Here is a 57,671-nt window from a genome sequence, read left to right as displayed (position 1 = left end):
TAATCAAGCGGCGAGGCTTGCAGGTACCAATGCGATAGCGGCCAGCGGCAATAAAGAGCTGATTACTGTGTCGTTACCTATCATGGCCGACTTACCGCCCTTAAAAAAGGGCATGTTGATTGGGGTTACATATGAGGGCAAGGTATTCAAGGCAACATGCGATAGCGTGAGTATTAGCGCTAACATGGATCAAAGTAGTGGCTTAGATATTACTCAAAGCGTGAACTTAATTAGGCATTTAGAGTAGGGGATTTATGTTTAAGCAATTACAACAAGCGCTGTCATTACCGCGCATGATCATGACCGTGCACAGTGATAACGGCAATGGAACGGTAAAGCTAATCAGTGATTCAGGCTTATCGATAACCGCGCTTGGCAGCGGAGCACCAGGTGCGAAAGTTTACGTGCAAGACGGGCGCGTTTTGGGAAGCGCAGCAGATTTGCCACATACAGAAATAGAAGTGTAAACTAGGCTAAAGTCATGGAGGATTTTATGAAGTATTCAATTTTGTTTTTAGCGTGTTTTACGACATTGCCAGCGCTGGCAGAGGTCTATCGCTGTGCAGGTGATGTTTATCAGTCGGATCCCTGTGATGACTCGAGTCAGCCTGTAGATCTAAGCAATGTAGGTAGCGTAGTGGCAAATGACAACGCTTTGTACACATCTAACGCAACCCCGCGGTCTGCTAGTACAGATAAAAAAGCTGAAATCAGCACCTACATACGTAATCGGCAAATTGACCGTGAAATCACAAAACTTAAAAGTCGACGAAAAAAGGTTCTAGTAAATCGTGATCAACGCATGGTCAATTTAAGAAATAGAGGTCGCTACGCTAACAACAATCTAGCCGGCGCAACCTGGCAACAAAGTTTAGCTCAAGAAATGAATGCGATCACGCAGCAAGCAGATACCGAAGTATCAACCATTGACCGCCAAATCACACGGCTTAGATCAGAAGTAAAGTGAGTTTTATCGCAATTGGATAACAATAAATTTTGTCGTTGTAATGCGTTCTTGGACAGCAGGTTGTTAGGGAGAATGTTCAGAGTTCTCTAGTTAACATCATGATAAGCATGGCGAAGCTAAAACCCCCCGGTTCCTGCAAACACTCAATAATGATTATCTTAAGACCGCTAGTTTATGTTCACTAAGAGATGGGTCGCAGTTCACTACCATAACCAGTATGTTTAGTAAGGAGCTCTAAATGTACCGTCCTGTGCAGAGCTCCATGCTGGGGGCGGAGGCTAAATACCTCTAGCCAAAAATTATACAACTATTTAAAGTCACTATTAAGAAGTATATGGTCAACTTTTGACAAATTAATCTTTTCATTATCTGCTATAGCTTCAAGCCTCGCTTTTAACTCAAAGACTGTTAGATTTCCACTTTGTAGCTCATTTAACAATTTAGTTGCATCACTATTTAGACTATTGGAAAGCGATTTAAAACTAGTTCTCCCATCAGCCATTTGAAGCATTAGAGATAAAACTTTTCCATTTAGTCGTTTTTCATCTTGCTTGCCAGGCGACGTTTGAGATGCATACTTGTTTACTTCAGAAAGCAATTCTCTTATCTGTTCGTAAGTTTTTGAAAAGTAGTTACGAATACTTTTTCTTTCTGCTGCTAAATTTGATAGTTCCTGTCGAATTTTGTTATTCGTAATTTCACACTCTTTTTTTATACGCTCAACTTGAGCCTTTGATCTTTCCTCTTCTCTCTCAATGACTGTTTGTGCAAAATAGTCCGGAAATTGCGTAGCGACAAAATATGAAAGCACGAGTCCGAGTACAGCGCCCACACATCCACCACCGAGCTTGTCTTTAAAATTACTAAACATAATATCCTCCTAGTAAAGGGTCAATTATAGTCATGACTATGAGTTTTTTTGGGTGAAATGTATAAATCATATGGCAACCATAATTTAAATTAGCAATTTTAAAAGTAAACTAAATATTTACCAATATGTTACTAGCAAGCAAAGGTGGTTATCTGTTCTAATTCATTCATTCGCTGACTTAATATCATGACTTTGCACGTCATAACTGTAGAGCTATAAATATTCTGGCCATTCTATTGGATGTGGCATCACATGTTTTGAAGGGAAATGCAACCAGCTTTACCTCAAGAGATATCAATCTTAAACTCGTTTTGGAGCAGATGTTTGCCAGTATCACAGACAAATCAAGGTATCTGCGAGGAATTACATTTAAAGTTTAAAATACAAGTGTGCATCGCAGCGTGCATTGCATGATTAAATTTTGAGTTTAATTGTTTGTTATTCAATATCTTAGGCTTTCTGTATCATAATCGTGCCAGAAGAGGGTGTTTTGTTTTTTTGAAGGCATAAAATCGTGGCTATTAACTTCCATTAAGTGGATTCATCATAGCACCACGGTAGTCTAATTGTCTTAACTTCAATAATGGACGGACTTATTTGCTTGAATTTACGTCAGTTTGATGGCTGGAACCTGCTCTCTATTGCAAGTATAATACGGCTAGGTCAATGAGGAGCTGTATGTTTGAACCGCTATTAATCCAACCGCAAATTATCGAAATTAACCACCAATCAACATTGAAGCTTGTTTTGTCTGAACAGTTTGGCAACTTTAGTGTATTGCAGCTGCAATCAGGCCCTATAGCTGAAGTCGTTGTGGTTAACGTTTCTGAGACCAACATGTCGTTGATGGTACGGCTACATCCTTATTTGTCGCTTGAAATTATTGAAACGCACGAATATGTGCCATCGGATGCTCCCCTTAATCGTAGTGTCGGTCAAGGATGGCGGCTTTTTTCAACCTTGGGGATTTCGCCTAAACTTTGTGCTGAGCAGCTAAGACAAGGGCTGTCAATCGCGGTTGATATTGATAATGTCGGTCAGTTTCATATCGTTGAACCCATAAAATGGGAATTAGTCCCCTTGGAAGCAGATTTTCGATTAGGACTTATTGCCAGAGAGATCCAACTAGCAAAGCATATTATCGCTCGTTCGATGGATATTGAACCCAACGCGGAAAGTCTTTTGGTAGAAATTAGCGAGCTAGAAAGTATTCGTAACGACTTAAAACGTTTTGCTAACGAAGGTTTGCTAAATCAGAATTATAGCGATAATGATATAAGCCAACTTGATGCTCAATTGGTCAAAAAAAGGCAATTACTGACTCGGCGCTATTCGCAGCTAGTCGAACGGCCAAACTTGAGCCGAGCAGCTAATGCTGATGTTGACCAAGGTCTGTTGAGAAGAAAACTAGAAAGCTATCAACTGTTGGCGCCACCACAGCTAAATGAACTTGTAGAACAACTTATGGCAGATGGAACAGAGAGTTCATTTGCATTGGAGAATGATTGATGATTTACCGTTGCCCGATATGCGAACAACCTTTAATGCTGCAGAGCAAAACTTGGTTTTGTGATTCTAATCATAGGTTTGATTGCGCTAAAGAGGGCTATGTAAACTTACTTCCAGTTCAAAAGAAAAAATCCAGTGATCCTGGTGACAACAAAGAGATGATGTTTGCTAGAAGAGAATTCCTTAATAAAGGTTACTACCAACAGCTTAGTGACAGTGTTAATCAGCTGGCAAAGACTCATCTTAATGATGCCAAATACGGTCTCGATATTGGTTGTGGCGAAGGGTACTACTCCAATCGTTTGGCGCATGGATTAGGTGAAAATTTTACCTTGTTTGGATTAGACATTAGTAAGTCAGCACTTAAGTATGCCGCCAAACGATACCCAGATATTGCTTTTAGCGTCGCGAGTGCTTTTGATATGCCGTTCGCTGATGATAGTTTTGACTTTATGCTTAGGATCTATGCGCCATCATTGGATACGGAACTTAAACGAGTGATAAAGTCAGGCGGCATTCTGATAACAGTATGCGCAGGACCTAGGCACCACTTTGCATTGAAAGAACTCATATATGAAACGCCTAAAGAGCATACTCAAGAGTCATCACAGATTGAAGGTTTTACATTAATCGATCAAAAGCGACTTGAGAGCACGCTCAGTTTGAAAGATGAGGATGATATTGGTCACTTTTTACAAATGACACCCTATAACTGGAAATTGACAGACGAACAAAAGCTCGCATTAGCGGCCTCGGGTTTTGAGTGCGAATTGGATTTTAAGATAGAAGTTTTTAGCGCGAACTAGTAGGTTTGTCTAAGTTAGTTTTCGATGATTAAGCCTTTGTTGTTATAGGTTATTTGGCCTGTATATATTATGTAATATCTGGATTTTTCTGGCTGTAGATATATGAGTCGAAATACTCTTAATTTAGTCTTGAATGTGTGTTGACTTATCATGGGAATGGTTTATAGTGACTGCAGCTTGAAAGTTAGGGCTTATTTTTATGTGTTCAATACGACAATGTTCGTCCTGTTAACATTAAGTAAACCGGCATTTTCCAGCTTTACCGCCGTTAAGGCTTTAATTTATATTTACAGGATTCAATATTATGTCTCAAGTTACTGGCGTTGTTAAGTGGTTCAACTCTGATAAAGGTTTCGGATTTATCGAGCAAGAGTCTGGTCCAGATGTATTCGTACACTTCCGCGCTATCAACTCTGACGGTTTCAAGACTCTTGACGAAGGTCAAAAAGTTCAGTTTACTGTTACTCAAGGTCAAAAAGGCCCACAAGCTGAGAACGTAACTGTAGTTTAAGTTACCAGCTTGATTAGCATCTAGCTAATCGCATCAAATTCTGAAGAGCCGTGGTTTACCACGGCTCTTTTTTCTTTGTCATTTTAAAACATTATCAGCCTTACTGTTATTGCAATAAAGTCTAATCACTAACGCACTGTCATTTTTTATTTATCCCCTTACGCGCCACCAATACCCATCATCACAACACCAAATCGCTTTGCACACTTATCAATTTGTTTATTAAAACTGTTTAGGATCAGTTACCACGAGTACCCGTATTTATCAAAATACAGCCGCTACTCGCTGTATCTATATGTGTTAAATTTTGCTCGTCATAAAGGAGCAAGAAGCTAATCTGCTGAGCATAGCGCTTCAGAGTTGAGCGAATTGAACTCGTTGACGGCATTGAAGGCAAGGGCAGCAAAGCACAACACAGGACAACACAACAATGGTCACTGTGGATTGGTACAGCGTATTTAGCGCTCAAATAGAGCACGGAGATAGTCATGAGGATGGCTACTGAACTACATTATCTGCATGACTTGAAAGAGTCAGAAGTGGTATGAGTGGATGTAATCGATAGCGTTGGACTGGAATCTGGAATGCCATTGGCACCTAAGTACCAATGGCGGTCGAGTATTATTGAGAAATACTCTTTATTGATGAGGCACTTATTATGAGAAGAGCTTATCCTCTAAGGTACGTCCTCTGAGTATGGCTTTATATTGCCAGTTGTTATGTTTAAACAAGGAGAATAGGGCACTTTCAATAGCATAAGCTTCTTCGCTATTATGCTTTATCAAAAACTCGTTATGTTGTTTCTTCTCAATTGAACTGATGTCTGGCAAAGCCATCACAGCAGCGAGGATTTTATCGGGATCACACTGCTGCATAGTTAATGTTAAATACTGATCCTGCTGGTTATCGTCCATCGATACCGATTGGGTTAGCTGTCCTAGCTCCAGATACAGTACTTGTCCACAGAGCTTTTCCAGTTCGTCTAGATTATGTGAGCTAATAATGAATGTCGTCTTGCCGGCAAGCTCTGTGACTAACTCGCGAATTTTTTTCGCATTAGCGGGATCAAGACCTGCAGTGGGTTCGTCGAGTAGCACCAACTCAGGTGACCCAATTAATGCCTGAGCGATTGCGACTCGCTTTGCCATACCGTGACTTAATGATTTAGGCTTTTGTGAGGCACAATCTGCTAAGTCGACAAGGGATAAAACCCTTAAGGCTTCCGCTTTAGCGTCAGCTTTAGAGAAGCCTTGCAGTGTGGCAAATAGCACTAGTTGAGTTAGGACATCAAAATTGGGATCAAGGCTTGCATCTTGCGGAAGAGACGCAACACGCCCAAGCAGTGCATTATCTCCAGGCTTATGGCCAAGGATCCTCACTTCGCCAGCAGTTGGCGTTATATAACCGCATAAAAGGCTAAAGAGAGTGGTTTTACCAGCACCATTTGGTCCGACTAAAGCTATAGGCTCTCCGGCTTCCAAGCTAAGATCAACCTGCTTCAATGCTTGTTTACTGCCGTAGGATTTTGATAAACCTTTACATTCAATCAGTCTCATAGTGCGCTCCGTTTGATATACATGCGTCCGAGTAACAGAAGCACTGCTGTTTGCAATAAAGCAACGGGTGCATATGCAAAGCTAGCTAAGCCTTGGGTGTTAATCATTAACGAAATTTGTGAACCCGGCAGGATCCATTTCAGTTCACTAATAATAGGCAGAAAGTTATTGATGATACCTATGGTTATCGACATGGCAGCCCAAATGAGAATGGCATAGATGGTGGCTTGACGTGCTGAGTTTGCATAAAGCGACAGTATCGCCATTAACGCGGTATAGGGTAAAAGCACAATAATGAGGTTGACGGTGACCATCAGTCCACTTGTCAAAGCGGGTATTAGCAGTGTCGTTTCTCTGCTAACCGCGAGCACTATGGTTGCTAATACAGTTAACGAGACCAACATAGTTTGGATTATCATATAGCCTATAAAACGGCCAAAGAAAATACTGTCTCTGCTGGTTCTAAGCGTTAAGAAGCGAAACGTACCGCGCGCTTTATCAGAGGAAAATTGATCGGCGGCGATAAAGATACTGAATAGCGGAAACAGGTATAGCGACGCAATCCAATAAATGGCTAATTCAGCAACAGACCATTTAAATAGCTCACCGACAACCTGTGGCCCAAAAATGCCTTCAATAAGATCTTTGTAACTTGGAGTGAGTAAAAATTCTGATGCCCCTCGGACCGGATAGAGCAAAATAAGCAACCAAACCAGAGCAAAAGCGGCAAGCGCGATCATCCCTCGAGGGTTGAATAACATCTTCTTGACTTCAAATTGGGCAAGTAAGAGCGTGTTGCGCAAATTATTGTTGTGTGGACTGTTTTCCAAACTATTCCCTTAATCTATGGAATTAAAACAGCTAACAGGTTACCACCGCAACGAAAGGGCGTTAACTATTTGTTAGCGTTAATGGATTAATTTTTATTTAACCCTAATATTAGTTATTTAGCGAGTAACTGCTGCACCAGTAATTTTAACTCACTTAGATCAGTTTCAAGCGTAGCGACTCTATCGCTCAGTTCGAGTTGTGAACTGTCAGGCTTAACGACTTCTATCGGTAATAATGAGGCAGACTCTATGCTTGTTGTCGTGGGGGTAAAAAGCTGACAATAGCGTGCTTCTCGTTTACCGGGCTCTTTTGCTAATAGAGCGACCAAGGGCGTTTCTCTGCGAGCGAGTTCAACCAGCGCATGCTCAACTTCACTGACATCGTTAAATTCATGTAATCGATTGCTACGGGTTCTTAACTCGCCAGGTGTTTGTGGACCACGGAGTAATAGCAGACAGACAATGGCCAATTGCGCCGCGTTTAACTGCAAATCACTAAACTCGGTATTACAAAAGCGATGCTTATATTTGATAACACGACTACCAAAGCCTGATTGTTCTGAAGTTAAGCGTTTTTTGGCAAGGCTATCGAGTGTATTTTGAACGTCCGACTCGCTTAAGTTAAGCACCGGCTCTCTGCTGGATTTTTGATTACAACCGGATGTCAAACTGTTGAGAGATAAAGGGTACTGTTCAGGTGTGGTGAGCTCTTTCTCGAGTAGCACACCAATAATCCGCGCTTCATGTTGAGTGAGTTCCATTTTGGTCCCTTAATAAAAAAGCATGGCTTTGTTATAACAGAGCCATGCTTTAATGCAAAGGTGGTTTCGCTTACATTAGCGATAATCGCTGTATTTGTAGCCGTTCACACTGACTACAGAGATTATATACGTAGAAATCAATCGACTAAGCGGATCCCATCAGGTGAGATCGTGATCTGTTCTTTCTTATACAAGCCGCCAATACTCTTTTTGAATGCTTTTTTACTCATAGAGAGTTGAGAGTATATGACTTCAGCAGCTGTCTTATCATTGAGAGGTAAAAAACCACCCGCTTGTTTTAATTTAAACAAGATGGTGGTTGAATGCTTATCTAACTCTTCTTTGACGCCTTTTTGCAAAGCTAGATCTATTTTGCCGTCGCTTCTAACACGCTTAACGAAGCCTTTGATCTTTTGACCAAAGCTAAGGCGGGTAAATACTTCATTGCTATAAAGTACGCCCCAATGTGAGTGATTGATAATGGCCTTGAAGCCAAGATCGGTCGTTCCGCCAATAATGAGGCTGACTTCTTCACCATCTTCATAAGTGGGTTCGGTAGTGTCGAGGAATCTATCAATTTTAGAAGAGGCAACTATACGGTCATCAACGTGACTGGTGTAGATACGAACAAGGTATGATTTACCCTCTTCAATCTCTCTATGTTGCTCGCCAAAAGGTAGCAGTATATCTTTGTCCAATCCCCAATCAAGAAAAGCGCCGTAGGGACCATTTACTTTTGCTTCCAAGAAGGCAAACTGGCCAACTTGTCCTAATGCACGTTTAGTGGTTGCGATGACCATGTCTTCAGAGTCTAAATAGAGAAACACGTTGACCATATCGCCGACATGACACTCTTTTGGGACGACTTTGCTCGGAAGTAGTACCTGACCTAATTCCTTGGCATCCAAATAAACGCCAAATTCAACCAGTTTTACAACTTCTAGCTTGCAGGGTTTGCCTATCTCAATCATGTTTCTCTCTACTTTTTACTATGATGACTAACTTCTGCTGCGATTATAGTGGAATTCATAGCAATATGCTTTAGCCGCAAGGTGCTAATACCTGGAAGATTTGATTTAGCGGCAATAAAAGTGGTTTTTTGTTAGATGTTCTGTTGATGTGCGCACTGTTTGCTCTTTCAAGTCGGGTCTGCAGATATTGTTGCTTAAATTGTTAAGGATAAGCTTGATTTATTCACCTGCTCAAGGTTTAATTGCGCCCCCAAAAAACACCGCATAATAATAGTCGCTATAAGTGTGATTTTCGCGGTGTTTAACGAGGTTACAATCGACAAAAACGTAGGGAAGAATTTAATCCCCACGTTTTACATGCTATGTTTATCAGCTAACAACGTAAGCTTTAAGTGTACGAAAGGCGATAAGAACAGCAGTCCTGAATAGACATTTTGTCATTGGTTTTTAGCCAATGACGCTAAGTGATAAGATGGTTAAATGGAGCTATAGGCTTTATTTAGCGTTACATAGGTTAAATAGGCAGGTTAGGAAAATATGAGCAATTGGTCTATTGATGATGCACGTGCAAGTTACAACGTAAACTACTGGAGCCAAGGGCTCTATGGTATTAGTGATGACGGAGAAGTAACAGTCTCTCCAGATCCTAGCAGACCTGATTGTAAAATTGGCTTAAATGAACTTGCCAAAGATATGGTTAAAGCAGGCGTTGCTCTACCTGTTTTAGTCCGATTCCCACAGATCCTTCATCACAGAGTTAATAGTCTGTGCCAGGCCTTTAATCAAGCTATTCAAAAATATCAATACGAAGCTGATTACCTATTAGTCTACCCGATTAAAGTTAACCAACAGCAAACGGTTGTTGAAGAGATCCTAGCCAGTCAAGTTGAAAAAGAAGTACCGCAACTAGGACTAGAAGCGGGTAGTAAGCCTGAGTTGATGGCGGTGCTGGCAATGGCTCAAAAAGCCAGTTCGGTGATTATCTGCAATGGCTATAAAGATAAAGAATATATTCGCTTGGCGTTAATTGGCGAAAAGCTTGGGCACAAGGTTTACATCGTGCTTGAGAAAATGTCTGAGCTTAAAATGGTGTTAGAACAAGCTAAAGAGCTCGGGGTGACGCCGAGATTGGGCTTAAGAGTTCGTTTAGCATTCCAGGGCAAAGGTAAGTGGCAGGCGAGTGGAGGCGAGAAGTCAAAATTTGGTCTGTCAGCAGCGCAAGTACTCAAAGTCATCGATGAATTGAAAGATGAGAGCATGTTGGACTCATTAGAGTTATTGCATTTTCATCTCGGGTCTCAGATTGCCAATATTCGAGATATTCGCCAAGGCGTCAGTGAAGCGGGGCGTTTCTACTGTGAATTAATGAAGCTTGGCGCGAATGTAAAGTGCTTTGATGTCGGTGGTGGGCTCGCGGTTGACTACGATGGTACGCGTAGCCAGAGTGCTAACTCGATGAACTACGGTCTCACTGAGTATGCTAACAATATCGTTAGTGTGCTTAATGATATGTGTAAAGAGTATGAGCAACCGATGCCGAGGATTATCTCAGAGTCTGGTCGCTACTTAACAGCACATCATGCGGTGCTTATAACGGATGTTATTGGCACTGAGTCCTATCAGCCGGAGGCTATCTTACCCCCTACTGCTGATGCACCATTATTGCTGCAAAACATGTGGCAATCTTGGACTGAAGTCAGTGGTAAAGCGGATCAGAGAGCGTTAATTGAAATTTTCCATGACTGTCAAAGTGATCTAAGTGAAGCGCACTCTCTATTCGCATTAGGCCAGCTGAGCCTCGCAGACCGAGCCTGGGCTGAGCAAATTAATTTGCGTGTATGCCATGAATTGCAAGGCAGCATGAGCTCAAAATATCGTTTCCATCGGCCGGTGATTGACGAGTTAAACGAAAAGTTAGCCGATAAGTTTTTCGTTAATTTTTCATTGTTCCAGTCATTGCCTGATGCGTGGGGAATTGATCAAGTATTTCCGGTGTTACCACTATCAGGGTTAGATAAAGAGCCAGAGCGCCGTGCGGTCATGCTTGATATTACTTGTGATTCAGACGGTATTGTCGATCAATATGTTGATGGACAAGGCATTGAAACTACGCTGCCAGTACCCGCTTGGACCCAAGAAAGCCCGTACCTTATTGGTTTCTTTTTAGTCGGTGCATATCAAGAAATATTAGGTGATATGCATAATCTATTTGGCGATACTAATTCTGCAGTGGTTCGAGTTGATGAAAATGGCCGTACTAATATTGATTCAGTATTAGCCGGTGACACCGTCGCTGATGTGCTTAGATATGTAAACTTGGACGCGGTTTCCTTTATGAGAACTTATGAAGAGTTAGTTAATAAGCATATTGATGAAGAAGAGCGTTGTAATATTCTTGAAGAGCTGCAGTTAGGCTTAAAAGGGTATACTTACCTAGAAGATTTTTCATAGTTTAAGTGTTTGGTTGAGTATTGTTAGGCCAGTGGTGAGTGTACTCAGCACTGGTCTTATTTTTTACCCATAGAAGAGTCACTAGATGTTTTTTGAAGGTTCAGAAAAGAAAATTGAGCTCAGAGTTAAACGTGGATCTCGTTCACTACGAAGCTATGGGCGTGCATTTTGGGATCGCGGTCTTGCATTCGCGGGGGCAGACATTCTTTCTGTCATGTCAAACGACGACTGTGATGCCTATATCTTAAGTGAATCGAGCCTTTTTGTTTGGGAAAACAAGTTATTACTCATTACATGCGGTAACACCAACCTGGTTGAAGCTGGCCTTTTTTTGATTGATGAAATGGGTGTCGATGACATCTCATCCTTTAACTATCAGAGGAAGAGCGAGTTTTTGTCTCATCTTCAATCAACACACTTTGAAGATGACGCCAAGCAATTACAATCTAGGCTAAACGGCAGTGCATACCGTGTCGGTCATTTAGATGGCCATCACCATTATCTTTTTTGTAGCGAAACGTCTGAAAAACTTTGCAGTAGCACTAGCTTATTGATGTACCACATAAAAGGTGATGTAGCTGATTACTTGCGTCAAGCAAATCAAACAAAGTCAATGATATTGAGCAAGCTTAATTTGCACAGGTTATTACCTGACTTTATTTTTGATGATCATCTTTTCGACCCTTGTGGCTACTCGGTAAACGGGCTAAATGGTGAGCAGTTCTTAACCATACATATTACACCGCAAGCACAGAGTGCTTACGTGAGCATTGAAACGAACTTGAACTTTCAACAATATTCGTTCAAAATATTCACCGCTATGTTGAATATTTTTAACCCCATTAGCTGGGATGTGATTGGCGTTAACCAAGACATTACGGCGAGAGACTTTTCTGCTGATATTGAAGTTGCGAGCTGTGATCTCCAGCTCAACACGACGAATAACATTAATTATAAGCATTATATTCAAGCTGTTAGCGAAAAGCTAACCGCTCAGATATTGTGAATCTAGACCTTTACGGAGCCTTTATGACCACGATTGCAGACAAACCTGATTATTCGCTTTACTCAAATGCGTTTGGCTACTTAAGATTACCGTTAGACTTTAAGCCATTGGAGAGCGATGCAGATGTTGTGGTGTTAGGTTTGCCGTTTGATATGGCAACCACAGGACGTTCAGGCGGCCGCATGGGACCGGGTGCAATCCGTCAAGCCTCCGTTAACTTAGCGTGGGAAGAGTCGCGCTGGCCATGGCAGTTTAAACTAAGCGATCACATCAAAGTGGTTGATGCCGGTGATCTCGTCTACGACTGCGGTGACTCTGCTGACTTTACTACGCGAGTCGAAGATTTTGCCACGGCAATTGTTGAGTCTGGTAAAGCGCTATTAAGTTTCGGTGGTGATCATTTCGTTACCTTACCGCTATTACGTGCTCACTATAAAAAACATGGCAAAATGGCATTAGTCCATTTCGATGCGCATACGGACACCTACAGTCAAGGCAGTAAGTATGACCACGGTACGATGTTTTATCACGCACCGAAAGAGGGCCTTATTGCTGCAGAACACTCTATTCAAGTGGGTATTAGAACGGAGTATGATCAGTCAAACCATCTCTTCGAAGTGATTGATGCGGGAGCCGCTAACGATCAAAGTGCAGAACAAATTGTCGCACAGATCCGCGAAAGAGTCGGCGATATGCCGATGTACGTTACATTCGATATCGATTGTTTAGATCCTGCATTTGCGCCTGGCACTGGCACACCGGTATGCGGTGGGCTAACGAGCGATAAAGCGATGAAGATCATTCGTGGCTTGAATGGGATGAATATCGTCGGCATGGATGTTGTTGAAGTGGCGCCAGCGTATGATAGCGCTGAAATCACCGCATTAGCCGCTGCAACGCTGGGTCTGGAATTATTGCATGTTTGGGCTGATTCTAACGGCAAAGTTAAGTAAGCTATTGAGACAGGTATTTACATGAATATCAGCAGTACCTCTTTTAGCACGCAATATGAAAGGATTGATAGATGTCAGAGCTAAGTGATATCCGCCGTGAATATTCTCTTGGAGATATGCACAGCGAGAATGTTCCTGATGATCCGATGGAACTTTTTACGTCTTGGCTAGAAGTGGTCAAGGATTCAGAGATAAAAGATCCAACGGCGATGTCAGTCGCCACTGTCGATGAAAGCGGCCAGCCATTTCAGCGGATTGTATTGCTTAAAAGGTTTGGTAATGATGGTTTTGTGTTTTTTACCAATCTTGAGAGCCGTAAAGCGCAGCACATTGCTCATAACTCGCAGGTCAGTTTGCTATTTCCTTGGCACACGTTAGAAAAACAGGTGGCGATAACGGGGATAGCCGAGCCATTATCAAAGACGGAAGTCTTGAAATACTTCATGTCACGGCCAAAAGACAGCCAAATAGCGGCCTGGGTTTCCAAGCAATCTAGCCCTATTTCTGCAAGGAAGGTACTGGAATCAAAGTTCGCAGAGATGAAGGCCAAGTTTGCCAAGGGCGACGTACCTCTGCCAAAGTTTTGGGGCGGCTACATCGTTAAGCCAACCAGCATTGAATTTTGGCAGGGCGGTGAGAACAGGCTGCATGATCGATTTATCTATGTAAAGTCATCAAACGACCAATGGCAGCGAGATAGGCTCGCTCCGTAGCTGTATGTGAATAGAAATGCCACTTTATTAAGTGGCATTTTTGCTATTTAAGTAGGTAAAAACTCCCTGTGTACTAAAATAATCACATACTTTGAAAATAGAATGTACTGCGTGATGTAAGTGGCTGTGCTAAATTAGCAGTTGCTACGATTCAGCGTATTGATATCTATGACTATCTTATCTAAAGGGAGCTACTATGAAGAACGTCATTATTGGATTACTACTCATTCCGTTATCGTTTGTCACGTCAGCAGCAAGCTGGAAAGTGACCAATGATGGATCAAACGTCAATTTCATTTCGGTTAAAAAGGGTGATATTGCCGAAATTCACCACTTTAAAACCATAGTCGGGACGCTTAATGACAAGGGCGAATTTGAGTTGAGCGTTGCTCTTGCGAGTGTTGATACCAGTATCGAGATCAGAGATGAACGCATGGGGTCGCTGTTGTTTGAAGTTGATAAGTACCCCAAGCTGACATTAACGGCCAAAGTGGATCCTAAGTTGCTCAGCAGTATCAATGTAGGTGAAGTGAAAGTCGCCACCATTGAAGGGGTTGTGGATTTACACGGCATTAAAGTGAGTCTGCCCTTTACGGTGAGTATCGCGAAGCTGTCAGATACCAATCTATTAGTGGCGAGTGTTATGCCTGTGATTGTAAACTCAGACAGTTTTGAATTAACCGAAGGTATTGAAAAGTTACGCGAGATCGCAGGTTTGTCGGCAATTAGTAAAGCGGTACCAGTATCCTTTATTTTGAACCTTAAGAAATAGCGTTAGTCGATATCATTTCACTTTAAACTCAGATAAGATTCTTATCCAAAAGATTTTCGCGGCTCCTTTTGAGCCGCTTTATCATTGATGCATTTTGTATATTTCGGATGGGATATGGTTACCGATAAAGACGGGTATATGCACCTTGTTCAATATTTGACTGAACATTTGGGCATATTTGAAAACTCGCAACAACAATCTGCCGCAGAAGATACTGTCATGGAGTTGTTTGAAGAACAACTTGCTGCACAAATTATCATGGTTTGCGGCCAAAACCCCTCTTTGACATTTGCTCAGCGAAACATAGTGATTAGAGAAGTTGACTCGATTGTGTATGATCTAGAAGAGATCCTTGCAAGAGTCGCGACTCACAAGGCCACTGCTGAACAAACACTCTTTATTACTGAGTTTTCATGCTTGATCAAGAATTTGTTTGACCAAGAGATTGCTAAACTCATGGCTGCTTAGTGGCCATTGATTTTATATTTAGTTACAGAATTCTCTTTATTTATCCTTGTTGCTGGTTTCAATAAGGCCTAATGTTCAGTTATGGATATAGGGAATTCAATACTAGAAAATTTAAAGCGCTCTATTAATGGACAACATTTAATAGTTTATTTTTGCTTGCTTATTTTTTGGTTTTTTCTGCGGCTGTTTAGCCAGAACGCACTTGACTTAGGCTGGGGCTTTTTCCCGCTGGTTATCTCTCTCCCTTTTGTGCCGTTTATCCTGGTCTGGCTAGGGGTGCAACTTTATCGAAACGTTAAGCTCTATAAAGAGAGTTATCATAAGCGATGGTATATATGCCATTGCACCTGTTCAGCGACTTTATTCGCTTTATTTGTTCTCCATTTTTTATAACCGCTTGTTTTATATCCCTTGTTCAACTTAACGTCCAATGGCAATGTTTGTTGCTATGATAACGTCATACAAGCAATAAATTGACTTAATTATATTTAGGAATTGCAATGCTAAAAAAAATAGGATGGTGCCTGTTGACCTTGATGACGTCATTATCTGTACAGGCCAATGATAAAGCGGTTATTGGCTCTACAGCAAAGATGTTTGTAGCACATGCTGATTTACCCTATATCGCGCGTATAGACACTGGGGCTGTAAATACCTCTCTACATGCAGTTGATCTTAAAGTCGAAGGTGGAAGTGCTAAAGAGATGAAAGACAACATCGGTAAAATGTTGGCTTTCACTACAGAAAACGCCGCAGGCGAGTCTAAACGCATAAAAGCTAAGATTGTTAAAACATCGACGGTGAGTAACTCCCAAGGTTCTGAAACGCGTTATATGGTTGATCTGGATGTTGGCTTTAAAGGCAAAGAACGAACAGTAAGAGTCAATTTACGCGACCGTAGTCATATGGATTATAAATTGCTCATTGGTCGAAACTGGCTCAAAGGACGTTATGTGGTGGATGTTTCAGACAAAAAGTATATCGGCCCGACGGCCCCCATCAGTATCGTTGAAACCACTATGATATTTAAAACGCGTATTGATACAGGCGCAGTGGAGAACTCCCTACATGCCATCGATTTTAAGATTGAAAATGAACAGACTGACATGAATAAAAATGTTGGCAAGGTGATTCATTTTACCACCGAGAACGAAAAAGGTGAGTCTAAGGTTGTAAAATCTCGTATCGTAGAAACCTCACTTATTCGTAATGCTCAAGGTAGCGAAATTCGCTACATGGTTGAACTGAACATTGGTGAGTTAGGTGAAGAGTATAAAGTAAAAGTCAATCTGCGAGACAGAAGTAAAATGAGCTACAAGCTACTCATTGGCCGAAATTGGCTGCAAGGCCACTATATTGTGGATGTTTCAATGTAGTTCGATTGACGTTCTTTTAACGATAAAAAAGCACTCAGATGAGTGCTTTTTTATATCAGTGATAAAGAGCAACTAATTTGTGTTTTATATTGAGCTTCTGCCTGCAAGCTTCTTATTTGTACTTTACCGCTAAACTCACTTTGCAACCACACCGATAAGGTCGTGATAGTACCGTGAATTTCGTTTTCAGCCATTTGCTGCAGTAATGGATCCAACTGGTTCGGGGTAAACCCTTTACCATTATCATAGAGGGTGATGACAAGCTCATTTTTTTGCTTCACCAAAATTAGTTTAATGCTTTTGTCAGTTTGATAAGGTTCAAACGCATCGGTCAAGGTATTATTAATGAGTCTATAAAAAAGTATTAGAAAGTGCCAGTGGATCCCATCGACGATAAGCCGGTCATCACTGTGGATCTCTATGTCGATGTTAGAGTCGACAAACTTAGGCTTTAGCAGCGCAACGGTATGCTCTAATAGTTGCACTAAATCAATGGGTTTAGCACCATAGTCTTGTGCCGATAGTAAATATTCTAAGTGTCTTAAACGTTCTGTTTGCTCTGTGAGTTCTACCCCAAAGTCTGCAGCATTAAGCGTACCATTCGATAAGCGATATGCGTTGGCCGCAAGCTCATCTTGTTGTCTGAATATTGGCCTAACAAGATTGGCGACTAGGGTCGGGTAGAGTGCTTGATTATCTAACTTAACCTTTTCGTAGTTAACCTCTTTATTTGACTGTATGCGCACTTGTGCCGTTTCATGTTGTAGTCGTTTATTGGTCTGTTCTAATTTTTCAATGAAACGGATATTGTTGGACTTTTCTTGCCTGAGGATCTCAAACTTGGCTTTATTCTTAAGCTCCAAATTCTTGGTCTCACTAATATCAAATGCGATGGTTCCTACTGAGGTAACCTCATGCTGATGATTCAGAATTGGGAACTTTGTGACCAAGTAAGTGTGCAGAGTACCTTCACTGGGGAAGGTCTGCTCATAACTGAGTTCTTGTTTTTGCGTTATCACCACCTTGTCGTTATCGCTATTTATCTTGGCGACATCTCTCGGCAAAATTAAATGGTCTCTTACACCAATAATATCATCTCGCTTTAGCGCAACGGTACGGCAGAATTGATCGTTTACCAGCGTTAGTTCACCCGCTATATTCTTAATAAATATTAAGTTGTGTGCAGAATTCAATATCAAATTGAGATGCTCTTTGCTCTCTTTTAGCTCGGCCTGTGCAAGTTGTTGCACTTCTAGCTGCTTTTCTAAAGCAAGGTTGGTGGCATCTAAGCTGGCCAGTGCTATCTCTAACTGATGTGTTCGGGAACTGAAAGCTTTAGCGAGCATGCCAATCTCGTCTTTCCGATTGTTGCTTTCAAGCTCAATTAATGCCGGATTACTGTTGTTTAGGGCATTGACCATTCGAGTAATAGGGTTAATAAAGAGCCTATTTTGCAAAATAAATAACAACATGAGCGCAACAATTTGGATACCAACCAAGTAAAGACCTACGGAGCTGGCCATTGACTTTGCGCTGCTTTCTATGGCTGTTAAAGGTGTTACTAGGACAATTTTCCAATAGGTACCAGGCATTAGAAAAACGGTGGCAATAACGGGCTCTTGCAGTTGTGGATCATTGTCGAGCTCTATGCTGGCTATTAATTGAACACTTCGTAGTTTGTTTTTTGCATTTTGGTTGATCAAGGCGGTTAGTTTGGCACGTTCGTGAACCGGGATATTAGCAGTAACATTTTTAAGCTGCTCTGTGGTGTAGGCCTTATCTGTATTTGCCTGAATAATAAATTTAGCATCAATTTCATCTAATTGGTTTTGCAGTGGTTTGAATGACTGATGTTGCTTGGTGAAACTTGCAAAGGGTTGAAATAAACGTTTTAGCTCACTCTCTGCAGTAACATCTGCATCTATGGTGGGGAATGAGAGCAACCTATTTTGCTGATCTAGCGCAAATACATAACCACGTTGCCCAGATAGCGCCGTTCTGAAAAAATCATCAAGGCTCGACAGGGCAATATCAACGGTAGCAACACCAATAAATTCGTGATGGGACCATATAGGCACTGAGGCCGTAATCATGGGGTCTTGTGTAAAAGGGTCTATATAGGATTTGGACCAATAAGTGGTATCTGCAGGGTAATATTTTGCTGGAATATACCAGTTTTCTTTATAGTAATCAGGGTTGTCGTCTTGGTTGTAATCATCAATCTTAAGCAATTCCCCGCCTTTGTTACGAGCCCAAAAGTGGCTGTCTTTACGCTTTTCTTTGTTAAATGCTTTGGGTTCAGGCCAAACTCCACCGCCGAGAATAACCTCTTCTTGGCCTAACTGATCGAGTAATGCAGGGATACTTTCGTCTAAAAGCGTAGGGGTGTGCTGATAAAGCTCACCAAGTGCACTGATTGAGACAGCCAAATTTTCAATTCGATTTGTTTTTTGCTGTAACGTCGCGGTAATCGCCTTACCGACATTAATATTCAATGTTTGCTGGTTATCAATAAGTCGATTAATTTCAATAGACTTAAGAAACCAAACACTGGCTAAGATGATTATTGCAGCCATACCAAGCTGGATGAGCATGAACTTCATCGGTAAACTTTTACGCCAGTCCGTCAATTTAGGGGGGCGGTTCTTACGATTATGCATGCTAAAGTTACGCTCAAATAGTGAGTTACTTCCTTAACAAGCATCCATACTGTTTAAGGATAAAATTGGAACTGTAAGTCAAGTATACAATCCTTGTTAAGTTAATGTAAGCAATGACAGTTTGGATTGTAACAATTGGGATGGTGACATAAAAAAGGGTAGCACTAAAGCACTACCCTTTTTTAATGTTAACAGAAGAAACTATATTTTTAATCCTATCAACAATGTATCAAGTTGTTCCGCTGTTGCGTGCAGTTCATCGCAACCCGAAACGGACTGATTAGCGGATTGCTCAACATCATGGGATTGATTGCGGATCTCCATTAAGTTGGTTGCAATTTCATTGGCAACGGCTGATTGTTCATCGGCCGATGTTGCAATCAATACGCTCATTTCGTAGACCTTAGCACTGTGATGCGCAATGCGTTGTAGATCTTCACCTGTATCTATAACATGTTTCTTGCCTTCTTCTGCCTTTTCGACCGTCCGGCTCATCACATGTTTTAAGTTTCTTGAACCCGCTTGCAACGCCTCGATCATCGATTTTATCTCAACCGTTGCCGCTTGAGTACGTCCTGCAAGTGTTCTCACTTCATCAGCGACAACGGCAAAACCTCGACCTTGTTCGCCCGCTCTTGCTGCTTCTATCGCAGCATTTAATGCGAGTAGGTTAGTTTGCTCTGATATGGCATTAATCGTGGTCACCACTTCATCAATTTTTGCCGCATTCTCATTAAGGTTATTAACGGCATCAGATGCTTGTGCAATTTCATTACTGAGCCCACCAATAGCATCCACAGTCACTGCGATGTCTCTAGAACCGGCATCAACCTGATTATTAGCCTCTTGTGTCTCTATCGACGATTGCTCTGCATTACGGGCGACCTCTTTTACCGCTGCGGTCATCTCTTCCATTGCGGTGGCGAGCGAATCTAGATGCTGCCTTTGGTTCATCGCCAGTGATTGGCCCTCTTGGGCAGTATCTCTAAAGGCTTGCACGACATTACGGATCTGCGTGTTGGCATTGGTCATTTGAGTAACAAGTTTATGCTGCCTTTCAACCAAGGTGTCAATGCTGATAGCCAAGATACTAAATTCGTCTTTGACTTCAAAAAAGTTTAATCGACCTGTTAGGTCACCATCTGCGGCTTTCTTTAATGCCATTACGTTGGTGAACAGTGCGCCACCAACAAAGGTAGATATGTAGTAACCAGTGACCCAAATTATCAAGATAAGTCCGATAAGCGTACCGTAGACAAAATACTCATTGGTGCTTTCTTGATTGACTGCAACATTCGATACGGTGATCAAACCGTTTTGACTGCTACGACTTATACTTTCGATACGGTTGCCTTGTACTTGGGACTCGCCACCCTGATGTGCTGACGTTTTGACATCACGGCTAGCTTTTTCCTCATCATAGAGGCTGATGTCACCGCTTAAAGCATTTAAAAACTGCTGTTTGTTTTCATCAGCAACTAATTGATAGGCTGTATCCAGCGCATCACTCATCTGTTGATTATATTGCTTAGCTTGCGTGAGTTGAGCTTGTTGCAGGTTTTCTTCGAAATGATTGGTTAATACCAGCGTGAGACCTATTAAAGTGAAAATAGGAATAACTGCCATAACTGTAAATTTTGATTTTAACGTCATATGGATAAGGTATTTATCGACCCAGCGAAACTTAACTTCTTTCATATTTTTCTCTCAACCCTAGAACTGCGACCATATTATTCATCGGCAAAAATAGGAATACCTTAAGTAATTAGTAGCATTTTTTATTTGTTTGTATTTTTTTTGTTCGCCTACTTAACTAAGTGCTTGAAACCGCTATATAGCTTGGCTTGGTTGCTGATAACGAACAGCGAGATAGTACATTTGAAGCAGCATAATAACCACCATATATGTAACGACAGGAACACAAATTTTACAACGAGGGCTTAGGGGAGTGGTTTGCACTTGAGCAAGGACTAAGCAAAATAAACAGTTAGCCTATAAAAAGGTGCAATTAACCCTAGTCAAATGGACTTTGCTCACGTAAAATTTGTGTCTTTTTCTATTTTCACTTAGAAAATATGTAAGCCCGAAGACTCGTAGGTTTGTCCTACATGCACTGGAAGAGATGATGTCACAGTTAACAGAGATCGTAGAACAGGCCTTAGCCGCCATCAAAGACGCTACAGATTTAAAAGCGCTTGATGACCTCCGTGTCGATTACCTTGGTAAGAAAGGTAAAATTACCGACATGATGAAGATGATGGGGAAACTACCCCCTGAAGAGAAACCGGCCTTTGGTCAAGCTGTGAACCAAGCTAAAAAAGCGGTTCAGCAGCAACTGTCTACTCGCATCGATGGATTGAAAGCGGCAGAACTTGAAGCGCAGTTGAAAGCAGAAAGTATTGACGTGAGCCTACCCGGACGTCGTATCGAAAACGGTGGACTGCACCCGGTTACACGTACTATCGAACGTATTGAGAGCTTCTTCGGTGAACTTGGCTTTACAGTGAAAGATGGTCCAGAAATCGAAGATGATTTTCATAACTTCGATGCATTGAACATTTCAGAGCATCATCCTGCTCGTGCCGAACACGATACTTTCTATTTCAACCCGAAAGTGATGTTGCGTACCCAAACTTCGGGTGTGCAAATTCGTACTATGGAGCATGAGAAGCCCCCTCTACGTATTATCTCTCCTGGGCGTGTTTATCGTAACGATTACGATCAAACTCATACGCCAATGTTCCACCAAGTCGAAGGCTTGTTGGTTGCTGAGAATGTTAACTTCGCAGAACTTAAGGGAATCTTGCATGATTTCTTGCGTAATTTCTTTGAAGAAGACTTAGAAGTGCGTTTCCGCCCATCTTACTTCCCCTTCACAGAGCCGTCAGCAGAAGTCGATGTTATGGGGAAAAACGGCAAGTGGTTAGAGGTGCTTGGTTGCGGCATGGTACATCCAAATGTACTGCGTAGCGTGGGTATTGACCCAGAGAAGTACTCTGGATTTGCCTTCGGTATGGGTGTTGAGCGTTTATCTATGTTGCGTTACGGCGTAAACGATTTACGTTCTTTCTTTGAAAATGATCTTCGCTTCCTCAAGCAATTTAAATAAACGGAGCTGTATAGCATGAAATTTAGCGAATCTTGGCTTCGTGAATGGGTTAACCCAAGCGTTAATCGTGAAGAGTTAGCGCACCAAATTACCATGGCGGGTCTTGAGGTTGACGGTATTGATACTGTCGCTGCAGACTTTAGCGGTGTGGTGGTTGGTGAAGTTGTAGAGTGTGGCCAGCATCCTGATGCCGACAAACTACAAGTCACCAAAATTAATGTCGGTACTGATGAGCTTATCGACATCGTTTGTGGCGCACCAAACTGTCGTTTAGGCCTTAAAGTTGCAGTGGCAATGGTGGGCGCAGTTTTGCCTGGTGATTTTGAAATCAAAAAGGCAGAACTACGTGGCCAACCTTCTTTCGGTATGCTTTGTTCATACGGTGAGATCGGTATCGACATCGAAAGTGACGGTATTATTGAGTTACCCGTCGATGCACCAATAGGTAAAGATCTGCGTGAATACTTGGATCTTGATGATGCCATTATTGATGTCGATTTAACCGCTAACCGCGCTGACTGTTTAGGAATGGCGGGTCTGGCTCGTGAAGTGGGTGTATTAAACCGTCAAGCGGTGACAGAGCCTAGTTGGGAAGCTGTTACGGCAACCATTACTGATGAAGTCAGTATTACCATTGAAGCAGAGCAAGAGTGCGGACGTTATTTAGGTCGTGTCATCAAAAACGTCGACGTTAAAGCGGCAACTCCTCTTTGGATGCAGGAAAAGCTACGTCGTAGTGGCATCCGTTCAATCGACCCCATTGTTGATATCACTAACTATGTGTTGATTGAATTTGGCCAACCAATGCATGCATTTGATCATGCTAAGTTGGAAGGTGGTATTCAGGTTCGCAAACCTAATGGCGAAGAGAAGCTGACACTGCTTGATGGTAATGAGATCTCGATCCCTGAAGGTATGTTGATTATTGCCGACCAAGCTAAACCGCTAGCACTTGCGGGTGTATTTGGTGGCCAATACTCAGGAGTGACGACAGACACTAGCGACATTATGCTTGAGTGTGCGTTTTTTGCGCCTTTAGCTATTTTGGGTAAAGCCCGTAAAATTGGTTTGCACACAGATGCTTCACACCGTTTTGAACGTGGTGTTGACCCAGAACTGCAACATAAAGTGATGGATCGTGCCAGTCGTCTAGTGCTTGATATCTGTGGCGGCGAAGCCGGTCCTGTCGTTGAAGCTAAATCAGAGGCTAACTTACCTAAGCCAGCGCAAATCCTATTGCGCCGCAGTAAACTAGATCGTATTTTAGGTCACCATATCGAAGATAATGATGTCACCGAAATTCTTGAGCGTTTAGGCTTTGCCGTTGACGTAAGCGAAGGGCAGTGGAGCGTTACGACAGCAACTTATCGTTTTGATATGGCAATTGAAGAAGATTTAATTGAAGAAGTTGCTCGCATTTACGGCTACAACAATATTCCTAATATTGCGCCAATTGCACAGCTGAGCATGTCTGATCACAATGAATCAGATATCAGTCTTAAACGTGTTCGTAGCATGTTGGTTGCACGTGGGTTCCAAGAAGCAGTGACTTATAGCTTTGTTGACCCTAAAATGCAGAACTTACTTCACCCAGGTGCAGAGGCGATGATTTTACCGAATCCTATTTCGGTCGAAATGTCAGCCATGCGTCTATCTATGTTTACCGGTCTGCTATCTGCAGTCGGTTATAACCAAAGCCGTCAGCAAAACCGGGTGAGAATGTTTGAAACTGGCCTGCGTTTTGTGCCTAATGAAACTGCAGACTCGGGTGTTTCACAGCAACCCATGCTTGCCGCTGTCATTACGGGTAATCAGAACGATGAACACTGGTCAATGGAGTCAAATACTGTTGATTTCTTCGATCTAAAGGGCGACTTAGAAGCTGTCATCGGATTAACGGTAGCGGACAGCGAATTTAGCTTTAGATCAGCATCGCATCCAGCGCTTCATCCGGGGCAATGTGCTGAAATATTGAGAAATGATCGTGTTATTGGTATCATAGGTACGGTTCATCCGACCCTTGAAAAGCCATTTGCTCTAAACGGCAAAACAATTATTTTCGAGCTCGAATTAGACGCGTTATTACATGCCAATTTACCGCTAGCCCAGACTGTATCTAAGTTTCCAGCTAACCGTCGTGACATTGCCATCGTTGTCGATGACTCTGTTGCAGCCGAAGATGTTGTAAAATTGATAAGAAAAGTTGGCGAAAATCAGTTGGTTGGCATAAACTTGTTCGACGTATACCAAGGTAAAGGTGTGGTGGAAGGCAAAAAGAGCCTTGCAATCGCACTCTTATTACAAGACAACACTCGTACACTTGAAGAGAAAGAGATCGCAGAGATGGTAGATGTGGTGGTTTCTTCTTTGAAAGCCGAGTTCAACGCATCGTTGAGGGACTAAAAGTATGGCACTTACCAAAGCCGAAATGGCAGAACATCTTTTTGAAACGCTAGGTATCAATAAGAGAGTAGCAAAAGAGATGGTTGAGACGTTTTTCGAAGAAGTTCGTCAAGCGCTTGAAAGTGGTGAGCAGGTCAAGCTATCTGGCTTTGGCAATTTCGACCTGAGAGATAAGAATCAAAGACCGGGAAGGAACCCAAAGACGGGAGAAGATATCCCTATTTCAGCCCGCCGTGTTGTGACGTTCCGTCCAGGACAGAAGCTGAAAAGTCGCGTCGAAGAAGCTAACGCAAAGAAGTAATTGCACTAGCATCGTGATGAAGAGGCCACTCAATTGAGTGGCTTTTTCTGTTATTCATTTGCTAACGAGGTTGTGCGTTTGTCTAGAAAACCAAAATATTTTGACCGTCGCTTCAGGTTATCTTTGTTGCATCCTAAGTATTGGCTGACTTGGATAGCGATATTAGTGTTAGTGCTTTTTGGTCTTATGCCTGCGTGGTTAAGAGATCCTATTGCGCGTCAGCTGTCAAAACTGGTATTGAAAATCGCGGTAAAACCGCTTGCGGTCGCTAGAGCTAATTTAACGACGTGTTTTCCTGATAAATCAGTTGCTGAAATAGACGCATTAATTCGAGATAATGTCGAAAATTTTGTGATGATTTTGCTCGCTCAAGCAGAGCTATTAGTTCGATCTCGTCAAAATATTCGTAACAGGGTAAACCTTGTCGGCTTTGAGCATGTAGAGCAAGTAAGAGATGCTGGGCAACCGGTGATTTTTATCATGCCCCATGTTTGGGGGATTGAGTACGCGGGACTGCGGCTCAACCTTGAATTACCTATGGTGTCGATGGCAAAAGCTCACAAGAATGACCTATTTAATTGGTTTAATAATCGTATGCGCAGTTCGCAAGGTGCCAACATCTATATGCGGGAGGCGGGTATTAGAGCACTGCTCACGGAACTTAAGCGCAACAACAGCTTTTTTTACCTCCCCGATGAAGATCTCGGAGCGGATAAAAGCATCTTTGCTCCTTTTTTAGGCACAACTAAAGCAACATTGCCCGTAGTAGGACGTTTAGCCCAGGCTGGAAACGCCCAAGTGATGCCAATCAAGATTGGTTATGACCAAGCTAAGCGTCAATTCGATCTAACGGTGATGCCGGCAATAGCCCCTGAAACTATGCAGGGCAAAGAGAACGAAGCTATTGCGCTGAATAAAGCAGTAGAGCAAGTCATATTAGCTTACCCTGAACAGTATATGTGGTTTCTAAAAGTGTTAAAAACACGTCCTGAGGGCGAAGAGTCTATATATAAAAAGAAGCCGCGTAAGTAATCGTTGCGCTAATTAGCCTCGTTTTAAAACGCCATTAAAAAGCCGCAATATGAAATTGCGGCTTTTTGCTTAACGGCTAATGCAGTAGCACTTACACGATAAGTTGATACTCATTGCGTAGGGTATCGATGATCTCTTGTTTTGGATCTTCACTGATGTGAAGTTTCTTACCCGTCACCTTTTCCGCAATAGCAACGTAAGTGTTGGAGATATCCATCATCACTGACTGTGGCAGCTTGTTGTCCGTTGCAAGCGCTAAACGCTCTTGCATGCGGTTTTTATTGAGTAAGATATCCGCATCTGAGAAGTGGTTAAGCAACCACTGTCTAAAGCCTTCTTTCGATTGCTCAATGATCTTCCCGTCACGATGAGAACTACCGTCCCAAATGCGTGAACTATCAGGGGTGCCGACTTCATCCATATAGATGAGTTTTTCATTGCCTGCGGCGTCATTGACATAACCAAACTCAAATTTGGTATCAACAAAGATCTGATCGTGCTCTGCTAATGCCTCGCTTATCACGTCAAAGCCTTCTGAGAGCAACTTTTCATAAAGATCGATGTCTTGAGTGTTACTGAACTCAAAGCCCTTGTAATGGCGTTCTATGTCGCTCCGCGACACGTTGACGTCATCAGCTTCCGGTACACCTTCAAGACCAGTAAGAACCCCTTTGGTTGAGGGGGTAATTAAGATCTCTGGTAGTTTTTGATCTTTTACTAAACCTTCAGGCAGGGTAATACCGCAAAACTCACGTTCACCTTTACTATAAGCACGCCACATAGAGCCGGTAATGTATTGGCGGGCAATCGCTTCTATCATCACTGGGCGGGCTTTTTGTACGATCCATACCAGTGGATGAGGAATATCAAGGATATGGCTATCAGCCAGACCTTTATCTTTAAATAGCTTAAACCAGTGATTTGAAATTGCGTTTAGTGCCATTCCTTTTCCAGGAACACCGTTTAAACCGTTCTCACCTTGCCAGACGCAATCAAAAGCGGATATACGATCACTGATAACCATTATTGCTAATGGAGCGTCAGCGGGAACGTCATAGCCTTTATCTTTGATTAAACGAGCGCTATCTTCTGCTGTTAACCAGTAAACACTGCGAACTTTACCTGAATGGACTGGTTTGTCGGTACGGATGGGAAGGTTGTCATTTACGACTAAAACTTTATCTGCAAGATTCATAGGGCACACTTTTATTATTAAGAAGCTTAATTTTAGTGGCGCAGATTGTATCAGAACTTAGATTTGGCAACACTATGACAAGCACGGTTTTATCATCTTCGAAAACAGTGTTCTTAATAAAAGAAAATCAGCTCGCTATCACTATCGATAACGATTAATGATTTGTGCTATCTCACCGTTAGCTTTCATCGATAAAATCTGCAGATCAATCCAGTCGATTAGCGCCTGTGGAACGCCATCTCCGTAACTAAGATGAATATCGACAGGTGCAATAGCGTCTGCAATATCAGTGTAGGCAAATGTTGATGCATCTATCTGGTGCTGCTTAATGCTATACAAAACTCGGCTTTTCATCTCGATGAACAGATCCCCTCGACCGTTTTTAAGCGCTAGTAGTGCACTTTTATGACTATTCACCTCGAGCGTAGTCATCGCATTCTGCTCTAGAATTGGCACTAACCCTGGGTAATCAAACCCCTTTAATAAAATGACAGTTTTGTTGGCTAAATCAGTAAACTTTTTACCTGTACTATCACTCTCTTTAAGTGACAGCATAATATGCTCAGCGCTGAATAATGCTTGCTTTGAAAGACGCTTATTTTGCGTGCGTTCTCCATCCACTGCACGCCATTTAGGCGAACCATAACTTATCCAATTAGGGTAGGTGTGCTGTTTTATCTCATATAGGTAGCGCTTAAATGGCATAACTTGGTTATCAATTTCGAGTGCTTTTCTTTGGGCGAGAAGATTAACAATATCGCTGATGATCCCTGACTGAACCTGTTCGGTAACCCTGTTTATTTGATAGGGTTCAGCTTGTGCTGCGATGATGAGGTAGGTGAGTTTTTCAGCGCTAGCAGACAGGCTTAAGAGAGAGCATAAAAGTGCAGCAGTTAAGGCAAGTGAGTTGATAAAACGGCTCATAACGAATACCTAATAAGAGTTGACTTACGAGTGAGGAGTATATCGACTATTGTCACGGATGTAACTGTTACTAATAGTATTATTCACAAATTCCATTTGATTGTCTTAGTTTGGGGAATATGAGTGAGAATATGGAAAGGTTAGCTATACCGTTAAAGATATAGTTAACCTTGAGGTTGATTATGCTTTTTTAGCGGCATTGTGTCGCTGCAATAAATTAGCCGTGATGTCTTCAAGTGATAGCGACTGATCTTCCAATAACACCAGCAAGTGATAGATTAGATCTGAGGCTTCATCAATCAACTCTGGCTTATCATTAGTGGCAGCAGCCAAGGCTGTTTCAAGCCCCTCTTCACCGACTTTTTGCGCTATACGCTTAGTACCTCGGTCAAACAGGTAGGCGGTATAACTTGATTTTGGGTCTTGCCCTTTTCGGGAAGCAATCAAGGTACTGAGGTTATCGATAAAGCTGTGAGCTTTGCCATCTTTCCAGCAGCTTTCAGTGCCCTTGTGGCAAGTAGGGCCATTGGGGACCACCTGCACTAATAGACTGTCGTTATCGCAATCCATATCGATAGCGACCAAATCTAGCGTGTTGCCAGAGGTTTCACCCTTGGTCCATAGTCTTTGTTTACTGCGGCTAAAGAAAGTCACTTGGCCTGTAGACAAGGTTTTATCAAGCGCAGCTTGGTCCATATAACCCAACATAAGCACTTTGCCGCTTAAGTGGTTTTGCACGATAGCGGGGATTAAACCGTCTGTTTTTGCCCAGTCTAATTGACTCAATAATTCACGGTCGTCTGCTGTTGATTGGTAAAGCGATGTCATATTGCATCCTTAATTCGTGTCATTTTATAAATAACTATTCATAAAAGGCGATTCATAAAAGGCGATTTATAAAAGCCTATTAATAAGCGACTACTTTAAGAGCCAGCTTATGTAAATCAGTTGATTAAAATCAGTGGCTTGAGTCAGTCTAAATACGTACTGCAATCTTGTTATCACGCAAGTAGTGCTTTAATTCTTGGATATCAATAATGCCTTTGTGAAATACGCTGGCTGCTAATGCAGCGTCAACTTTGGCTAAGGTAAATACGTCTTTAAAGTGAGCCATAGTACCTGCACCGCCAGAGGCGATTAAAGGGACATCACACAAGGAACGTACCATAGACAGTTGCTCAATATCGTAGCCTTGGCGCACACCATCTTGGTTCATCACATTAAGCACGATTTCGCCGCAACCGCGTTTCTGTACCTCTTCTACCCAATCAGGGGTGTACCACTGGGTATCTTTGGTCGCAGACTCGTCCCCAGTAAACTGTTTCACTTTATAGCTATCGCTGATGTGGTCGTAAAAGGAGTCAATGCCGATGACGATACATTGGCGGCCAAACTCATCTTGCAGCCTTTCAATCAGACTAGGATCGCTAAGGGCGGGTGAGTTCACCGATATTTTATCGGCGCCAAAAGCCAGTTTTTCACGGGCTTGCTCGATTGTTTTAATGCCACCGGCAACACAAAAAGGAATATCAATACGTTCGGCAACACGGCTAACCCAAGATTTATCGATAACGCGATCATGGGCACTGGCAGTAATATCATAAAACACCAACTCATCGGCGCCTTCTGCAGCGTAACGAGCGGCAAGGGGCACGATATCACCGACAATTTCATGATTGCGAAACTGCACTCCTTTAACCACCTTGCCCTCTTTTACATCCAAGCAAGGGACTATGCGTTTGGCCAGCATTGTATCGCCTCCTCAACCGTAAATTGTTTAATAAGCAGTGCCTTACCTATGATGATGCCAGTGGCGCCGCTGTTTTTTACCGCGGTGATATCGTCAAGTGTTGCAATGCCGCCTGATGCTTGCCAATTAATATCTGGATAAGTCGCGCTTATCTCCTGATAAAGCGCATTGTTGGCCCCTTTCAATGTACCGTCGCGACTAATATCGGTCACTAACGCATGCTTGAGATCTACGGTCTCAAACTCTGCCACTAAGGACTCAAGGGTTTTGCCCCCGCCGGATTGCCAGCCCGATACCGCAACTATCTTTTCGCCTTGCTCATTGATATTCACATCGAGTGCTAAACAGATGGCATCACTGCCATATTTTAAAAACCAGCTTTTAACTAATTCCGGTTCTTTTACTGCTAAAGAGCCAATCACGACTCGACTAACGCCAATTTCTAACAGTTCACTGACTTGAGATTCTGTACGGATCCCGCCGCCCACTTGAATGGGAGTATCTAAACCTTGCACTAAGCTCGCTATTAACTGGGTTTGACGCTTCATCGGATCTTTAGCGCCGGTTAAGTCAACAATGTGCAGCAAGTTGGCGCCTTGCTCTTGATAAGATTGCAGCTGTGCTAAAGGGCTTAAGTCAAATGTAGTCTGTTGATTATAATCGCCTTGATAGAGTCGAACCACTTTGCCTTCTATCAGATCAATTGCAGGTATTATCATGATTGTGCCTTTTGCTGTTTTGAATTGCTGTTTTGTTGACTAAAAGTTGATTGGGACATGGCCAAAAAGTTCTTCAGCATCTTCGCGCCGACAGTGGCACTTTTCTCAGGGTGGAACTGCAGGCCAATAAAATTATCTTTGGCGATGGCTGCGCTAAAAGCTTCGCCATGCTTAGCCGTCGCGATGGTGTACTCGCTTATTGGCGCGCGATAGCTGTGGACAAAGTACACATAGGCGCCAGTGTCGATACCATCAAATATCGGGTGTGCAGCAGGCGTTATCTGGTTCCATCCCATGTGTGGCAGCGGCAGCCCTTTACTGTCTAACTGTTCAATACTGGTTGGAATAATCCCTAAACATTCGCAATCAACGGCAGTTGCGCCACGCTCCTTTGATATTTGAGTCAGCAGCTGCATGCCCAAACACACCCCTAAAACAGGTTGCGTTAAAGACTGAATCACTTCGACTAACTGTTTATTATGCAATGAGGCCATTGCGGCACCAGCGGTACCGACACCGGGTAATACCACGCGAGTTGCCGCCTTAATCGCTGTGATATCATCTGTTACGATTAAGTTCTGACGCTCGCCTTCTGATAATAACAAGCGCTCAAAAGCGTAGCGCACAGAGCTCAAATTCGCGCAGCCAGTATCAATAATCACTGTCGTGCCTGTGATAGCTTCGACATTTTGACAGGGAGATTCTAGCTTACTCATAGCACTCCTTTACTCGATGGCAGCGCATCACCTTCAACAGCAACGGCTTGACGTAACGTGCGGCCAAGCACTTTAAACAGACTCTCTACCTTGTGGTGATCATTGTTGCCTAAGGTGGTGAGGTGTAGGGTGCAGCGCAGGCCATCGGCAAAGGATCGGAAGAAGTGCGGCACCATTTCCGTCGCCATGGCACCGACCATCTCACGTTCAAACTCTGCTGAGAACTTGATAAAGGGACGACCTGATAAGTCCAGCAAACACTCTGCACTGGCTTCATCCATGGGGATGGATTGTTCAAATGCATTGCCAAATCGCGCAATACCCCGTTTATCGCCCAATGCTTGACGCAATGCATCACCAATCGCCAGTGCGGTATCTTCAACACTGTGGTGATCATCAATCTCCAGATCGCCATCGACGTTAACGTCCATCTTAAAGTTACCGTGGGTCGAAATTTGCTCCAGCATATGGTCGAAAAATCCGATCCCGGTATCGATACTGCCTTTTACGCCAGAGTCCAAATCGATAGTCACCGTGATATCGGTCTCTTTGGTGGTGCGTACTACCGTTGCAATGCGGTTTTTGCTCAATAGTTTATCGGCAATATCGTCCCAATTAAGGCTTTGTGGGTTGTACTGTAAGCCTGCAATTCCCATAGATTCTGCAAGGCCCATATCGGTTTCTCGATCGCCAATAACGGCAGACTGGGTAAAATCGACACGGCCAGCGGTTAAGTAGCCTTTGACTAGCCCAAGCTTTGGCTTGCGGCAGCTGCAGTTCTCATCATTGAAATGTGGGCAGATCAGTACCTCGTCAAACTTAACGCCTTGGCTGCTGAGGATTTGCATCATCATATCTTGCGGTGCATCAAAATCCTCTTTAGGGAAAGAGGGAGTACCAAGACCATCTTGGTTACTGACCATAACCAGACGGTAACCCGCTTTTTGAAGCTTTAGTAATGCAGGAATAACGTTTGGCTCAAATACCAACTTTGCCAAGCTATCGACCTGTTTGTCGGTGATTGGCTCTTCGATAATGGTGCCGTCTCGGTCGATAAAGAGAATTTTCTGTTTCATAGCGATAATACCTTTCAGATTTCTTTTAGATTGCACTTGGATTGAGCTGTTTACCCGACTGCCAAGCTATCATTATTTTTGTTTGTTCGAAGTTGAAAACAGGCTGACTAAATAATCTGTTTGCGACCGGTTTGAAAAACTAAAGCGGATCGAATCCGCTAAACGTTTATCGCTGTAACTTCTTGCGATGACGCCTGCTTGAGTCAATTTTTGTAACACTGACGCTCTATCACTAAATTGGGCCAATACATAGTTACCATGGGCTTTGACCACGGCTGCACCATAGGCTTGTAATGTTTGCGCTAACCGCAGTCCTTGCTGACTCATCTCATCCACTTGGCTTTGCATGGTGATCAGCCCTTTAGGACTGAGTGCTTTTACGGCTAATTCACTCACGGGTAACGGTACAGGGTAGGGGGCTATTACTCGCATACACATATCGATGATGTCTGGGTTGGCCAGTAAAAAGCCGCAGCGGGCCCCGGCTAACGCAAATGCTTTCGATAGCGTACGCAGTACCACCAAATTGGCCCGGCTTTCGACAAGTTCTGCCACTGAATACTCAGGGCTAAATTCAATATAAGCTTCATCGATGACCACTAGTCTTTGCGGATTACTGTCAATGACCTTAATCAGCTCTGCCTTTGGGATCACGCTACCCGTTGGGTTATTCGGGTTGCAGATAAACACTATTTTGACATTTGCGTTAGCTGAATCCTTGTTGAGCTGAGACCCGTAGTCACTTGGCAGCTGAAAGTCACTTGTTAATTGCAGTGCATTGACCGCGACATTGGCCGTCTTGGCGCTGATGGCATACATGCCATAAGTGGGGCCAAAGATGGCAATTGCATCTTTTGTTGGGGTACAAAAAGTGCGTATAAGTATTTCAATCGCTTCATCAGCGCCGCGCCCGGCTAAGATACAGTTGTTCGCTACACCACTGTAATCGCTGTAAGCGTCAATCAAGGCGGGGGGCTGGCACTCTGGATAACGATTTACGCCGGCTAAGTCGCTATTATTGAAGGGTGATTCATTGGCGTTAATCCACACATCACCTTGTCCACCGATGCGGCGTGCTGACTGATAAACTTGGAGATCTAGCAGCTCCGGTCTGGCTAGGCGCTGGGCAAGATTGTTTGCAGTGCTCATTATGCCTCCAGACTATTTTTGTTGAGGTTGGTTTTGTTAAGGCTGCTTTTGTTAAGAGCGTTGTTATTCAGCGTGGCAAGACGCAGGGCAACGGCATTCTTATGAGCATCGAGCTGCTCTGCCGCCGCTAAGGTCATTACCGTCTCCGCTAACGAAATCAAGCCGTCAGGGGTTAACTCCTGCACTGTAAATCGGCGGCTAAAGTCTGCTAAAGACAAACTTGAGACCGTTTTACTGTAGCCATAGGTTGGCAAAACGTGGTTAGTGCCGCTGGCATAGTCACCGACAGACTCTGGCGTATAAGCCCCTAGAAACACAGAACCTGCGGCGCAAATATTCGCTAATACGTCTCTTGGTGTGGCGGTTTGAATAATGAGGTGCTCTGGCCCATAAAGGTTGGATACTGCTGCAGCCTCGGCCATATCGCTAACAAGCAATGTGCGGCTGCAACTCAGCGCAGTGGTCGCCACCTCTGCGCGAGAAAGTAGCACCAGCTGCTGGGTTAATGCTTGATTCACCTTATCAGCAAGTACGCTTGAGTTGGTCACCAGCATGACTTGTGAGTCGGGGCCGTGCTCAGCTTGTGAAAGCAGGTCAGCGGCAACGAACTCGGCATTGGCATCCGCATCCGCAATCACCAATACCTCTGACGGGCCGGCAGGCATGTCAATACTGACTATTGCACGGCTATCTTGGCTTACTGCACGCTTAGCTTCCGTCACATAACGGTTACCCGGGCCGAAAATCTTGTCGACTTGCGGCACTGATTCGGTGCCAAAAGCGAGGGCGGCAATCGCTTGAGCGCCGCCAACTTGATAGATCTCTGTAATGCCACATTCATTGGCAGCATAAATAATGGCATCGTTGATAGGAGGCGGGCTAACTAAAACCCGCTGGGCACAACCGGCTATTTTAGCGGGTAGTGCTAGCATGAGTACCGTTGAAATTAACGGCGCCGTACCACCTGGAATATACAGCCCGACTTTCTCAATTGGCTCTGTTCTAAGTTCGCAGCGGATCCCGGGCTGTGTTTCAATATCAACCTTGGTTGATATCTGCGCTTGGTGAAAGGCATTAATATTCCCTTTAGCCTGAGCTATAGCTTGCTTCAAGTCGTCTGGTACTGCTGCGCAGGCATTGGCTATTTCATCTGTTGAGAGTTTGAGCTGGTTAATATTAACGTTATCAAACTGCTCATTGAAACGACGCAATGCCTGATCGCCATCATTAACAACCGCATCAATGATTGCTGCAACGCTTTGCTCTAAGTTTGCATCACCGATTAAAGGCGATCTTATTAGTGCAGCTTGCTTTGCTGTCGGGGTTAATGTTTGCCAATTGAGAATGTCCATCTGCTTACCCCATCATTTTTTCGATAGGCATAACAAGAATCGAACTGGCACCTAGCTTGGTTAGCTCTTCCATCGTGTCCCAGAAAAGATCTTCCGTGCTGACAGCGTGAATTGCAACACGATTGGTATCATCCTTTAGCGGTAATACGGTGGGGTTTTCGGCCCCTGGTAGCAGTGCGACAATTTGCTCAAGGGTTTCAGTCGGTGCGTGTAGCAGGATATATTTGCTCTCTTTTGCACGGACAACGCCATTGATCCGTGACAGGATTTTATTGATTAATGCTTGCTTATCATCTGGTTGGCTGATTGTTGACTGAATGAGGCAAGCCATTGACTGATAGATGATATCAGTTTCGTATAGGCCATTGGCTTCCAAGGTTGCGCCCGTTGATACAAGGTCACATATGGCGTCAGATAACCCTGCTCTTGGCGCCACTTCAACCGAGCCTTTTAGCATACAGTCATTGTAGCTGATGCCTTTTTGCTGCATATAACGGCGTAATATGTTGGGATAAGACGTTGCAATTCGCAGGCCTTCTAGTGAGTTAGCATCTTGGTAGCTAAACTCGTTAGGCACGGCAAGCGATAAACGGCAAGCACCAAAATCAAGCTGGCGTAGCTTGATGCATTCAGCTGGTTTTCCTAAGGTTTGACGCTCAATTTGCTCCTCTTCTAATACGTTCTCGCCAATAAAGCCTAAATCGACAACGCCGTCCATCACCAGACCGGGAATATCATCATCTCGAACTCGCAGTAGATCGATAGGCATGTTGTCAGAGTGGGCGATGAGTCGTTGTTCATTGATGTTGAATTTTACGCCACAGCTTTTTAATAATTTCAGTGACTCTTTCGATAAACGGCCTGACTTTTGGATGGCAATTCTTAATCTTGTTGACTCTGACATGGTTACTTCCTTTAAGTTGATTCAAAAATGTTTATAAAACAATCTGTTAATCTAAAACCAAAAAACCCCTAGAATTCCTTCTAGGGGTTTTTGATATTCTTGAATCAACCGCCAGAAGGAATGAGTCCTTCGGCAGTGAGCTTCCGAAGGCTACCGCATATGGTGATGATGATGGATAGTGTTCGTAAGCTGTTTCATATTCTTGTCTCAATAAATGACTATCGGTGAGGTCTAATGACCAAAATATCTGCCAACAGAAGATACTCTTCAATTGCGATGCATTTAAATTAATCAGTTTTACAACTGATTGCAACCACTATTTTTGCATATGAGTAATGTTCATCTAAATGTCACTTTATTTAAGCTGCAGCTATATACCCATCCTACTTAAATTCACACTGAATCCTGCATCTTCAGGTAGGATGGCTATAAGTGTATGTTGACTGTTCTAATAACAAGACAATCATAGCAAACTATTTTTCGGGTTTAATACTTATTTGATTGATGCGTATTAATAAAGAAGTAGATAATGTCATTTATCGCTATATCCCATAGAGCTGTTAAATGAGCAGCTTTTGAAGCTGCTTGGCTATTTAACCTAAAAGCGGCTTACGTTACACTTCAGTGTTTTTTACCTTCTAATGCAATGATGTTGGACTTTATGACAACTAAGTACGGTGGCTTTTGAGCGTGAGATTGACACAACAGGTCGCGTCGACATTTTCCACTGACGGTGTGCTAGCACAGGCCATTAAGGGCTTTAGCAGCCGCGAAGTGCAGCAAAAGATGGCCGAAGCCGTCAGTGAGTCTATAACCAGTTGCGATAATTTAGTCGTTGAGGCGGGTACTGGCGTTGGTAAGACTTTTGCTTATCTTATTCCTGCACTGCTGAGCAATAAGCAGGTCATCGTCAGCACCGGCAGTAAAAACCTGCAAGAACAGTTGTTCTACAAAGATCTACCTGCATTACTGTTAATGCTAGGGATCACGCCTAAAGTTGCCTTACTTAAAGGTCGTAATAACTATCTATGCCAACACCTGATGGAGAAAGAGTTATCGGGCGCAAGCTCGATGGACACTCGAATTCTTGATGATCTGTTAAGAATAAATCAGTGGGCAGGGCAGACGATTGATGGTGATCTTGGGGGCTTAGTTTCGGTGTCTGAAAGCTCAAAGGCTCTGCCATTGATCAACAGTGCAAAAGAGAGCTGTATTGGTCAACGTTGTGATCATTATGACGTTTGCTTTACCCGCAAAGCGCGTAATCGAGCCATGGATGCTCAGATTATCGTGGTAAATCATCACCTATTTTTGGCTGATAGGATCATAAAGGAGACGGGCTTTGCGGAATTGCTGCCTGATGCTGATGTGGTGATTTTTGATGAAGCCCATCTACTTCCGGATATCGCCGTTACCTATTTTGGCCAGCAGTGCTCAACGCGCTTAATTGCTGAATTACTGGAACGTTTTGCCGATATTTATCGCACCGAGTTACGCGATGCAAAGCAGATAGAACTATTGAGTGCACGTTGCTTAACTTTGTTACATGATTGGCATCAAGCCCTATTTGCAAGCGGCGACACCGATTGGCGCCGAATGCTCAGTAATAAAGCGTTATCCGTACTGTCTTGGGGATTGTTAAAAGAGCTAACAGCATTGCAATCCTTGTTACAAGGACATGTTGGACGTAGTGATAACTTGGATGACACGCTTGAAAAACTTGACGTTCAAACAGCAAAGTTAGAACTGTTTTTTCTGTGTGAGAACAATCAGGCGGCTTACAGTATTGATTATGGCCATCGTTATCTGATGCTTAGAATCGCACCGATTGATGTCGCTAAGGAGTGTAAAAAGCTGTTTGATGAGAATATCGCTTGGATTTTTACCTCGGCAACCTTACAGATAAATCAAGATTTAAGCTTGTTTACCAAGCAACTAGGCATAGGTAAGTGCAAGGAATTGTTACTGCTGAGCCCATTTGATTACGCTAATAATGCGCTATTTTGTGTCCCCCGGCATTTGGCCAGTGTCAGTAACCACAATGCGATATTGCCGCAATTTGTCGATGTATGCATTAAAGCCATTGAGGCGGCAAAAGGTCGCACATTTATTCTCTTTACCAGTCACCGAATGCTTAAGCTGGTGGCTATCGAGTTGCAACGACGAGTGTCATACCCATTGCTGGTACAAGGCCAAGCCAATAAGCAGAGTCTGTTAAAAAAGTATCGTCAATTAGGCAATGCGGTATTGCTTGGTACAGGCGCATTTTGGGAAGGGGTGGATGTGCGAGGCAAGCTACTGAGCTGCGTTATTATCGACAAATTACCCTTTGTATCGCCAGAGGATAATCTCTATCGTGCCCGTAGCGAGAGTATTTCGCGTGAAGGTAAAGATCCATTTACCGAGATCTCACTGCCGCAAGCTGTTATCTCACTTAATCAGGGGGTTGGTAGACTCATTCGTGATGAGAAAGATCGCGGGGTACTCATCTTATGTGATAACCGCATTGTTAATCGGCCTTATGGCCAAGCATTTTTAAACTCTCTACCGCCGATGGCTAGAACGCGGGAGCTGGACAATGCGGTTAAGTTTCTACAACAGATTAAGTAGCCGAAGCTAAAGGTTAGGTTATGAGTAAAATAATCAGATAGATTAATATCATTAGCAGCAGCGCCATAATACAACGCCTTCGATACACCAACCCATTTGGATTGAGAAGGCTTGGGAACAGCAAAAAATTTAGAGGATTAAATAGCGTTTTATAGGTCAAAATTGCCACGCCTTCTCGTCTACCTCGATAAAGCATCTTCGAAAAGTAGTACATAAAGCGAAACAGTAACACTGGAAAGCTGATGTAAATAAATAGCGTTAGGCTCAGCTCTATGGTGATCTCTACCTCTTTTAACGTCAGCATTAACCCTTTTTGCCAAGCCTCTTCAAGGCTGTTTGAAAAGTAAATTAGCATCAATATAGTCACCATCAGACTAAATGCGATGAACAGTAACGAGTAGCGAAATAGTCTGAACCAATCGATGCTGATCTGACGCATATCTCCCCCATGTTAAGCTGCTTATTATGAAAGTGCCTGTTATAAATCTAGCTCATAAAACAGCGTAGAGGGGGGATCTACTCTGTAACAGACACTTTTATTGGCCGCGGTGCTCTGATGACAAAACCTTGGGCAATCCCAGATATTATAATCAGTAGTGCCCCAGATAACTGCATGGCACTTAGCTGTTCAGCAAATAGCAACCAAGCAAATATCACGACGGCAACGGGTTCTAAATAGGCAAGAGTACCAAAAGATACTGTTGGCAAAACGCGTAGTGCTTTTACGGCAAAAAGTATGGCGACAAATCCGGGCAAGACCCCAATGGCAATTAACCAACCCATTTGTGCTGCAGAGGGCATTATGGGTGTGATGACAACGAAGGGCAGTAAACAGGTAGCGCCGACGGTTAATTGTACTAAAGTACTTTGATAGGGCGTAGATTGACTCGGTTTACGGTTAATGAGCATAAAGCCGCTATAGCTTAGCATCGCCAGAGTGGCGTATAAGTAGCCCATTCCTTGCTGTTGACTCAAGGTGTCGCTATCGGTGGGTAGCATCAATACGAACCCTAGCAACGCTAATACAATGAATCCGCAGTTTACCTTAGTGAGCTTCTCATTATAAACAATGTGGGCAAAGATAGCGGTCATAATCGGCGCTAGATAAAGAAGCATTACGGCATTGGCCATGCTGATATAGTTGATAGCTTGTACGTAAAAAACCATAAAGCTAGCGAGCATAACGCCGTTAATAATGGTGCGCTTAGTTGGCCTATGGTTGATTTGGCCACTCTTACCAGTAAAAAACATAAAGGCTAACATACAGCCTGCACCAATCACGAGCCGGTAAAAAGTTATATGCTCAGCAGGTAACTGCGTGTAGCGAGCAAAAACGCCGATCGTGGCCATTAAGACTGCTGATAACATTGCCAGCAACATAAAGGCTAATGGGTTAGGCGTTTTCACTGGGCGCTAGCTGCTTGTCGCTGTTGATACTGTTCTTTTGCCGCTAGATTATATTTCTCAAGCAAACTCAATTCGTTAGATGTTGTCGTTTTGGCATCGGTATCTATTTTTACTGATGGCATAAGGTCTGCTAAATCAATTTTTAACTGACCTTGGTGATCAAACTGGCTTGCGAATGTCCCCATACCAATAAGGTCTAATCTCCATTCGGTTAATTGACCTAAAACATAATTGCCATACTGAAAAGCTTCATATTCGTTGAGCAGGGTTAAAAAGTCACTAAAACCAAAACCGGTTAACGATTTTTGCGCATTGAATGCGGCTACATAGCCAGAAGCGAATATGGCGTCGTTTGCACTGTTGTTAACTTGTTGGCTCAACTGAAACTGATAAGAGTGGCGGGTTTCGTGGATAAGAAATGCCAAACTGGAAAATTTGTCCTGAGTGGCCAATTTGTCCGGATTTAGGTAAACCGTACCGCTGCTCAAGCTATCAATGTTTGACCGCTGTGATGGTGCAAAATGAGATACATCGAAGTCAAAGTAGACCATTTTGTTAGGGTAGCTATGGTTATCGATGATGAGCTTTGGCTGCTCTATGCCCATTGAACGATACTCTAATGCGAAGATCTTGCGTAAGTAGGGGATTTGTTCATTGATTGATAGCTGCTCCCAATAGGCTAGTGCGGTGACTAAACCGTCATCAGCTAAGATGAGCTCAACTAATCTGTTAGCATCAGCAATTGTTTTAGCTTGGGCGGCTAATATAAACGCTTGTGCTTCGGGTTGCAGGGCGAATGCTTGGGGGGATTGAGATTGCAATTCTTGGGTGGCATAAAAAGATCCTGCCGCCTGTACCGATGGCATAACCCCAAGTTGTACGAGCATCAATAACAGTGAAACAGACAGTAACGCAGGTTTGAATGATGGCATGGCATTGTTAGCCACTTCTTTAGAGAAGTGACATCCTATATTTATTGTTATTATTAGGGTCGACACCATAATCGTTTAGGGTATTTTGGTCAAAATAAACTTATCCTCAGTGAGCAACAGATTTTACTCAATTCAAGTTATCACTCTAAACGATATCCAAATGGCTAAGATGACTTTAATCCAATGGCTTATAGCTTCAAATTTATATTATCTAATAACCTCAGAGCCTTTCACTAATTTTAAATTCAGTTTCTTATGACTAACAGCAAAATCTTGCTGGGCTAAACATTGACCTATGTGAGTTATGTGCGATGTTTAATAGGGAGTTTGCCAAGGTTCGTCATAACAACGCATTTAGGGAGATTTGAGCGTGTTTGAGCGTAAAATTAATAAGCATAATAATTTTTATTACATGACCGCCGCGCTGATAGTACTTTTATTGAGTGCATCCCTAGTGCGCTCTGTTGCCGATGGAATGGTGGAGTCAGTTCTCGAAGGGATTATCGCTGTGACTTTTTTAGTATGTGTCGTTAGTTTAGGTGTAGATAAAAGTTGGAAGCGATTTATGCAGGCGCTGATCGTAGTTTGGGTAGCGGCAATTTTGCTCAAAAAGCTGGCTGTTGTACCTCATATCGATCTACTCATGTTGGTGCTTATGTTTGCTTTTTTCTGGGGGACATTTAGCTCAATTTCAAGGCAGATACTGTTCTCTGGAACAGTAAATAGCAATAAAGTTGTTGGTTCGATTGCACTATTTTTACTGCTTGGTCTACAGTGGGCTTTAGTCTATTTACTTGTGTTAGCTTTTTCACCCAATGCTTTTACCGGGATAGAACAGATACCCTGGGGGCAAAACTTTTCTCAAATGGCCTATTTTAGTTTTGTAACCTTAACGACGTTAGGCTATGGCGATATCAGTCCCAATACGCCTTTTGCTCAGGTAGTGGTTTACATGGAGGCAATTGCTGGTGTGTTTTATATGGCAATTGTTGTTGCGAGTTTAGTGAGTGCTGGATTGGCTCAAAAAGAGACAGAACAGGAACGTTAATATGGAAAATCCAATGCAGCACAGTCAAAGCAAACTGTTTATTAGCAATATGATGGAATCAGCCATTCGCATCGGCTTATTGTTTATTTTGATCATCTGGACTTATGACATTATTAAACCCTTTGTTATCCCCGTTTTATGGGGGGCGATTATCGCGGTAGCATTAATGCCGTTAACCCAAAAATTGCAAAGAGTGCTTAAAGGCCGGCGTGGTTTGGCGGCGACCATTATGGCGTTAGCAGGTATCACGCTGCTAGTCACTCCCTTTGTTTTGGTTTCTAGCTCCATCTTTGATGGCATCAGCCATACTATTGTTGTCTTGCAGTCTGGTGAGATAAAAATCCCCGGACCCACTCAAAAAGTGGCGGATATTCCCTTAATCGGCGATAAGTTATTTGAGGCTTGGGCACTGTTTTCGACCAACCTTGAAAAAGCGGTGATTCACTTCTTACCGCAAATTAAATCTGCAATTGGCACTATGGCGGGAGTATTAGGCAGTGGCGTTGGCACTTTAGTGATGTTTGTGGTTTCGTTGGCTATCGCGGGTGGTTTCATGGCTCATGCGGAGAAATCAGCGGCTGCGGTGAGCACAGTTGCAGTGAAAGTTGTCGGTAAACATGGTGAGGAGTGGACAACGTTAACCGCGGCCACAATCAGAAGTGTGCTACTGGGTGTAGTAGGCGTTGCCTTTATTCAAGCGATATTGATTGGCTCTGCACTATTTACCTTTAGTATCCCGGCTGCAGGTTTGTTTACCTTTATCGTGTTTATTTTAGGAATAGCCCAGCTTCCGCCATTACTGGTGGTATTACCGTTGATCTTTTATGTGTTTTCAACTCATGATTCAACAGGCGCGACCATATTTACCGTTTGGGTACTGATTGCGGGTGTATCAGACAGCTTTTTAAAGCCGATGTTGATGGGGCGTGGGGTTGATGTGCCGATGCCAGTTATTTTAATTGGTGCCATCGGAGGCATGATCACTGCAGGAATTATCGGGCTCTTTCTCGGTGCAGTGATATTGGCAATTTGGTATGAGCTATTTATTACCTGGCTTAACACTGAAGATGGTTTGGTTAAGGGAACTGACCCAGACAATACTGATGCAAGTACTTCTGGCGATGGAAGTAAACCATTGGTGAGTGCCCCCGCTCATCATGGGGCAGATGATTAACAGCTTGTTTTATACCCATCTTCAAGTAGGTGGGTATAAGCAAATTACTCCATAAAAAAGCCCGTATTAAACGGGCTTTTTTTATGGGAATAGACAACTCATCTTCACGAGTACAGATATATGGTCGCTATTTTTTGACCCATTTTCCGCTAGTAGTTTGAATGTAATGGCCTTTCTTTGTCGCCTTAATGGCCTTTTCTGCTGCAAGTTTGGCTACATTACTGACTGAGATACTGTTCTTTTTCGCTATTTTTTGATAGTGGGATTTACGCTTAGCGTTAATTGAACTGACTAAGGTTTTAGCTTCAGAAGTCTCTTTTACAAGGCCTAAGTAGCCATTTGTTTGCTCACCGACAAATCCTTGGGCTTTTGCGTCCTGCAAAGAGATAGCCAAGGCATTGAAGCTAAGTAATAGGCTAGCAAACAGAACTAGTATTTTAGATTTCATTGATTACTCCTTCATATCCTTAGGTTAAAAAAGTTCATCGTCGGCGAGTAACTCATCGAGTTCTCTGTCGACTTTGATTTTAATTTCGTGTTCAATTTTGACATTGAGATTAATGACAATGGGCTTGTCTGGAGGCTCAATTTTAACCGTAGGGCTGCAGCCGATTAAGGCATAGGTTGCAATGAGTATGCTCAGAGTCGATTTAGGGATATTAAATATCTTCAATGACTTATCCTTAATTCATAATAAAAGGGTAGAGTAAATATTCCTTGGCCAGATGTCTATTAGATTAAAAAATCTATCGTTGACGCCAAATTGTTTATTGCTGTAGTGAATTTTCAATCTGGTTTTGCAAGTTGTTGCCTATTTGCAAACTTTTAAGTAACTGTAGCATGTTCTCCTCTTGAGAATAGTTCAAGTGGATAGGGCGTTCAATTCCCCGACTTTTGCCTTTGACATTGACTTTGAGTATGGCATTGCCTAAAGAGTCCATATCAAAGCTGCTGGATAACTCTGAATACTGTAGGTGTTCTAATGCTGAAAAGGCGAATTCAAGATAGGGCTGACTTAAGCGCATTTGATCAACGGCAGGGTTACCACTGACTGCTATTAGCCCACCGGGCGCCCTTGCCGCTATCTGGCCGCCACTGATTGCCGCTTTGCCATTTTCAAGAGTCACAGGCAGTACAGCATCAAAAATACCATCAGCATAAATACCAACCTGTGGTTGAATCTCGAGTAATTGTTCAAGATCGATCTGCTGCATTACAAAGTAAGCTGAAGAGGGTTGCTTTAGGTTTAGTTGAAACTGGGGAATAAGCAGCTGACCACCGAGCAGATCTCCCTTGGCGGTAAGGTTAACGGATGCTTGTTGAACGCCAAATAGCTCCGCCGGTAAGGCAAGGTTATGTTGACCGTTGCTGGTGGATTCGGTGGGAATTTGGCTAGAGTCGGTACTAAAAGAGACCGCAGCTTCTGCTTCTATGTCAGTGATCAATACTCCAGGGTTAAAAGCCTGCAATGAAAGTTTAATATCATCACAATTAAACTTACTGATTTGGCTTTGTGATTGAAGCTGTTGCCACTGATATTGGCACTGAGTATTTATATTACCGCCTTCAAAGGGCAAATTAGCGAAGCTTCCTTGAATGTCTGCAACATGTGGCTTCAACGTGAGTGAAAATCGAGTGTACTTGTCGCGGTTTAAGCGGTAATGCATGTTGATTGATGCATTACCGTTAAGATCTAATGACTCTGGTAGTGAATCACTTTGGCTTAAAAAGGCGATAATGGGTTCAAACTCACTGTTAAATTGCCATTGACCCGCTAATTGGTACTGGCTCGGATTGCTATGCTCTGGCTGGTACTGGTGTTGGCTAAACAAATTCAAGCCATTTATCTGCCAAATCTCTTCGGTAGTGAGCTTGCTGGCGTTAAGGTTTAGTTGCTGGCTCAATTCGACTTGCTGTAAATGCAATAATCTTTGCTCGATTCGCGGACGAGATTTTTTTATCTTAGCTCCTTTTTTTGATTGCAAAGCTAAAGCTGATTTATCTAACACTAGACTCTCTAGCGAAAAACTAACTTGGTTAGAGAGCTCATGTAGCAATAATTGACTGATAAATGGCGTTGAGTTTTTCGAGGTTAATTGTAAAGAAATTGGCGCAGCTAATGCGATGTTGATTGCATCGACCCATAATTGATAATGAGTGTGTTGTTCATCAGTACTTTGCTGGTTTAGTTCAGCACTTTGAACTTGGTATTGCAGTGCCGGGATCGAGATATTGGTTTTTCCGTCGGCAAAACGGTAACGAGCCTTTGAGCCCAGTACTAGCTGAGTTTGAGCAATACTTGCGGTGATGATTGGACCATTTTGATTGTCTATATGCTCTTTGTTAGGCGAGATGGTAATCCCCTGGGTAAGCTGAGCAGCTTGAGGTAGAACAGTGACTTCAAATGCTGACTTGCCTTGTTGCTTATCTGCAGAAAATGACCCTTGTAGGGCAAGGGATGCATTATCGATTGCGACCTTGTAAGGTAGTTTGGCTAATGTTGGCCATAGTGTATTGATGGTTATATTTTGTTGATGGCTGGCTTGTAGTTGCCAGTCAAAAGCGAGTCTGTAGTCATCATTTTGTAAGGTTTGACTGCTTTGGATTGGGAGCGACAAGTCGTAGTGGATATCTTGTAGATTAACCACTGCGGCCAGTTTTGTATTTTCAATGGCAAGACTTAGTTTTGGCAGCAACAAAGACCCTTTATTAAGTTGATATATGAGAGGGGTTGCAACCGTTAAGCGGATTATGGGTTCCATTTGTGGCTGGTTAGTATTGCCACGGGTTTTCAATACTTGATATAGGTGAGCCAGAGCTTTTTCTAGAGGGGCATCATCGAGCTTATTAAGTAAACTGATGAGCTGCAGCGGCTCGCTACTTTTATTCGCCGTTGCTGTTTGTTGCGCATTTAATGCTATTGGAAGCTCAAAAGGCAGCAGGGTAAGTTTTAAATCAGCGATATGACCGTCGATGTTAAATGCCAACTGGCCAGTTGGCGTTGACGGTAGTGGGCTAATGGACTGAAGTGGGAGAGTTGTTTTATTGTCAGTGGTCGCATCATCGCCGTCATTTACTGTCAGACTTGGGGTGAGTTGTAATCCTGCTAATGCATTTAGTCTTATTTGCAGCTGATTCAATCGGTGGGTTGATTGCAATTGCCCCGGTTTTATTGCCAATGTCATTGTTGAATCTAACGTCGCATCGAGATCGATCTTCTGCGCTTTAATTGCTGCTTGTAGAGCATACAAGGGGGCTAATAAACTGCTATCTTGCTGGCTGCTTATCGCTACATTGGTATCTAATTTAGGATTAGTTGGTGCTGGTGTTGTGGTCGAGTTTTCTGTAAATAAAGCTGTTTCAGCCGCCCGAATAGCTGATGTTAGCCGTTGTAATTGCGTTAAATCGAGTCGTGTGCTTGCACGCCACTGCGTAGCTGATAACTGTGCATCTAGTGCAAAAACAGGCTGCTGATGATGACTGATGGCACTGCTAAAGTGACCTTTACTATCTAGCGTTAGGTAGTCTAAGGCGATATTGAGTTTTGTGGCGGAAACTCCTTTTACGGTGAACTGTGTCTGGCCTATTTGTATTTCTGGCAAGTCTGAAAAATCGAGCGCTATAGTGGGTTCTACATCATTATTGGGAGTGGATGAATACCGCAATATGCTTGGATCGAGTTTTACGTTGAGATTTTGAGCTGATAGTGAGCGTAAATCAGTAACACTTAATGCCCATAATTTGCTATCGGGCTCAAGAATAATATCGAGATCGGTAATTTCAATATCGCTACCATTGACGGTCATTGAAACCAGTGGCAGCTGCCAATGGCTAAAGGTCAGCGGTGTAAAGCGAAGTTGCTCTATTTGCATTTGGTAAGGCTGTAAAAAATGATTTGCCAGCTTTATCGTTAGGCGCTGATAATTCCAGCCAACATAGAGTGCCGTTAATAAGATTGCAGCTAAAATGGTAGCAAATGATACCATTACTAAGCGGCTGACTTTTTGACTGAATGTTTTTGTTGTGGCTTGCTGCACTCTTTATGCTCTCTATACTTGCTCTACATCAACGGTGTTACGCCAATATCTACTTCAATTTAGTGGTCGAACCTAGCATCGAATTAACCGCTCTCAACCATTTATCAATGACTTAAGTACTACTTATCGATGCAATATATCATCAAGATGGTCACTGCGGAAGCATTAGTCATGGTGTTAAGATAGTATAGGATCGGTCAAAAATGTTAACGCTTTTTTGCGTAATACAGGATGTTAATCAGGGATGAGGGAAGAATGAATAAAATGCTGATTTTTGCTGGTGTTTTCAATGCTATCGCAGCATTGATGCATATTGGCTGTATCTATTTTGGTGCGCCCTGGTATCGATTTTTTGGTGCAGGGGAGCAAATGGCAGTAATGGCTGAACGAGGTAGCCTTCAACCAACCATTATCACTAGTGCTATTGTTGTGGTTTTTTTTATTTGGTCTGTATATGCTTTTTCTGCAGCTGGCGTTATTAGTCGGTTACCCTTATTACAATTAGTGCTGATTGTCATTGGCACTATTTACCTGATCCGTGGTATCGCTGGTTTGTTTTTTATTGGCAATACAATGGGACGTTCTGCTGATTTTTGGCTGTGGAGTTCGGTGATCTGCTTAGTTGTCGGATTAATACACCTGATTGGTTTGAAACAACAATGGGCACAGTTATAAGAACCTACTTAAGCTTGCAGATCCAAGCGATAGGTAGGTTCTACACATCAGTGTTATTTCCAGCGAATATGGGTGGTTAATGTATGACTTTCATTGGGGGCTAAAGTGACTTTATCATCGAGAACATTCGCGGCTTCTAAGCACACCATCGATAAGTAATCATCGTCATTAAAACGTGATAATCGTTGCGATTTTTCAATCCAAGGGTTCCACAATACGGCACTGTGGCTGTTTTCGCGACTGACTTCGATAACGCCATCAACAGTATGTAGTTCTTGTGTGTCGCCCAGTTCGGTATATACACGGTCTGTTTCACGAGTGAAATCGATATCATTTTCTGCTTGAGGGAAGGGCCCTTTTGCAAACTCAATAAAGTTAGCACCTGCAAATCCACTGGCTTTTAATTGGTGAATGTCGCCGATTGGAAAATAGCTGTGCAGGGCTTGAGTTAAGCTCACATCATAATCGCCATGATTTATATTAGTAATACTGACCGAGAGGGTGTCATTGAGCCTAAATGACATCTCTACACTAGTGTTATGTGGCCAATACTCTCTATCGTTGTCAGTTAAAGGTAAGGTGAGTTTAATCTCTACCGCATCTTCTAGCATTTTGACCGAGTCTAAGGTCCAAATTCGAGTGCGAGCGAAACCATGTTGCGGGAAACCTGGGGTTGAACTCATGCCGAACCAAGGCCAACAAACCGGTACCCCGCCACGAATACCACTACCGGGTTGGTAATCGTCAGCCGTTGATACCCATAACAGCGGTTTTTTACCCGCGGGTTCAAAGTAGTCAATTTGCGCGCCTTGAAGAAAGATCCGTGCCTGACAAAGAGGCGTATTTATATCGATATATTCTAGACCGTTAGCGTGCTTTTTAGTGGTGACGAAACCCATGGGGACATGTCCTTTCAGAGAGTTAACGCGATAGATGATTTAGCTTAACTCGTTTTCAACGGTGAGATAAGGGCTATTTAAAGTGATTTTACGGTAACGCTGTTCAGATGAATAAACAAAGCCAATATAATGCTGAGTTTTTGCTCAAATTTGATAAGGTGGTCGGAGCACTGAGCATAAAGACAATAATTAAAGGGATGACGCAATGCCAATTTATCAAGCTCCGTTACGTGACTATCAGTTTGTACTTAATGAATTGCTCGACATTTATAATCAAAAGGAATTAGCCGGATTTGATGAGTTTGATGCCGAACTTATTGATGCGGTACTACAAGGTGTTGCAGATTTTACCACCGACATCATGTTGCCACTCAATGGCTCTGGCGATGTAGAAGGTTGTAAATTGGTTGATGGTAAAGTCGTTACCCCCAAAGGCTTTATCGATGCCTACCAACAATATGTTGATAATGGCTGGGCAACACTCACTTGCGATCCTGAATATGGCGGTCAAGGCTTGCCTGAAGTTGTTGGCATATTTGCAACAGAGATGAAAACGGCCACCAACATGGCATTTGCCATGTATCCAGGCCTTACCCATGGTGCATACGCTGCTATTCATGCTCATGGCAGTGACAGCTTAAAACGCAAGTATTTGGACAAGCTGGTTAGTGGTGAGTGGACCGGCACCATGAACCTAACCGAGTCCCATGCCGGCACCGATTTGGCACTTTTGCGCACGAAAGCGATTCCCGTGGGGGACGATATGTTTGCCATAACAGGTGAGAAGATATTCATCTCCTCAGGCGATCATGATCTGACGGATAACATTGTGCATTTGGTATTAGCCAAATTGCCTGATGCACCAGAAGGTGTGAAGGGGATCTCCTTGTTTGTCGTGCCTAAAGTACTGCTTAATAATGATGGCAGTTTAGGGGAACCCAATTCTTTATGTGCTGCGAGTCTTGAACATAAAATGGGGATCCATGGTAACTCGACTTGTGTGATGAACTTTGATGGCGCAATTGGCGAACTCGTAGGGGAGCCGCATCAGGGTCTTCGAGCGATGTTTACCATGATGAATCAAGCAAGATTAGGTGTGGGTCTTCAAGGGCTCGGTGTGTCTGAGATTGCTTACCAAAATGCACTAGCGTATGCCAAAGATCGTATTCAGGGGCGCGCATTAAGTGGGGCAAAGCAAAAGGCGTTGACAGCAGATCCTATTCTTGTTCATGGCGATGTTCGCCGTATGTTGTTATCGCAAAAATCATTTAACGAAGGCGCTCGTGCACTGATGGGGCAACAAGCCCTCTGGCTCGATGAAGCTGAACGCCACAGTGATCCAGTACGAAGAAAAAGGTCTTCTCAGTTAGCGGCGCTATTTACCCCGATTGTAAAAGGCTTTGTGACCGATCAAGGCTTTAAGGCCTGTGTTGACGCGCAACAAGTATTTGGTGGCCATGGTTATATTCATGAGTGGGGCATGGAGCAGTATGTGCGTGATATTCGTATTTCCATGATTTATGAAGGGACTAATGGGGTGCAGGCGCTTGATCTTGTTGGCCGCAAAATTATGTCTGACAGAGGGGCTGCACTAGCATTATGGTCGGAAGAGGTTAAAGCCTTTATTCAAACAAGCCTTGATAATGAAATGTTGAAACCTCTGGTTTCAAGTTTGATGGCAGCGACGACCGATCTTGAAAAAGCAACGGCAATCATTGCCACTGAAGCGGCCAATAAACCCGATGTGATCGGCGCTGCGTCATTTGCCTATATGCAACTATTGGGCATAACCTCTCTAGCCTGGATGTGGACGAGAGTGGCTGAAAAAGCCTTGATGGGGTTAGAGAGTGGTAACGCGGATACTGCATTTTATCAAAATAAATTAAAAACAGCTAAGTTCTATATGGCGTACTGGGCGCCGCAAACCCGTAGCTTAGTGAAGCAGATAGAGTCTGCAAGCCACGTTATTTGTGAGTTCGAGGACGCTGACTTCTAGGTTAATGGCTGCGAGCTAAGGATAAGTGGCTAAATGAGAAAGAAAAAGCCTATTACGCGAACGTAATAGGCTGTTTTAGACCAGATATTTATCGTTTAAAGGTTAACGCTTTAGCTTTTGCGGTACAAAAGGTAGACGCCTTCCTAAAGTCACTGGTTCGCCATCAACGTCAGCAATAACGGTAATTTCAAACCAGGCATCATGTTCCAATGATTTTTCATCAATGGTAAATACTTTCTTAAGTGCTTTTACATCATAGGGCTGCATAGTAAATGCTTGGCTATGACGTTCGCTCTCTTGCCCATGGAATAGGTCATAAATGATATGCCCTGAAGTATCACCGGAGAAGGGACCATTTAGTTGACCTGATAGGGTTAGCTGTCCCTCATTATATTGAGCACTAATTTGTGGCATTTCAAAGCCACGATACTGTTTTGACTTCTGAGTGATAGTTTGGTTGATCTGTTGTTCATTCCAAATGTAGCTAATACTGGCTGACACCGTACTTGCTTGAGCAAGCAGATTGTTTTCAATCGGGATTTCTAGTCTTTGGCCTGGGTTAATCGTCATCGTTTCACTTTTCGCTGACTCACTCCCTGCGGTTACCGCTAAGGTTAAGGTTAATGAATCACTGCCATGGTTAGTCAATATGGCGACTTCAGTGAGAGAGTCCAACCCCTTACCAATCCAATCGACTTTTAGCTCTAAACCAGACAGTTCAGCCAGTGCATCATTTAAACCAGCCCCCTCTTTTGCAAGTGATGGTAATTGGCTAACAACTGCAGCAACTTCTTTATCAGCTGTTGGACGATTGAGAGCCGCGGTGTTCAACTGATTAAAGCTTTCCTGCCAAGATTTAGGCGCCGCATCACCTGCTTTCCATATTGCTCTGGCAAAACGTAGTGACAGTGAATCACCTTTGAATGCCCAAGCATTAGTCGGAGTAGATGTTGTTAAATCCACTTTATTGGGATTGAGGTCACGGCCATCGTCTATAAATGGCGTGATACCATGCTGATTATCAGTAGAGACTAATCCGAAGCTGTTGTTAATCAATGTGCCATATAGGCTTGCTGTGATCGGTAACGCTACAATAAAGGTGTTAGCGTCTTTAGCCTTTAACGTGTAGATGACTTTAGTTGGTTGAATTTGAATCGAGACGCCTAATTGCGGCTTATCTTGGTTGTTAATGCTTTCGATAATATCTAGCGGTAGCGCTATCTCTTTTAATTCTGCACCTAGGGTTCGACCGTCAACCACTAAGGTATTAGCGGATTTGATTTCGACTCTTAGTTGAGGGTCTGTATCGGTATTGGCACCTTTCCAGCCCCAATAGCTATCTTGTTTCGCTTTGGTGTTTTCAGCGGTTGATTGTGCACCGAATACCATGCCAATACTGCCCTGAGTGATTTGTGCTTTATCAAAGTCGATAACATAAGCCAGGGTAGGCTGGGCGATACCTCGCTTGGCTGGTAACGTTAACGGACTGGCAGCGGCTTGGGGAAAGTCATTTTGAAATGGGCTAAAGCCAGGGACTTGCGCTGGCGTCATGTTAAAGCCCAGTCTCTGTGGCCCATACTGGTAACTTGTTTTACGCTTGTAAAACATATTACCGTCCATCTCCCATTGGCCACGGGTAGCCACTTCATGGGTTTGAACGATATTTTCGGCCCATTGTTTGAAGTTCTGCTCAAGTGCGTCCCAGTTAGGCACAATATCTTGTAAAACAGTTAAAGACTCAGCTCTGCTTGCAGTTTGGCGCTTAATAATTTCCTGATGGTAGATCTTCATGTACTGAGAATACTCAGGGTTGTTATACATAAACTGCACAAACAACACGTTAAGGCCACGATCGAATTTCGCTCTATTATGAATTTCGACTAAGGTTGGCTTTTCTTTTGAATAAACATCAATACCCTGGCTGACAACATCAAAAATAGGCACATCATGGCCAAACACTGCAAGTTGCTTTTTCTCACTATCGAACACATGATTAGCCAGTGAATCACCTAAACCTTCACCATGCCAAGAGGGGGTCCAAGGGTAGTTACCGACAGCCATTTGATAAGAGTGCATGGTTTCATGAATGGCAATATAACGCTGATGTTGAGGCCTTTCGGTAGGAAAACTATAACCTACTTGGTTAAAGTACATCGCCTCACCGCCCGCGGTGTGATGTACGCCACGATTGAAGCCATCGTCAAACATGGCTAAACGTAACTTGCCGACAGTTGTGGCATAAGTTGAAGCGATACGTTGATGACGAATATTGGCAGGCTCGATCCCAAAGAACTCAACATAGTAAGGGTACGATAACTCAAGCAGCTCCAAGAAGAATTTTGCTCGCTCAGCTGGGTAGTCTGTTTTTAATGCAAAATGCTTACTCACATACCAGTCAAACCCTTCGGAATTGGCCACTTTACCTTCACTAAAAGTAAAAGGGATTTGCTTACCCACATAAGCCACATCGATATCGACTACGGTTGACGTTCTGGCATTGTGCAACACATTAGCGTTCATTGCTGAAGGGGAAGGAATAGCTTGTACGATATCAAGTGTATAGCTAGCAGGGGTTTTGTCTGTTGCTGGTAATGATTCTGTTGGGGTGTTTTGAGCACAAGCGCTTAAAAGAATAGCAGATGTTAGTGCGCATATGATTTTCTTTTTCATACAAATTAAATCCATATTATATGTACGTATAATGAGAGTTAAATAGAACGATTATACTATTAACGGCTAAATAACTAGCGTGTTGTCTTTGTTTTATTAGTAAGTTAGAGCTAATTTCGTAGTTAAAGTTATAGATTCTTTGTTGAGAGGTGCAATTAAAATCAGTCGCCAGGTATCATCATGTTGAATCTGAAGTTGGCTCCTTTGTGTAGAGTTTTAGTTATTTGCCAAAGGGCTCTATATCTATCTACGGTGTATTAAATGTGATTTTTAAACGCTACTTTAAAAATAATAAAATTTGTATTTTTTAGTGATCACCAATAATACTGTGTTTTGCGGATATTGTATACTTATTTCGTTAGTCGTTGAATCTGAATGTAAAGTGGTTCTTTGTATCGGGTCGTTATTGATCCATAGAGGAAAAAGTCAATGATCTATCTATTTCAGCATTAAATACCATGATTAAAGCATTGGAATGGTGAAACGTTAGAGTCAAAGGTGTGCCGTAAGGAAATTAAATATTATCGACTTGCTCTTTACTAAAGTTTACAAACTTTATTATAACTTGTGTTTTATATGAAATTTAAGTTTGCTAGTATTAACATTAATGTTTTTCATATCGTATTGCTCAAGTTTTTATTAACTTAGTCGATAGTGTTTAATGTTGAGCGAGAAACTCTGTATTTATCAATAAAAATTCGGGGGCTGTTCAAATAAATACTATGAAGTCGTGATAATTAGGTGTCTTATGAGAATTAAAAATTCGATTACAGCAAAAATTGTAATTTCTACTGCTATTGTGGTTTCAGTCGTGCTTTTGGTGACAGCTTTTTTTACTGTACGTTATGTGGCGCAGTCTGCGAGCAGTGAGCTTGATGATTCTATGGCTGCATCTATTAAGTTAAATGCCATCGAAATCGAGAGCTACTTCAAGCAACATGCTAATGGGGTTGAAACTGTATTTCGAAACGTTGGCCTTATTGATTGGTTTGAAAATCATAAAGTCAGTGGTGAAGAGCTCGATACGCCGGAATTTGATCGGGTTGTGCAGATCATTGACCGAGAAGTCAAAACCAGTGGTGACATAATCTCCATCTTTTTTGGTTCCGCTTTTACTGGTGAGTACTTTGCTGAAGAGGGCGTATCGGTGATACCAGGTTACAATGTGCTTGATAGACCCTGGTGGAATGAAGTTAAAGATAGCAAACAGTGGAATGTCAGCCGCATTATTTATGAGGCAAGATACGATGAGTTCTATGTGTCGATCAATTTTCCAATAAACAACTTCGAACGTGAATTTATTGGTGTTGGTGGAGTCGACCTATATCTGACTTCAGTCAAAGATATTGTCTCTGCAATCAATTATAAAGGGCAAGGGCAAGCATTCTTGCTCGATAATAATGGTGACATGGTGGTGTTCCCTGATGAGCAATTGGCCATTGTTGACGTTGAAAATCGTGAGACTGAAAATATTAAACTGCAAAAGCTTGACCAACAAAATGGTAATGAAGGCTTTTTACAACTCGCCAACCAGATGGACGACGACAGTTATGGTCAGTCACAAGTTACCTGGCGCGGTAAAGAATATTATGTGCAGTTTAGCAGCGTAGAAGTGGATCGACTTAGCCTTGATTGGAAACTCGCCATTATGGTGCCAATGGATTACGTTGAGGCGCCAGTGAATGAGTCAATGCAATCATCAGCATTGATTGTATTGCTTATTTTAACAGTAACTCTCATCGCGGTTTATGTGATGACCTCAATATTACTAAAACCACTCTCCCAGGTGAAAGAAGCATTGGTTGGTATTGCAGAAGGAGATGGCGATCTTTCTAAGACTATTCCGGTTAGAAACAATGATGAGATTGGACAGTTATCGGAAGCATTTAATAGCTTCGTGGGTCAAATCCAAAGCATCGTGCGTCACGTACAAGACAGCAGTATTGATTTAAAAAAGACAACGGCAACGGTGAGTAATATTAGCGAAGTGGCTGCTAGCAAGATCAAAGAGTCACAACAAGAGGTCGCTGCTGCGGTTAATACCATTAATATGATGGCTGAGACCGCTCACGAGATTAAAGAGCAGGTGTCATCGGCGCGACTATCTGCCGAAGTCGCCAGCGAAACCTCCAAGCAGGGACAGTCGGTGTTGAGCAACTCCATGGAAGGTATATCGACGCTGAATGTGAATTTTGATAGTGCGGTACATACCATTGAAGAGTTGCGCTTGAGTAGTCAATCGATTGGAGAGGTTATGGTTGTGATCCGTAATATTGCGGAACAAACCAACTTATTGGCGCTTAACGCGGCAATTGAATCTGCGAGAGCCGGTGAACATGGGCGTGGTTTTGCGGTTGTTGCCGATGAAGTTAGACAACTCGCCAAACGAACTCAAGAGTCTACTGAAAGCATTCAAAGCAGCATAAATGACTTGCAAAGCAAAGCCCTTGCTGCAGAAAGCAGTATGCGTTCGACTCGTGAGCAAGTTAACCAATACATGGAAGACACTCAAGTGGTGCACACTCAGCTGTCAGAAATCACCATTGTCGTTGATGAGAACAGTGAGAATATGCAAGGGATTGTGAATATTACCCAAGAGCAAGATCAGGTATCGCAATCAATACGCAATATGATGCAAGAGGTCAATAATATAGGTGAGCAAACGCATATAGAGGCCAGTAATCTGATGGAAAGTTGTACAGCTCTAGAGGGCCAAACTGATAAGCTGACGGATTTGGTTAAACGATTTAAAATTTAAGCATGAATGAAGGTTAGATCTGTCTCGGTTTACACTTTAAAATAATTCTGTTTAAGACTAAGCACTTGACTGTCATCAGTTGGGTGCTTTTTTGTTGTTTCTAGCAGGTTATTCTTTTTGCATGACAGATAGGCTTTATAGGTTAATATAGCCAGCTATTTGGTGGCTATTCGCGACATGTTGTTTTAGAAGGATAAACCTGTGAAATATGATTGGGTACTATTTGATGCCGATGAAACTCTATTTCATTTCGATGCATTTAAAGGTCTGCAGCTAATGTTCTCTCGGTTTAACCTAGACTTTACTGCAGAAGATTTTCAGCAATACCAAAGCGTAAACAAGCCTTTGTGGGTTGATTATCAAGATGGAAAGCTTAGCGCTAAACAGCTACAAAATACCCGTTTTGAAATGTGGGCTGAAAAACTAAGTGTTTCAACTCAGCGTCTTAATAGTGACTTTCTTAGCGCTATGGCTGATATCTGTACTTTATTACCGGGTGCTCAAGAACTCATTGACACCTTAACGGGTAGGGTCAATATGGGGATCATCACCAACGGCTTTACTGATCTACAAACGGTAAGACTGGAAAAAGTGGGTTTTGCTGAACGCTTTTCTCCTTTAGTTATTTCAGAGCAGGTTGGGGTGGCGAAACCCGATGTCGGCATATTTGATCATGCATTCTCGCGTATGGGCAACCCAGTTCGTGACTCCATCCTAATGGTTGGCGACAATCCGCACTCGGATATACAGGGCGGGCTAAATGCAGGGATCCATACTTGTTGGCTAAATCGCCATAGCGAAACTCAACCTGAAGGTATTACGCCACATTATGAAGTGCACTCACTATATGAACTGCAGCAGATCCTATTAACAGCGGATTAATACTGCTTTTCAAGATGCAGTAATCTATTGTTGGCCGGCATAGAAAAGTCGGCTATCAACCTCAAATTCTGCTCCGCGGCTAGCTTCATAATCCACTCAAAATCTCGAATCGCACTTTGCGGGTTTTGTGCCGCGAGCCAGCCATCAAAATTGCGATTACTGTCACTGCTATATTGGCCTTGATAGTTAAAGGGCCCGTAAATACAAAGTTGTCCCTGTGCACTTAGGTGCTTTCCGACGCCATAAAAAAATGCGCGAACCATCTCTTTTGACATGATATGCAGTGTATTTGCGCTGAAGATGGCATCGATTAAAGGGGCTGTTGCGGGATCTATTGGCCAGGGTTCTAATACATCTAGTAGCCATGGTTGGCGTAAATTACTGCTGGGTGATCCGTTTAACCAAGCGTTGATGCCAGCGTGATACTCAAGCTGATCGCTTGTTTGCCAGGTTAAATGCGGTAAAAGCGGGGCGAAATGGACCGCATGTTGTCCTGAACCACTGCCAACTTCGAGTACATGTGTTGACTGGCTAAAAGCATCTTCTAAGATTGAAGCAATGGCTGCTTTGTTGTTCTCACATGATTGAGAGTAGGGTAATGACGTCACAACATAATCCTGTCTATACCCATCTTACCTGAAGATGCAGGATTCAGTGGGAGTTTAATGGGCTTTACTCTGTGTTATTGTTTTTACTAAGGGAAAGACCATTAGTGGCAATCAATGCCTTGATTAAAGCCCATTAAACTCCCACTGAATCCTGCATCTTCAGG

Annotated in this window: 50 protein-coding genes and 1 other annotated feature (1 of these 51 running past the window's edge); of the genes, 24 read left to right on the top strand and 26 right to left on the bottom strand. The window is 42.9% G+C overall.

Annotated elements, in window-relative coordinates; all coding sequences use genetic code 11:
• The 3 genes in view from L2755_RS13435 to L2755_RS13425 are tightly spaced (at most 26 nt apart) and all read left to right on the top strand, a layout consistent with a single transcriptional unit that may run on beyond the window.
• Positions 1–247, top strand: the end of a protein-coding gene (locus tag L2755_RS13435; protein WP_248981204.1) for a hypothetical protein. It extends 1,622 nt beyond the left edge of the window; only the last 247 of its 1,869 coding nucleotides appear in the window; its start codon lies off the left edge, out of view; its stop codon occupies positions 245–247.
• Positions 248–254: 7 nt separating this feature from the next.
• Entirely contained in the window at positions 255–467 is a 213-nt protein-coding gene (locus L2755_RS13430; protein WP_248981203.1) for a hypothetical protein, read from the top strand.
• Between the two features lie 26 nt (positions 468–493).
• Positions 494–967: a hypothetical protein gene (locus L2755_RS13425; protein ID WP_248981202.1), complete on the top strand. Its 474-nt coding sequence runs from the start codon at positions 494–496 to the stop codon at positions 965–967.
• A 307-nt stretch (positions 968–1,274) separates the two neighbouring features.
• Here the strand turns inward: L2755_RS13425 and L2755_RS13420 are convergent, their stop codons facing one another.
• Entirely contained in the window at positions 1,275–1,838 is a 564-nt protein-coding gene (locus tag L2755_RS13420; RefSeq protein ID WP_248981201.1) for a hypothetical protein, read from the bottom strand.
• A 678-nt stretch (positions 1,839–2,516) separates the two neighbouring features.
• Here L2755_RS13420 and L2755_RS13415 point away from each other — a divergent pair.
• The 3 genes from L2755_RS13415 (at position 2,517) to L2755_RS13405 (ending at position 4,664) form a co-directional block, all read left to right on the top strand.
• Complete coding sequence (locus L2755_RS13415) at positions 2,517–3,347, top strand: hypothetical protein (protein ID WP_248981200.1); 831 nt, start codon at positions 2,517–2,519, stop codon at positions 3,345–3,347.
• Positions 3,347–4,153, top strand: a complete 807-nt coding sequence (gene rlmA / locus L2755_RS13410) for a 23S rRNA (guanine(745)-N(1))-methyltransferase (RefSeq protein ID WP_248981205.1) — start codon at positions 3,347–3,349, stop codon at positions 4,151–4,153. Before L2755_RS13415 ends, rlmA begins: the two co-directional genes overlap by 1 nt.
• A 304-nt stretch (positions 4,154–4,457) precedes the next feature.
• A complete protein-coding gene (locus L2755_RS13405) occupies positions 4,458–4,664 on the top strand; it encodes a cold-shock protein (protein WP_012155714.1) in 207 nt (68 codons plus the stop codon).
• A 656-nt stretch (positions 4,665–5,320) separates the two neighbouring features.
• Here the strand turns inward: L2755_RS13405 and L2755_RS13400 are convergent.
• The 4 genes from L2755_RS13400 to L2755_RS13385 all read right to left on the bottom strand — a co-directional run bounded on the left by L2755_RS13400 (position 5,321) and on the right by L2755_RS13385 (position 8,782).
• Positions 5,321–6,220, bottom strand: coding sequence for an ABC transporter ATP-binding protein (locus L2755_RS13400; protein ID WP_248981199.1), 900 nt, complete (start codon positions 6,218–6,220; stop codon positions 5,321–5,323).
• Entirely contained in the window at positions 6,217–7,050 is an 834-nt protein-coding gene (locus L2755_RS13395; protein ID WP_248981198.1) for an ABC transporter permease subunit, read from the bottom strand. The genes L2755_RS13400 and L2755_RS13395 overlap by 4 nt, the downstream gene beginning before the upstream one ends.
• Positions 7,051–7,163: 113 nt before the next feature.
• On the bottom strand, positions 7,164–7,811 hold the full coding sequence (locus L2755_RS13390) for a YceH family protein (protein ID WP_248981197.1): 648 nt from the start codon (positions 7,809–7,811) through the stop codon (positions 7,164–7,166).
• 137 nt (positions 7,812–7,948) lie between these two features.
• The gene (locus L2755_RS13385) at positions 7,949–8,782 is read right to left on the bottom strand and encodes a CvfB family protein (RefSeq protein WP_248981196.1); all 834 of its coding nucleotides are present in this window, start codon (positions 8,780–8,782) and stop codon (positions 7,949–7,951) included.
• Between the two features lie 537 nt (positions 8,783–9,319).
• Between L2755_RS13385 and speA the strand changes: the two genes are divergently transcribed.
• The 7 genes from speA (at position 9,320) to L2755_RS13350 (ending at position 16,521) form a co-directional block, all read left to right on the top strand.
• Positions 9,320–11,233, top strand: coding sequence for a biosynthetic arginine decarboxylase (gene speA / locus L2755_RS13380; RefSeq protein ID WP_248981195.1), 1,914 nt, complete (start codon positions 9,320–9,322; stop codon positions 11,231–11,233).
• A gap of 85 nt (positions 11,234–11,318) precedes the next feature.
• On the top strand, positions 11,319–12,239 hold the full coding sequence (locus L2755_RS13375) for an S-adenosylmethionine decarboxylase proenzyme (protein ID WP_248981194.1): 921 nt from the start codon (positions 11,319–11,321) through the stop codon (positions 12,237–12,239).
• Positions 12,240–12,262: 23 nt separating this feature from the next.
• Positions 12,263–13,192, top strand: coding sequence for an agmatinase (speB, locus tag L2755_RS13370; RefSeq protein ID WP_248981193.1), 930 nt, complete (start codon positions 12,263–12,265; stop codon positions 13,190–13,192).
• A 71-nt stretch (positions 13,193–13,263) separates the two neighbouring features.
• Positions 13,264–13,905 (top strand): pyridoxamine 5'-phosphate oxidase, encoded by a 642-nt coding sequence (gene pdxH, locus L2755_RS13365; protein ID WP_248981192.1) that lies wholly within the window; start codon positions 13,264–13,266, stop codon positions 13,903–13,905.
• A 196-nt stretch (positions 13,906–14,101) separates the two neighbouring features.
• Positions 14,102–14,677 (top strand): YceI family protein, encoded by a 576-nt coding sequence (locus tag L2755_RS13360; protein ID WP_248981191.1) that lies wholly within the window; start codon positions 14,102–14,104, stop codon positions 14,675–14,677.
• A 114-nt stretch (positions 14,678–14,791) separates the two neighbouring features.
• Entirely contained in the window at positions 14,792–15,145 is a 354-nt protein-coding gene (locus tag L2755_RS13355; protein ID WP_248981190.1) for a DUF3802 family protein, read from the top strand.
• Between the two features lie 500 nt (positions 15,146–15,645).
• Complete coding sequence (locus tag L2755_RS13350) at positions 15,646–16,521, top strand: putative ATP-dependent zinc protease (protein WP_248981189.1); 876 nt, start codon at positions 15,646–15,648, stop codon at positions 16,519–16,521.
• 50 nt (positions 16,522–16,571) lie between these two features.
• On the opposite strand, the gene L2755_RS13345 is transcribed toward L2755_RS13350, so the two are convergent.
• Both L2755_RS13345 and L2755_RS13340 read right to left on the bottom strand, forming a co-directional pair.
• On the bottom strand, positions 16,572–19,124 hold the full coding sequence (locus L2755_RS13345) for a PDC sensor domain-containing protein (RefSeq protein ID WP_248981188.1): 2,553 nt from the start codon (positions 19,122–19,124) through the stop codon (positions 16,572–16,574).
• A 258-nt stretch (positions 19,125–19,382) separates the two neighbouring features.
• Complete coding sequence (locus L2755_RS13340) at positions 19,383–20,879, bottom strand: methyl-accepting chemotaxis protein (RefSeq protein WP_248981187.1); 1,497 nt, start codon at positions 20,877–20,879, stop codon at positions 19,383–19,385.
• A 427-nt stretch (positions 20,880–21,306) separates the two neighbouring features.
• Here L2755_RS13340 and pheS point away from each other — a divergent pair, with 427 nt between their 5' ends.
• The 4 genes from pheS to lpxM all read left to right on the top strand — a co-directional run bounded on the left by pheS (position 21,307) and on the right by lpxM (position 26,026).
• On the top strand, positions 21,307–22,290 hold the full coding sequence (pheS, locus tag L2755_RS13335; RefSeq protein ID WP_248981186.1) for a phenylalanine--tRNA ligase subunit alpha: 984 nt from the start codon (positions 21,307–21,309) through the stop codon (positions 22,288–22,290).
• A 15-nt stretch (positions 22,291–22,305) separates the two neighbouring features.
• Positions 22,306–24,693, top strand: coding sequence for a phenylalanine--tRNA ligase subunit beta (gene pheT / locus L2755_RS13330; protein WP_248981185.1), 2,388 nt, complete (start codon positions 22,306–22,308; stop codon positions 24,691–24,693).
• 4 nt (positions 24,694–24,697) lie between these two features.
• Positions 24,698–24,994, top strand: a complete 297-nt coding sequence (gene ihfA / locus L2755_RS13325) for an integration host factor subunit alpha (RefSeq protein ID WP_101091201.1) — start codon at positions 24,698–24,700, stop codon at positions 24,992–24,994.
• 78 nt (positions 24,995–25,072) lie between these two features.
• Positions 25,073–26,026: a lauroyl-Kdo(2)-lipid IV(A) myristoyltransferase gene (gene lpxM / locus L2755_RS13320; RefSeq protein ID WP_248981184.1), complete on the top strand. Its 954-nt coding sequence runs from the start codon at positions 25,073–25,075 to the stop codon at positions 26,024–26,026.
• A gap of 91 nt (positions 26,027–26,117) precedes the next feature.
• Here the strand turns inward: lpxM and L2755_RS13315 are convergent, their stop codons facing one another.
• From L2755_RS13315 to hisG, 10 genes are all read right to left on the bottom strand, one after another.
• The gene (locus L2755_RS13315; RefSeq protein ID WP_248981183.1) at positions 26,118–27,221 is read right to left on the bottom strand and encodes a phosphoribosylaminoimidazolesuccinocarboxamide synthase; all 1,104 of its coding nucleotides are present in this window, start codon (positions 27,219–27,221) and stop codon (positions 26,118–26,120) included.
• Positions 27,222–27,362: 141 nt separating this feature from the next.
• Complete coding sequence (locus L2755_RS13310) at positions 27,363–28,145, bottom strand: substrate-binding periplasmic protein (RefSeq protein WP_248981182.1); 783 nt, start codon at positions 28,143–28,145, stop codon at positions 27,363–27,365.
• Between the two features lie 180 nt (positions 28,146–28,325).
• The gene (hisIE, locus tag L2755_RS13305; RefSeq protein WP_248981181.1) at positions 28,326–28,973 is read right to left on the bottom strand and encodes a bifunctional phosphoribosyl-AMP cyclohydrolase/phosphoribosyl-ATP diphosphatase HisIE; all 648 of its coding nucleotides are present in this window, start codon (positions 28,971–28,973) and stop codon (positions 28,326–28,328) included.
• A gap of 148 nt (positions 28,974–29,121) precedes the next feature.
• On the bottom strand, positions 29,122–29,895 hold the full coding sequence (hisF, locus tag L2755_RS13300; RefSeq protein WP_248981180.1) for an imidazole glycerol phosphate synthase subunit HisF: 774 nt from the start codon (positions 29,893–29,895) through the stop codon (positions 29,122–29,124).
• A complete protein-coding gene (gene hisA / locus L2755_RS13295) occupies positions 29,877–30,614 on the bottom strand; it encodes a 1-(5-phosphoribosyl)-5-[(5-phosphoribosylamino)methylideneamino]imidazole-4-carboxamide isomerase (protein WP_248981179.1) in 738 nt (245 codons plus the stop codon). The genes hisF and hisA overlap by 19 nt, the downstream gene beginning before the upstream one ends.
• A complete protein-coding gene (hisH, locus tag L2755_RS13290; protein ID WP_248981178.1) occupies positions 30,611–31,330 on the bottom strand; it encodes an imidazole glycerol phosphate synthase subunit HisH in 720 nt (239 codons plus the stop codon). Before hisH ends, hisA begins: the two co-directional genes overlap by 4 nt.
• Entirely contained in the window at positions 31,327–32,406 is a 1,080-nt protein-coding gene (hisB, locus tag L2755_RS13285) for a bifunctional histidinol-phosphatase/imidazoleglycerol-phosphate dehydratase HisB (protein WP_248981177.1), read from the bottom strand. The genes hisH and hisB overlap by 4 nt, the downstream gene beginning before the upstream one ends.
• A gap of 72 nt (positions 32,407–32,478) precedes the next feature.
• Complete coding sequence (hisC, locus tag L2755_RS13280; RefSeq protein ID WP_248981176.1) at positions 32,479–33,555, bottom strand: histidinol-phosphate transaminase; 1,077 nt, start codon at positions 33,553–33,555, stop codon at positions 32,479–32,481.
• Positions 33,555–34,907 carry a histidinol dehydrogenase gene (gene hisD, locus L2755_RS13275; RefSeq protein ID WP_248981175.1) on the bottom strand — a complete coding sequence of 451 codons (1,353 nt, stop codon included), beginning with the start codon at positions 34,905–34,907 and terminating at the stop codon, positions 33,555–33,557. Before hisD ends, hisC begins: the two co-directional genes overlap by 1 nt.
• Before the next feature lie 4 nt (positions 34,908–34,911).
• Positions 34,912–35,811: an ATP phosphoribosyltransferase gene (gene hisG, locus L2755_RS13270; RefSeq protein ID WP_248981174.1), complete on the bottom strand. Its 900-nt coding sequence runs from the start codon at positions 35,809–35,811 to the stop codon at positions 34,912–34,914.
• Between the two features lie 55 nt (positions 35,812–35,866).
• Positions 35,867–35,986, bottom strand: a sequence feature (His leader region).
• A 509-nt stretch (positions 35,987–36,495) separates the two neighbouring features.
• On the opposite strand from hisG, the gene yoaA reads away from it, so the two are divergent.
• Complete coding sequence (yoaA, locus tag L2755_RS13265) at positions 36,496–38,421, top strand: DNA repair helicase YoaA (RefSeq protein WP_248981173.1); 1,926 nt, start codon at positions 36,496–36,498, stop codon at positions 38,419–38,421.
• Positions 38,422–38,434: 13 nt separating this feature from the next.
• On the opposite strand, the gene L2755_RS13260 is transcribed toward yoaA, so the two are convergent.
• The 3 genes from L2755_RS13260 to L2755_RS13250 form a co-directional block, all read right to left on the bottom strand.
• Positions 38,435–38,860 (bottom strand): hypothetical protein, encoded by a 426-nt coding sequence (locus tag L2755_RS13260; protein WP_248981172.1) that lies wholly within the window; start codon positions 38,858–38,860, stop codon positions 38,435–38,437.
• Positions 38,861–38,937: 77 nt separating this feature from the next.
• A complete protein-coding gene (locus L2755_RS13255) occupies positions 38,938–39,828 on the bottom strand; it encodes a DMT family transporter (RefSeq protein WP_248981171.1) in 891 nt (296 codons plus the stop codon).
• Positions 39,825–40,760 carry a hypothetical protein gene (locus L2755_RS13250; RefSeq protein WP_248981170.1) on the bottom strand — a complete coding sequence of 312 codons (936 nt, stop codon included), beginning with the start codon at positions 40,758–40,760 and terminating at the stop codon, positions 39,825–39,827. Before L2755_RS13250 ends, L2755_RS13255 begins: the two co-directional genes overlap by 4 nt.
• A 370-nt stretch (positions 40,761–41,130) precedes the next feature.
• Between L2755_RS13250 and L2755_RS13245 the strand changes: the two genes are divergently transcribed.
• On the top strand, positions 41,131–41,808 hold the full coding sequence (locus tag L2755_RS13245) for a potassium channel family protein (RefSeq protein ID WP_248981169.1): 678 nt from the start codon (positions 41,131–41,133) through the stop codon (positions 41,806–41,808).
• 1 nt (position 41,809) lies between these two features.
• A complete protein-coding gene (locus L2755_RS13240; protein WP_248981168.1) occupies positions 41,810–42,982 on the top strand; it encodes an AI-2E family transporter in 1,173 nt (390 codons plus the stop codon).
• 127 nt (positions 42,983–43,109) lie between these two features.
• Here L2755_RS13240 and L2755_RS13235 read toward each other — a convergent pair whose 3' ends face one another.
• From L2755_RS13235 to L2755_RS22320, 3 genes are all read right to left on the bottom strand, one after another.
• On the bottom strand, positions 43,110–43,430 hold the full coding sequence (locus L2755_RS13235) for a YdbL family probable chaperone protein (protein ID WP_248981167.1): 321 nt from the start codon (positions 43,428–43,430) through the stop codon (positions 43,110–43,112).
• Positions 43,431–43,454: 24 nt separating this feature from the next.
• Positions 43,455–43,655 carry a YnbE family lipoprotein gene (locus tag L2755_RS13230; RefSeq protein ID WP_248981166.1) on the bottom strand — a complete coding sequence of 67 codons (201 nt, stop codon included), beginning with the start codon at positions 43,653–43,655 and terminating at the stop codon, positions 43,455–43,457.
• A 94-nt stretch (positions 43,656–43,749) separates the two neighbouring features.
• Positions 43,750–47,019, bottom strand: a complete 3,270-nt coding sequence (locus L2755_RS22320; RefSeq protein ID WP_248981165.1) for an intermembrane phospholipid transport YdbH family protein — start codon at positions 47,017–47,019, stop codon at positions 43,750–43,752.
• Between the two features lie 255 nt (positions 47,020–47,274).
• On the opposite strand from L2755_RS22320, the gene L2755_RS13220 reads away from it, so the two are divergent.
• The gene (locus tag L2755_RS13220) at positions 47,275–47,694 is read left to right on the top strand and encodes a hypothetical protein (protein ID WP_248981164.1); all 420 of its coding nucleotides are present in this window, start codon (positions 47,275–47,277) and stop codon (positions 47,692–47,694) included.
• Positions 47,695–47,747: 53 nt separating this feature from the next.
• On the opposite strand, the gene L2755_RS13215 is transcribed toward L2755_RS13220, so the two are convergent.
• Positions 47,748–48,593, bottom strand: coding sequence for a D-hexose-6-phosphate mutarotase (locus L2755_RS13215; RefSeq protein ID WP_248981163.1), 846 nt, complete (start codon positions 48,591–48,593; stop codon positions 47,748–47,750).
• 205 nt (positions 48,594–48,798) lie between these two features.
• Between L2755_RS13215 and L2755_RS13210 the strand changes: the two genes are divergently transcribed.
• Positions 48,799–50,589, top strand: a complete 1,791-nt coding sequence (locus L2755_RS13210) for an acyl-CoA dehydrogenase C-terminal domain-containing protein (protein WP_248981162.1) — start codon at positions 48,799–48,801, stop codon at positions 50,587–50,589.
• Between the two features lie 102 nt (positions 50,590–50,691).
• Here the strand turns inward: L2755_RS13210 and L2755_RS13205 are convergent, their stop codons facing one another.
• A complete protein-coding gene (locus tag L2755_RS13205) occupies positions 50,692–53,259 on the bottom strand; it encodes a hypothetical protein (RefSeq protein WP_248981161.1) in 2,568 nt (855 codons plus the stop codon).
• A gap of 748 nt (positions 53,260–54,007) precedes the next feature.
• Here L2755_RS13205 and L2755_RS13200 point away from each other — a divergent pair.
• Together L2755_RS13200 and yjjG are read left to right on the top strand one after the other, a co-directional pair.
• Positions 54,008–56,017, top strand: coding sequence for a methyl-accepting chemotaxis protein (locus L2755_RS13200; RefSeq protein ID WP_248981160.1), 2,010 nt, complete (start codon positions 54,008–54,010; stop codon positions 56,015–56,017).
• A gap of 201 nt (positions 56,018–56,218) precedes the next feature.
• Positions 56,219–56,899, top strand: coding sequence for a pyrimidine 5'-nucleotidase (gene yjjG, locus L2755_RS13195; RefSeq protein ID WP_248981159.1), 681 nt, complete (start codon positions 56,219–56,221; stop codon positions 56,897–56,899).
• Here yjjG and L2755_RS13190 read toward each other — a convergent pair.
• Positions 56,896–57,507, bottom strand: coding sequence for a DUF938 domain-containing protein (locus tag L2755_RS13190; protein ID WP_248981158.1), 612 nt, complete (start codon positions 57,505–57,507; stop codon positions 56,896–56,898). The two genes, yjjG and L2755_RS13190, sit on opposite strands and share 4 nt — an antisense overlap.
• Positions 57,508–57,671: the final 164 nt, after the last annotated feature.

The organism is Shewanella abyssi, assembly GCF_023284025.1.
GTDB lineage: Bacteria > Pseudomonadota > Gammaproteobacteria > Enterobacterales > Shewanellaceae > Shewanella > Shewanella abyssi.
This window is presented reverse-complemented; position numbering and strand designations above follow the sequence as displayed.

Bases quoted from the DNA above. Each gene is read 5' to 3' on its own strand.
- L2755_RS13430 (WP_248981203.1), top strand. From the start codon at position 255: ATGTTTAAGCAATTACAACAAGCGCTGTCATTACCGCGCATGATCATG.
- L2755_RS13425 (WP_248981202.1), top strand. From the start codon at position 494: ATGAAGTATTCAATTTTGTTTTTAGCGTGTTTTACGACATTGCCAGCG.
- L2755_RS13420 (WP_248981201.1), bottom strand. From the start codon at position 1,838: ATGTTTAGTAATTTTAAAGACAAGCTCGGTGGTGGATGTGTGGGCGCT.
- L2755_RS13415 (WP_248981200.1), top strand. From the start codon at position 2,517: ATGTTTGAACCGCTATTAATCCAACCGCAAATTATCGAAATTAACCAC.
- rlmA (WP_248981205.1), top strand. From the start codon at position 3,347: ATGATTTACCGTTGCCCGATATGCGAACAACCTTTAATGCTGCAGAGC.
- L2755_RS13405 (WP_012155714.1), top strand. From the start codon at position 4,458: ATGTCTCAAGTTACTGGCGTTGTTAAGTGGTTCAACTCTGATAAAGGT.
- L2755_RS13400 (WP_248981199.1), bottom strand. From the start codon at position 6,220: ATGAGACTGATTGAATGTAAAGGTTTATCAAAATCCTACGGCAGTAAA.
- L2755_RS13390 (WP_248981197.1), bottom strand. From the start codon at position 7,811: ATGGAACTCACTCAACATGAAGCGCGGATTATTGGTGTGCTACTCGAG.
- L2755_RS13385 (WP_248981196.1), bottom strand. From the start codon at position 8,782: ATGATTGAGATAGGCAAACCCTGCAAGCTAGAAGTTGTAAAACTGGTT.
- speA (WP_248981195.1), top strand. From the start codon at position 9,320: ATGAGCAATTGGTCTATTGATGATGCACGTGCAAGTTACAACGTAAAC.
- L2755_RS13375 (WP_248981194.1), top strand. From the start codon at position 11,319: ATGTTTTTTGAAGGTTCAGAAAAGAAAATTGAGCTCAGAGTTAAACGT.
- speB (WP_248981193.1), top strand. From the start codon at position 12,263: ATGACCACGATTGCAGACAAACCTGATTATTCGCTTTACTCAAATGCG.
- pdxH (WP_248981192.1), top strand. From the start codon at position 13,264: ATGTCAGAGCTAAGTGATATCCGCCGTGAATATTCTCTTGGAGATATG.
- L2755_RS13360 (WP_248981191.1), top strand. From the start codon at position 14,102: ATGAAGAACGTCATTATTGGATTACTACTCATTCCGTTATCGTTTGTC.
- L2755_RS13355 (WP_248981190.1), top strand. From the start codon at position 14,792: ATGGTTACCGATAAAGACGGGTATATGCACCTTGTTCAATATTTGACT.
- L2755_RS13350 (WP_248981189.1), top strand. From the start codon at position 15,646: ATGCTAAAAAAAATAGGATGGTGCCTGTTGACCTTGATGACGTCATTA.
- L2755_RS13345 (WP_248981188.1), bottom strand. From the start codon at position 19,124: ATGAAGTTCATGCTCATCCAGCTTGGTATGGCTGCAATAATCATCTTA.
- L2755_RS13340 (WP_248981187.1), bottom strand. From the start codon at position 20,879: ATGAAAGAAGTTAAGTTTCGCTGGGTCGATAAATACCTTATCCATATG.
- pheS (WP_248981186.1), top strand. From the start codon at position 21,307: ATGTCACAGTTAACAGAGATCGTAGAACAGGCCTTAGCCGCCATCAAA.
- pheT (WP_248981185.1), top strand. From the start codon at position 22,306: ATGAAATTTAGCGAATCTTGGCTTCGTGAATGGGTTAACCCAAGCGTT.
- ihfA (WP_101091201.1), top strand. From the start codon at position 24,698: ATGGCACTTACCAAAGCCGAAATGGCAGAACATCTTTTTGAAACGCTA.
- L2755_RS13315 (WP_248981183.1), bottom strand. From the start codon at position 27,221: ATGAATCTTGCAGATAAAGTTTTAGTCGTAAATGACAACCTTCCCATC.
- L2755_RS13310 (WP_248981182.1), bottom strand. From the start codon at position 28,145: ATGAGCCGTTTTATCAACTCACTTGCCTTAACTGCTGCACTTTTATGC.
- hisIE (WP_248981181.1), bottom strand. From the start codon at position 28,973: ATGACATCGCTTTACCAATCAACAGCAGACGACCGTGAATTATTGAGT.
- hisF (WP_248981180.1), bottom strand. From the start codon at position 29,895: ATGCTGGCCAAACGCATAGTCCCTTGCTTGGATGTAAAAGAGGGCAAG.
- hisA (WP_248981179.1), bottom strand. From the start codon at position 30,614: ATGATAATACCTGCAATTGATCTGATAGAAGGCAAAGTGGTTCGACTC.
- hisH (WP_248981178.1), bottom strand. From the start codon at position 31,330: ATGAGTAAGCTAGAATCTCCCTGTCAAAATGTCGAAGCTATCACAGGC.
- hisB (WP_248981177.1), bottom strand. From the start codon at position 32,406: ATGAAACAGAAAATTCTCTTTATCGACCGAGACGGCACCATTATCGAA.
- hisC (WP_248981176.1), bottom strand. From the start codon at position 33,555: ATGAGCACTGCAAACAATCTTGCCCAGCGCCTAGCCAGACCGGAGCTG.
- hisD (WP_248981175.1), bottom strand. From the start codon at position 34,907: ATGGACATTCTCAATTGGCAAACATTAACCCCGACAGCAAAGCAAGCT.
- hisG (WP_248981174.1), bottom strand. From the start codon at position 35,811: ATGTCAGAGTCAACAAGATTAAGAATTGCCATCCAAAAGTCAGGCCGT.
- L2755_RS13260 (WP_248981172.1), bottom strand. From the start codon at position 38,860: ATGCGTCAGATCAGCATCGATTGGTTCAGACTATTTCGCTACTCGTTA.
- L2755_RS13250 (WP_248981170.1), bottom strand. From the start codon at position 40,760: ATGCCATCATTCAAACCTGCGTTACTGTCTGTTTCACTGTTATTGATG.
- L2755_RS13240 (WP_248981168.1), top strand. From the start codon at position 41,810: ATGGAAAATCCAATGCAGCACAGTCAAAGCAAACTGTTTATTAGCAAT.
- L2755_RS13235 (WP_248981167.1), bottom strand. From the start codon at position 43,430: ATGAAATCTAAAATACTAGTTCTGTTTGCTAGCCTATTACTTAGCTTC.
- L2755_RS13220 (WP_248981164.1), top strand. From the start codon at position 47,275: ATGAATAAAATGCTGATTTTTGCTGGTGTTTTCAATGCTATCGCAGCA.
- L2755_RS13215 (WP_248981163.1), bottom strand. From the start codon at position 48,593: ATGGGTTTCGTCACCACTAAAAAGCACGCTAACGGTCTAGAATATATC.
- L2755_RS13210 (WP_248981162.1), top strand. From the start codon at position 48,799: ATGCCAATTTATCAAGCTCCGTTACGTGACTATCAGTTTGTACTTAAT.
- L2755_RS13205 (WP_248981161.1), bottom strand. From the start codon at position 53,259: ATGAAAAAGAAAATCATATGCGCACTAACATCTGCTATTCTTTTAAGC.
- L2755_RS13200 (WP_248981160.1), top strand. From the start codon at position 54,008: ATGAGAATTAAAAATTCGATTACAGCAAAAATTGTAATTTCTACTGCT.